The organism is Xanthomonas sp. WHRI 7945 (assembly GCF_035026585.1).
On the sequence record NZ_JAYIQP010000011.1, the window covers coordinates 113,120 to 167,701 of the forward strand.

Sequence of the window (54,582 nt, forward strand, 5' to 3'; positions counted from 1 at the left end):
TCAACCTGCGCTACAACCCGCACTGGGACGCGCCGCGGCTGGAGGCGGAAATCGCCGCGCTGCTCGATCGCCACGGCCTGGACTACACGCTGCGCTGGCATCGCAGCGGCGAGCCGTTCTACACCCCGGAGGGACGCCTGCGCAGCGTCGCGCGCGAGGTGCTCGGCGCCTTCGCCGGCGCGGCGCCGGAAGAGAGCACCGGCGGCGGCACCTCCGATGCGCGCTTCATCGCGCCGCTGGGCGCGCAGTGCATCGAGGTCGGTCCGGTCAACGCCAGCATCCACCAGGTGGACGAGCACGTCAGCGTCGCCGATCTGGACGCCTTGCCCGGGTTGTACCTGCGCCTGATCGAACGGTTGCTGGCGTAACAGTTGCGCCGGCCCTGCTTGCCGGGTTACGTTCGCCGCATGACCTCGCTGTCCGCCCTCCGCCCGATCCACGCCAACGGCCGCAATAATGCGCTGGCGAATAATCGTGCGCGGCCGATGCGGGTCTGCGACTAGGCGCTAGCGAAACACCACGCCCAGTATCCAGAAAACCCGCATCGGCCGATGCGGGTTTTTTTATGGGTGCGTGGAATGTGCGGATCCCCTCACGACAACCCGGCCATCGATGGCAGGGAATGCAAGTAAAACCAACCCCACGACCAGGAGTGTTTCATGTGTTCGATCTTCGGCATCTTCGGCCTGCAACCGGGCGACGACCTGCAGGCGCTGCGCCGGCAGGCGCTGGACTGCTCGCAGCGGCAGCGCCATCGCGGCCCGGACTGGAGCGGCGTGTATGCCGACGACGGCGCGATCCTGGTGCATGAGCGCCTGGCCATCGTCGATCCGGCCGGCGGCTCGCAGCCGCTGCTGTCGGAAGACGGCCAGCTGGCGCTGGCGGTCAACGGCGAGATTTACAACCACCGTGAGCTGAAGAAGCAGCTGGCCCGGCCCTATGCGTTCCAGACCGCGTCGGACTGCGAGGTGATCAATGCGCTGTATCGCGAGGAGCAACCGGCCGCGCTGCTCAACCGGCTCAACGGCATCTTCGCCTTCGCGCTGTGGGACAAGGCGGCCGGGCGCGCGCTGATCGCGCGCGATCCGATGGGCGTGTGCCCGCTGTATTGGGGCCACGACCAGCAGGGCCGGCTGCGCGTGGCCTCGGAGATGAAGTCGCTGGCCGACAGCTGTGCCGACGTCGCCCAGTTCCCGCCCGGCCATTACTACGACAGCGCCAGCGGCGCACTGATGCAGTACTACCGCAAGCCGTGGCGCGACTACGACGCGGTGCAGGGCGTGGAGGTGAGCAAGCAGGAGCTGCGCGAGGCCTTCGAGCGCGCGGTGCACCGCCAGCTGATGACCGACGTGCCGTACGGCGTGCTGCTGTCCGGCGGGCTGGATTCGTCGCTGGTCGCGGCGGTGGCGGCGCGCTTCGCGCGCAAGCGCATCGAGGACAACGACGAGGCCGAGGCCTGGTGGCCGCGCCTGCATTCGTTCGCGATCGGCCTGAAGGGCTCGCCGGACCTGGCCGCCGCGGCGATCGCCGCCGAATCGTTGGGCACCGTGCACCACGGCTTCGAATACACCTTCGAGGAAGGCCTGGACGCGCTGCCGGAAGTGATCCGGCACATCGAGACCTACGACGTCACCACCATCCGCGCGTCCACGCCGATGTTCCTGCTGGCGCGGCGGATCAAGGCGATGGGAGTGAAGATGGTGCTGTCCGGCGAGGGCAGCGACGAGATCTTCGGCGGCTACCTGTACTTCCACAAGGCGCCGAACGCGCGCGAGTTCCACGAGGAGCTGATCCGCAAGCTCGACGCGCTGTACAACTACGACTGCCTGCGCGCCAACAAGTCGATGATGGCCTGGGGCGTGGAGCCGCGCGTGCCGTTCCTGGACGTGGAGTTCATGGACGTGGCGATGCGCATGGACGCGCAGTACAAGATGATCGACAAGACCAGCCCCGGCGCGGTGCGCATGGAAAAAGGCGTGCTGCGCGCGGCGTTCGAAGGCTATCTGCCCGAGTCGATCCTGTGGCGGCAGAAGGAGCAGTTCAGCGATGGTGTCGGCTACGGCTGGATCGACGGGCTCAAGGCGCATGCCGAAGCGCAGGTCAGCGACCGCGAACTGGCCGCGGCCGACAAGCGCTTCCCGGTCAACCCGCCGCAGACCAAGGAAGGCTACTACTACCGCACGCTGTTCGAGCGTGCGTTCCCCACGCCTGCGGCGGCCGAGACCGTGCCCGGCGGCAAGTCGATCGCCTGTTCCTCGCCGGCGGCGATCGCCTGGGATGCGAGTTTCGCGACGATGGCCGATCCGTCCGGGCGCGCGGTGGCCGGGGTGCACGAGCAGGCCCTGGCCTCGTGAGCTGAGCGCGGCACTCGCTGCGCGCGCGCGGGGCGCCGGCTGTCGGCGCCCGGTCGCGCTGCTGGACTACGCAAGCGGCGCTTCCGCGCGCTGCAATGCGCTGGCGATCGTCGCTTGCGGCGGCGGCGCCGCAGGTCAGGCGTCGTCGGCAGCGTCGCCGATACCGATGTGGATGCGGCCCTTGCCTTCGCGCTTGGCCGTGTACAGCGCCTGGTCGGCGCGCTTGAGCAGGTCCGCCACGTCGCCGCCGGCGCCCAGCCGCGCGGCGCCGGCGCTGAACGCGAATTCCACGCCTTCCACGCGCAAGCCGCGGACCCGGTCGAGCAACCGTTGCAGCGACGCGCCGACCTGCGCGTCGCTCATGTCTTCGAACAGCACGCCGAATTCCTCGCCACCGAGCCGGCCGATCTTGCAGCGCACGCCGAGCCCGACCAGTTCGGCGGCCAGCGCCAGCAGCACCGCGTCGCCGACGTGGTGGCCATGGGTGTCGTTGACCTGCTTGAAGTCGTCGATGTCCAGCATCGCGAAATGCAGCGTGCCGTGCCCGCGCGCGGTCGCCGCGCGCAATTGCGTCATCAGCGCGCGGCGGTTGGCGATACCGGTCAACGCGTCGGTCTCGGCCAGGCGCCGGTAGTCTTCCTTCAGCGCGTAGGCGGTGCGCATGGCGCCGACGAACATGCGGTTGAGGGCGACACCGAGCAGCGCCACCACCGCCAGCAGGATCGCCAGCAGCGGAAGATCGCCGGCCACCGGCACCAGCCGCGGCTGTCCGCTGAACATGATCGCCCAGGTGCAGGCCATGGCCAGCAGATAGTCGCGCGACAACGAGAACAGCAGGCTCACGCCCAGGCAGATGGTGATCGCCACCGGCAGCACCCAGAACAGCCCGTTTTCTCCCATGGCGTGGAGTTCGACCCGGACCGCGGTGGTCAGCGCGATCACGAACAGGAAGCCGCTCTGCCGCCACTGCCAGAACCGCTTGGCCAGGCTCATGTTCGCCGAGCTGATGAGCAGGGCGACGAACACCAGCGCATAGCGGGCGTCCAGCGGCCCTTGCAGGTGCGGATTGCACAGCACCGACGCCGGCCAGGCCACCAGCGTCAGCAGCTGGATGGTCATGATGGAACTGCCGAGCATGCGGCGGATGTGGTTCTGGTACGTCTCGTCGCCGTGGGCGCCTGGCGCGGCGTGGTCGTGGTCGGCAGGAGACAGGCCATCCGGCTCCATGCCCGATGCCTCGATCGCCCTGGATCGCCGCTCGACTATCGACATGGCCTGGCGCTGCTCGAGCGCCGCCACGCGCGGTCCGCCGGCGGCCTGGCGCCGGACAGCTGCAGCGGAGCGTGCGTCATCGCAGGGGCGGCCATCGCGCTGCGCCGCGCCTTATTCGAAGCGCATGCAGCGCCCGTAGCGTTCGGGCTGGATGTCCACCCCGGAGGCGTCGGCCTGGTTGTTCTTGCGCCACAGGTTCTGGCGGAAGTCCGCGCCACTGCAGTTGGCGGCGCGGTCCACGCCGATCGTGTAGGTGTAGGGGTTGCCCTTGAAGGTGTTGTTCTCGAAGGTGTTGTCCTGGCTCATGCTGTTGTCCCAGCACAGGATCTCCGGAGTGCGCTGGCGGATCGAGCAGGCCAGGTAGATGCCGGCGCCCTTGTTGCCGGTGAACTGGTTGCCGGCGAACAGGTTGCGCCGCGCATCGGCCAGGTACACGCCCTGGCTGCCGTTGCGCTCCAGGCGGTTGTTGCGGATCTCGCTGTCTTCCAGGTGCTCGGTGGTGATGCCGGCGGCGACGTTGTCGTGGATGTAGTTGTCGATCAGCTTGACCTTGGCGGTGCGGTTGAACGAGACCCCGTCCCAGATCGCGCCGGACACGTCGTTGCGCTCGATCAGCAGGTCGCGGCTGTCGTACTCGCTGAGCAGGCAGGCGCTGCGGCACTTGCTCACGCGCAGCCGGGACAGGCGGATGTTCTGGCCGGCGCGCACCACCACCAGGCTGTTGCTCAGGTACGGGCGCTCGGGCATGAATTCCTTCTCGGCGCTGCCGCCGACGATCTGCAGTTGCTCGACGCTGACGTCGCGGATCGGCCGCTGCGGGCGTTCGTTCTGGTAGTCGCCGACCACGATGACCGGCTGCTGCACGCCGTCCTGCATGCGCAGCACCGTGGCATCGCCCTGGCCGCGCAGGCGCAGGCCGTCGCGCTGGATCGACAGCAGCTTGGTCACGTGGAAGTCGCCGGCGGTGAGGCACACGGTGGCCGGCTTGCCGTCGTTGGGCACGCGGTCGACCGCCGCCTGCAGGTCGTCGCCGGGTTCCGCGCGCACGCTGCAATCGGTGGCAGCGGCGGTGGACGCGGGCGTGGCCGCCGTGGCGCAGCCGCTCGACAGGCAGGCGGCGAGCGGCAACAGCAGGGCGAGCAAGGGGCGGCGAAGCGTCATCGGATACAGGCTCTGCTTGGGGGAGGAGGGCAAGGCGGTTCGGCCGCGGGCGCCGCGCGGCCGCCGTGGCAGGCGGTACCGCGCAGCGCGCGGGCGATGCCGCAATCGGTCATTGTTGCGCAGGCGGTCGTAATGTCAGCGTGTAGCGCGCAGGACCGGGCAGGAACGGCGTTGCCTGGCCCTGCACCCAGGCGTCGTGGCCGGCGCCCCAGAACGGCGACAGCGGATGCTCGCTCTGGCCGCCGGGCATGTGCGCGATGCCATCGGCCTCGTGGCCGGGCGCCACCACCATGCGCTCGGAGGCGCCGAAGTCCGGGCGCTGCACCCGCGGCATGTCGTTGTCGCCGGGCAGCGGCTCGGCCGGCATGCACAGCCAGCGCTTCAGGAAGCCGGGCAGCGATCGCGCCAGCGGATGGCAGACCGCGGCGGTGTTCTGTTCGCCCCAATGGCGTTGCGGCAGCGGCGCGTCCTGCTCGGGCGCGTCGCGGACCTCGGCGGCGGCGTCCTCCAGCAACGCTTGCCAGCTGCCGTAGCGGCGCGGCAGCAGATGCGGCGGTTGTTGCTGCAGCAGCGGCCAGGCCACCGCTTCCAGCTGCGGCAGCGGCGGCATCGCGTAGTCGGCGCCCAGTTGGGCGCGGGCCGGGGCGACCAGACCGTCGCGGATCCGGGTCAGCAGCGCCAGGCGCCAGGCGCGCACCAGCCGATAGCTGACCGAATCGGTGCTGGCGCGGCCTTCCCAGTGCTTGCTGGCCTGCGCCAGCGCGTGCAGCGCGGGCGTGGCGGCGCCGCCGTCGCGTTGCTGCAGCAGCGTCCACCAGCGTTGCAGCAGCAGCGCACGGTCGTCGAGCTGGATCGCCAGCAGCTGGCGCTCGTCCAGCTGCGGATGCAGGCGCAGGTCGTCGCGGATCTGCTGCGCGCGCGCGCCCAGCGCGTAGCCGCCATCGCCGAGCAGCGCGAACTCCTCGCCGCCGACCACGCGTGCGTTGGCGGTCCACAGCTGCCCGTCGGCGGGATCGATGCGCTGCGGCGAGTGTTGCGTGGAGACCGGCCAGGGCGCGCAGCGTTGCGCCGCCGGCACGCCCGCGCTGACGTCGTGGACCAGGGCGTCGCTGGGGCAGGCCGGGCCGCGCAGCGGCAGCGCGCCGAGCACGCGCCAGCCGATGCGCCCAGCGCTGTCGGCCAGCACCATGTTCTGCGCCGGGGTGGCGATGCGCTGGGCACTGGCGAAGGCGCTGGCCAGCGAATCGGCGCGGGCCAGGTCGGCCAGGCCCAGGTTCAACGCGCCGGGCAGCTGCGCCGCCCAGCGTTGCGCCAACGCGGTGCCGTCCGGCTCGTGCTGCAGGATCGGGCCGTAGACGGTGTCTTCCACGTCCAGCGCGACGTCGACGCCACCGGCCACCTTGATCCGTTCGCGGTGGCGGACCACCGCGGTGCAGCCGGGCTGCGGCGTGGCCGCGCACGGCGTCACCCGGTACCAATCGCTGGTGTCGGCGTAGCTGTTGGTGAAGCCCCAGGCGACATGGCCGTTGCTGCCGACGATCACCGCCGGCAGGCCCGGCAGCGAGAACCCGGTGACGTCCACGCGGCCGCCCGGCGCCTGCACGTCGGCGTAGCGCAGCCGCACCCGGAACCAGAGGCTGGGCGCGCCCAGTTGCAGGTGCATGTCGTTGGCGACGATGGCACGGCCGTCGACGCTGCGGCTGCCGGCGATGGCCCAGTTGTTGCTGCCCGGTGCGGCATGCTCCGCTGCGCTGCCGTCGGAGGGGGCGTCGGGCAGGGCGCGCAGATCTACTTGGCTGGCGTCGGGCAGCGTGGCGTCGCCGCGCGCCGGGGCGTCCAGGGCGGCGTCCCAACTGCTGCCGTCGTGGCGCAGCAGCGCGAACAGCGGCGCCGGCAGGTGCTGCTGCAGGCGGTACAGCGACAGTTCGCGGTCGCCCTGGCGGCCTTGCAGGTCGAAGTACATCGCCTCGCCGGCCAGCACCGAATCCACCGGCTGCCAGTCGCGCGGTGCCTTGAACAGCAGCAGGTAAGGCCACGGCCGCACCCGCAGCGCGTGCAGGCCGCGATTGACGCCGGCGCTGTAGGCCTGCAGGGCCGCGGCATGGCTGCCGCCGAAGGCAGCCAGTTGCGCCCCGGCGCGCGCCCGCAGGCGGTGCGCACGGCGATGCTCGTCCACCCCGAGCGCGGCGCGGCCGACCAGGTCCGACAGTTCGCCGGCGGCGGCGCGGCGCATCAGGTCCATCTGGAAGTAGCGTTCCTGCGCATGCACGTAGCCGAGCGCGCGCATCGCATCGGCCTCGTTGCCGGCGTCGATGGTGACCACGCCCAGCGCGTCGCGCTGGATCGTCGCCGGCGCCGCCAGCCCGTCCAGATCGACCTGGCCGTCGAGCCTGGCCAGGCTGCCGCGCAGCAGCAGCCACACCACCAGGACCAGGCCGAGCGCCAAGGCCGCCAGCCACAACATCCCTTGTTTCCACCTGCTCCGCATCCACGTTTCTCCGCCGGCCGATACCGGATTCTAGACGCGACTGCGTGTCGTTCCTGTGCCACATGGCCGTGGCGCGTTGGGGCCGGGTCAGTTTCATCGCACGGTGCGCGCGATCATCGTTGCTGCCGCGTGCAGTGCACGCCGGCTGGAATCGGGATGCTAATGATTCCGATTGGAACGCGGCGCGCGCGGCTCGGGCACTATGGCCGCCTTAGCTGAAAACGGAGCCTGCCCCATGAAGGGACATCCTGAAGTTGTGCAATGCCTCAAGGACCTGCTGCGCGGCGAACTCGCCGCACGCGACCAGTATTTCATCCACTCGCGACGCTACGAGGATCAGGGCCTGCAGGCGCTGTACGAGCGCATCAACCACGAGATGGAAGAAGAGACCGAGCACGCCGACGCGCTGCTGCGGCGCATCCTGTTCCTGGAAGGCGACCCGGACATGCGCCCGCATGCGTTCGAGCCCGGGCGCACGGTCGAGGACATGCTGCAGAAGGACCTGAAGGTCGAATACGAAGTGCGCGCGAATCTTGCCGCGGGCATGAAGCTGTGCGAGGAGCACGGCGACTACGTCAGCCGCGACATCCTGCTCAAGCAGCTGCAGGACACCGAAGAAGACCACGCCTGGTGGCTGGAGCAGCAACTGGGCCTGATCAAGCGCCTGGGCATGGCGCTGTACCAGACTTCGAAGATGGGTGGGAGTGGCGTGGCTGAATAGCCGGGATTCGGGATTCGGGATTCGCTAAAGCGCACAGCACATCGGCCCCAGTGGGGCCGATTTTTTTGTCGCAACGATTCGGGGTGGGGCGGACATGCGCTGTTCCGAATCCCCAATCCCCACTCCCGAATCCCGGCCATTCACTCCACCGCCAAGTCATCCACCTTCTGCCAGCCGCGCGGCAACAGCCCGCCGCGGCTCGCGCGCACGCCCAGGTAGGCGTCCAGGTCCTTGAACGACAGCGACATGGTGCGCTGGCCGCTCTTCACCAGTAGCGTGTTGCCCGGTGCGACCGCGGCGATCGCCACCACTCGCTCGGTGCCGAGCTTGGCCTTGGGGATCTCGATGATCTTGTTGCCCTTGCCCTTGTCCAGCTCGGGCAGGTCGGCGATCGGGAACGCCAGCAGGTGGCCGGCGCTGGTCACTGCGACGATGCGGTCGGTTGCGAGATTGCTCACCGAGGCCGGCGTCAGCACCTTGGCGTTCGGGGTCAGGTTGAGCATCGCCTTGCCGGCCTTGTTGCGGCTGGTCAGGTTCTCGAAGCGGGTGACGAAGCCGTAGCCGTGCGAGGACGCCAGCACCAGCCGGCTGTCGTTCTCGCCGCTGGCCATGGCCTGGAACGAGGCGCCGGAGGCCGGCGAGAAACGCCCGGTCAGCGGTTCGCCGTTGCCGCGCGCCGAGGGCAGGGTATGCGCCAGCGTGGAATAGGCGCGCCCTTCCGAATCCAGGAACGCCACCTGCTGCGTGCTGCGCCCGCGCACCGCGGCCAGCAGGCTGTCGCCGTCGCGGTAGGACAGGCCGGCCGGGTCCACGTCGTGGCCCTTGGCCGCGCGGATCCAGCCCTTCTCCGACATCACGATGGTCATCGGCTCGCTCGGCACCAGCTCGGTCTCGTCGATCGCCTGCGCCGCGCCGCGCTGCACCAGCGGCGAGCGCCGCGCGTCGCCGAACTTCTTGGCGTCGGCGACCAGCTCGTCCTTGATCATCTTCTTCAGCTTGGTCTTGCTGGCCAGCACCGCCTGCAACTGTTCGCGCTCCTTGGCCAGCGCGTCCTGCTCGCCGCGGATCTTCATCTCCTCCAGCCGCGCCAGCTGGCGCAGGCGGGTCTCCAGGATGTAGTCGGCCTGTTCCTCGCTGAGCGCGAAGCGCGCGATCAGCGCCGGCTTGGGCTCGTCCTCGCTGCGGATGATGCGGATCACTTCGTCCAGGTTGAGGAACGCGACCAGCAGGCCTTCCAACAGGTGCAGGCGGCGCTCGACCTTCTCCAGGCGATGGTTGAGCCGGCGCACCACGGTGTCGCTGCGGAAGCGCAGCCATTCCTCCAGCAGGGTCTTGAGGTTCTTGACCTGCGGGCGGCCGTCCAGGCCGATCACGTTGAGGTTGACCCGGTAGCTGCGCTCCAGGTCGGTGGTGGCGAACAGGTGGCCCATCAGCTGCTCGGCATCGACCCGGTTGGAGCGCGGCACCAGTACCACCCGCACCGGGTTGGCGTGGTCGGACTCGTCGCGGATGTCCTCCAGCCACGGCAGCTTCTTGGCGCGCATCTGTTGCGCGATCTGCTCGATCACCTTGGACGGCGACACCTGGTAGGGCAGCGCGGTGACCACGATGTTGGCGTGTTCCTTCAGGAACGTGGCGCGCGCGCGCACGCTGCCGTGCCCGGTCTCGTAGATCGCGCGCAGGTCGGCGGCCGGGGTGATGATCTCGGCGGTGGTCGGGTAGTCCGGGCCGCGCACGTGTTCGCACAGGTCGGCGACGCTGGCGTCGGGATCGTCGAGCAGGCGGATCAGCGCGCTGACGATCTCGTTGAGGTTGTGCGGCGGTACGTCGGTGGCCATGCCCACGGCGATGCCGGTGGTGCCGTTGAGCAGCAGGTGCGGCAGCCGCGCCGGCATCCAGGTCGGCTCGTCCATGGTGCCGTCGAAGTTCGGCGACCAGTCCACCGTGCCCTGGCCGAGCTCGCCGAGCAGCACTTCGGCGATCGGGGTCAGCTTGGACTCGGTGTAGCGCATCGCCGCGAACGACTTGGGGTCGTCGGTGGAGCCGAAGTTGCCCTGGCCCTCGATCAGCGGGTAGCGGTACGAGAACGGCTGCGCCATCAGCACCAGCGCCTCGTAGCAGGCGCTGTCGCCGTGCGGGTGGTACTTGCCGATCACGTCGCCGACGGTACGCGCGGACTTCTTCGGCTTGGCCGTGGCGTTCAGGCCGAGCTCGCTCATCGCGTAGATGATGCGCCGCTGTACCGGTTTCAGGCCGTCGCCGAGGAACGGCAGGGCGCGGTCCAGCACCACGTACATGGAATAGTCGAGATAGGCGCGTTCGGCGTATTCGCGCAGCGGCAGCTGTTCGAAACCATGGAAGGCGGGGCGGGCGAGATCGGTCATGCGCGGGAAATACCTATAGGGGAACGCGGCGGCGGGCGCCGCAGGTCAGCCGGTCGATTATCCGGATGCGGCCGGCGATGCCAAGCCGCGCGTGGTGCCGGCGCGGCCCGTGCTGGCCAGATAGCGGGCCGGAGGATGGCCGAAATGGCCGCGGAAGGCGGTGACGAAGGCGCTGGGGCTGCTGTAGCCGAGCCGGTGCGCGACATCGGCGACGCTGGCGCCGTCGGTCAGCTGCCGCAGCGCCTCGGCCAGCCGCGCCTGCTGCCGCCAGCCGGCAAAGCCGAGCCCGGTCTCGTCGCGGAAATGCCGGCTCAGGCTGCGTGGCGACAATCCGGCCCAGTGCGCCCATTGCGCCAGCGAGCGATCGTCGGCAGGCGTGGCGAGCAATTGCCCGGCGATGCGCAGCAGGCGCCGGTCGCTGGGCATCGGCAGGTGCAGGCCTTGCAGCGGCGCTTTGCGCAACTCGTCCAGCAGCACCGCGCCGATCCGCTGCTGGTCCGCGTCCAGGGCCTCGGGAAGGTCCCATGAGGCCACCCGCAGCAGCAGTTCGCGCAGCAGGCCGTTGATGCCGATCACGCACGGGCGATCGGGCAGGTCGGCGCAGGCGGACGGCGCCACCAGCAGCACGTAGCCGCGCAACGGCCCGGAGATCTGCACCGTATGCATCGCCTGCGGCGGCATCCAGCCGGCGCAACCGGGCGGCAGCGACCAATGGCCGTGCTCGGTGCGGGTGCTCAGCAGGCCTTCTTCCACGCAGATCATCTGGCCGCGGACATGGCGGTGCCAGTCCACCTCGTGCTCCAGCGCGACCGGCTTGTGCGCCAGGAACGCGAGCAGCGACGGGCCGTCGGCCCGCTCGAACCAGTCCTTCGCCCGCGGATCGAGCAGATGGGCCGGTTCGTGGTCGGGCGATGATGGCGAGAATGGCGCGATTTCGATATTCATTGTCCCGATTGTAATACTTGGCCAGGCCTGTCCGGGACTAGAGTGTGCGCGCGCCGGCGTTGCGTTGCTGCAACGCAGCATTTGTTTGTAGGTGCGATATTTCCTTGACATATATTTCCAGATGAAAATAATTGGCACCCATGAACTGCGCTCCCTCCCTTCCCGATCCGCCGTCGTTCGGCCTGCTGCTGCGGCAGGTGCGCGACGGCCTGATGCGGCGTCTGGATGACTCCATGGCCGAGCTCGAGCTCGGCCTGGGCTTTAGCCACTACATCGGCATGAAGGCGCTGGCCTACATGGCGCCGTGCACCGCCAACGAACTGGCCCAGGCCATCGACCAGAACCCCAGTGCGGTCACCCGCCTGCTGGACAAGCTCCAGGACCTGGGCTGGGTGCGCCGCGAAGCGCATGCGCAGGACCGCCGCGCGCTGCAGATCGTGCTCACCGACGAAGGCCGCGCGCTGTGGCAACAGCTCAAGCGGCGCGGCGACGAGACCATCGCCAGCGCGCTGCGCGATCTTTCCGCCGACGAGCGCGAGCACCTCACTTCGCTGTTGATCCGCGTCCGCGATTCCCTCAATTCGCCATGAATCCGCTTATGAACCTCTCCGCATCGTCCCATCGCCTGCGCCCGTTCGCGGCCGCGGCACTCACCCTGGCGCTGGCCGCCTGCGCCAGCAGCCGCGGCCTGGAGCCGCAGGGCCGCAGGCTCGACGCCGACCAGCAGCTGCAGGCCGGCAAGACCCTGGCCGCCGACCAGCTGGCGCCAGCCGCGTGGCCGCAGCAGGACTGGTGGAAGGCGCTGGGCGACCCGCAGCTGGACGCGCTGATCGCCGAAGCGCTGCAGGGCACGCCTAACCTGGAAGCGGCCGACGCGCGGCTGCGCCTGGCGCAGGCCCAGGCCGGCGCGGCCAATGCCGACCGCGGCGCCAAGCTGTCGCTGTCGGCCGGCTATACCGGCCTGCAGCTGCCCAAGGGGCTGGCCGGCGACGAGATCGGCGGCAAGTACATCCACAACGAGCAGGCGCTGCTGAACTTCAGCTACGGCTTCGACCTGTGGGGCGGCAAGCGCGCGGCCTGGGAAGCGGCGGTGGACCAGGCGCATGCGGCGCAGGTCGATGCCCAGGCCGCGCGCCTGGACCTGTCGGCGGGCGTGGCCCGCGCCTATGCGCAGCTCGGCTACGCCTGGCGCCTGTACGACCTGGCCGGCGAAGAACTGGCGCGTTCGGACAACAGCCTGAAGCTGGTGCGACAGCGCGTCGCCGCCGGCATCGACAGCAACCTGCAGCTGCGCCAGGCCGAGGCGCGGGTGCCGGCGGCGCGCCAGCAGCAACAGGCCGCGCAGCAGCAGATCGACGAGGCGCGCACCGCGCTGGCGGCGCTGCTCGGGCGCGGCCCGGATCGCGGCCTGCAGATCGAGCGGCCGCGGCCGCTGGATCCGGTGGCGGTGCAACTGCCGTCGGTGCTGCCCAGCGACCTGCTCGGGCGGCGCCCGGACGTGGTCGCCGCGCGCTGGCGCGTGGAGGCTTCCTCGCAGAGCATCGGCGCGGCCAAGGCGCAGTTCTATCCCAGCATCGACATCCTTGCGCTCGGCGGCGTGGCCGCGACCAATCCGTCCGACCTGTTCAAGGGCGACGCCGTGCTGGGCGTGTTCGCGCCGAGCCTGAGCCTGCCGCTGTTCGACAGCGGCCGCCTGCGCAGCCAGCTGGCCGAGCGCGACGCGCAGTACGACCTGGCCGTGGCCGACTACAACCAGGCGCTGGTGGCGGCGCTGCGCGAGGTCGCCGACCAGGTCAGCGCGGCGCGCTCGCTGGCGCAGCAGGCGCAGCAGCAGGCGCAGGCGGTGGGCACCGCGCAGGCCGCCTTCGACCTGGCGCAGCAGCGCTACCGCGCCGGCATCGGCAACTACCTGGACGTGCTCAGCGTGCAGCAGCAACTGCTCGAGGCGCAGCAGCGCCTGGCTTCGCTGCAGTCCAACCAGATCCTGGTGTCGGTGCGCCTGAACCAGGCGCTGGGCGGCGGCTACGAAGCCACCTCCGCGGCCGACGCCCCGTTGACCTCTTCCGCTTCCACGCATTCCTGAGACCGCCGCAATGAATCAGACAACGACCCCCGATTCCTCCGCTCCCGCCCCCAGCCGGCGCGGCAAGCTGCTGCGCGGCCTGGCCGTGGTGGTGGTGCTGGTGCTGATCGCGCTGGCGATCTGGTACTTCGTCTCCGGCCGCTGGCACGAAGACACCGACGACGCCTACGTGCAGGGCAACCTGGTGCAGATCACGCCGATGGTGGCGGGCACCGTGGTCAGCATCGGCGCCGACGACGGCATGCGCGTGCAGCGCGGCCAGTTGCTGGTCAAGCTCGACCCGGCCGATACCCAGGTCGCGCTGCAGCAGGCCGAAGCCAACCTGGCGCGGACCGTGCGCCAGGTGCGCGGCCTGTTCCGCAGCGTGGAAGGCGCGCAGGCCGAACTGTCGGCGCAGCAGGTGACCCTGCAGCGCGCGCGCGCCGACGTCGCCCGCCGCAGCAGCCTGGTCGCCACCGGTGCGATCTCCGCCGAAGAGCTGGCGCATGCGCGCGACCAGCTGGCCGCCGCCGAGGCCGCGGTCAGCGGATCGCGCGAGACGGTGGAGCGCAACCGCGCGCTGATCGACGACAACGGCGTGGCCCACCAGCCCGACGTGCAGGCCGCCGCCGCGCAGGTGCGCCAGGCGTTCCTCAACAACGCGCGCAGCGCGATCGTCGCGCCGGTCTCCGGCTACATCGCGCGGCGTTCGGTGCAGGTCGGCCAGCGCGTGCAGCCCGGCACCGCGCTGATGGCGGTGGTGCCGCTGGAGCAGGTGTGGGTGGAAGCCAACTTCAAGGAAACCCAGCTCAAGCACATGCGCCTGGGCCAGCCGGTGGAGCTGGAGTCGGACCTGTACGGTGGCGCGGTGCGCTACCAGGGCACGGTGCAGAGCCTGGGCCTGGGCACCGGTAGTGCGTTCTCGCTGCTGCCGGCGCAGAACGCCAGCGGCAACTGGATCAAGATCGTGCAGCGCGTGCCGGTGCGCATCGCCATCGATCCCAAGCAACTGGCGCAGAACCCGTTGCGCATCGGCCTGTCGATGAAGGTGGACGTGAACCTGCACCAGCAGAACGGCGGCGTGCTGCCGAGCAAGTTCGCCACCGGCACGTTGCTGGACACCGACGTCTACGCGCAGCAGCTGGGCCAGGCCGATGAGGCCATCGCGCAGATCATCCACGCCAACCTGCCTGCCGCCGCCAAGGCGAACTGAGCCCGGCCATGTCCAACCAAGCTGCCATTCCTGCCGCGCCCGGTGCACCGGGCGCGCCTGCGCTGGGCTTCCGCCCGCCCAGCGTGGCGTTGTGCACGATGGGCCTGGCGATGGCCTCGTTCATGCAGGTGCTCGACACCACCATCGCCAACGTCTCGCTGCCGACCATCGCCGGCAACCTCGGCGCCAGTTCGCAACAGGCGACCTGGGTCATCACCTCGTTCGCGGTCAGCAACGCGATCGCGCTGCCGCTGACCGGCTTCCTGAGCCGCCGCTTCGGCGAGACCAAGCTGTTCATCTGGGCCACGCTGGCGTTCACCGCCGCCTCGCTGCTGTGCGGCTTGGCGCAGAGCATGGGCATGCTGGTGGTGTCGCGCGCGATCCAGGGCTTCGTGTGCGGGCCGATGTATCCGATCACGCAGAGCCTGCTGGTGTCGATCTACCCGCGCGAGAAGCGCGGACAGGCCTTGGCGCTGCTGGCGATGATCACCGTGGTCGCGCCGATCGCCGGGCCGATCCTCGGCGGCTGGATCACCGACAACTACAGCTGGGAATGGATCTTCCTGATCAACGTGCCGCTGGGCATCATCGCCGCGGTGGTGGTCGGCGCGCAGCTGCGCGACCGCCCCGAACCGATCGAGCGCCCGCGTATGGACTACGTCGGCCTGATCACCCTGATCATCGGCGTGGGCTGTCTGCAGCTGGTGCTGGACCTGGGCAACGACGAGGACTGGTTCAACTCGGACAAGATCATCGTGCTGGCCGCGGTCTCGGTGGTGGCGCTGGCGGTGTTCCTGATCTGGGAACTGACCGACAAGGATCCGATCGTCAACCTGCGCCTGTTCCGCCACCGCAACTTCCGCGCCGGCACGCTGGCGCTGATCGTGGCCTACGCCGCGTTCTTCAGCGTGTCGCTGCTGATCCCGCAGTGGCTGCAGCGCGACATGGGCTACACCGCGATCTGGGCTGGCCTGGCCACCGCGCCGATCGGCATCCTGCCGGTGATCATGACCCCGTTCGTCGGCAAGTACGCCCCGCGCTTCGACCTGCGCATGCTCGCCAGCGTCGCCTTCATCTTCATGGCGGCGACCAGCTTCATGCGCTCGGACTTCAACCTGCAGGTCGATTTCGCCCATGTGGCCGGGGTGCAGTTGCTGATGGGCGTGGGCGTGGCGCTGTTCTTCATGCCGGTGCTGCAGATCCTGCTGTCGGACCTGGACGGGCGCGAGATTGCGGCCGGCTCCGGCCTGGCCACGTTCCTGCGCACGCTGGGCGGCAGCTTCGCCGCCTCGCTGACCACCTACCTGTGGGCCAAGCGCACGCAGATGCACCACGCGCATCTCACCGAGCACATCTCCACCTACACGCCGGGGATGCAGGAACAGGTGCAGGCGATGGGGCAGGGCGACCTGCAGACCGGCGCGGCGTTCCTCAACAACACCATCAACCACCAAGCCTCGCAGATGGGCTTCAACGACATCTTCTACCTGTTGGGCTGGACGTTCCTGGGCATCATCTTCTTCCTGTGGCTGGCCAAGCCGCCGTTCGCGGGCGGTGGCGGTGCGGCCGCCGCAGGCGGTCACTGAGTCCGGGCTGCCGGCAACCACGAAACCCCGCCTGGTGCGGGGTTTCGTTTGTGCGGCGGACGCCGCGCGCCCACACCGGCCTGCGCCGGCGCCGCGCTTGCCGCCGCGGCGATCGGCGGACAAGAATGCCGCTCCTTCGCAAGCATCGGCAGGTTCGGACATGCAGCGTTTTCTGCGCGCCTTGTGGTCTGGCTCGGACTTCTCGCGGCCGCGTCGCAGTGGTGCGCGCGCCTGGCAGGGTGTGGCGTTGCTGCTGTCGCTCAGCTTCCTCGGCGTTGGCGGCGCGCAGGCCGAGATGGGCGTGGCGGCGACCACGCCGGCCGATCGCCTGCACGAAGCCTGGTGGGCGCAGCGCCATGAGCAGGTGCTGGCGCAGGTGCGCGCGCAGCCGGATGCGCCGCTGCTGCTGATCGGCGATTCGATCACCCACAACTACGACAAGGCCGACGCGCCGGACGAGGACTTCCAGCCGACCTGGCAGACCTTCTACGGCAGCCGCGGCGCGCTCAACCTGGGCTTCAGCGGCGACGCCACCGAGCATGTGCTGTGGCGGCTGCAGCACGGCGAAGTGGATGGCCTGCGGCCGAAGGTGGCGATGCTGCTGATCGGCACCAACAACACCGGCCACGAAAACCACAGCGCGGCGGACACCGTGCTCGGCATCGACGCGGTGGTGGCGACGCTGGAACAGCGCCTGCCGCACACGCGCATCCTGCTGCTCGGTCTGCTGCCCAGCGCGGTGTCGGCGCAGAAGAGCGCGCGCGATGCCGAGGTCAACCGCGCGCTGGCGGTGCGCTACGGCGACAATCCGCGCGTCACCTATCTGGACATCGGCGCGGTGTTCGGCAAGGACGGCGCGCTCGACCAAAGCCTGTTCTACGACCCGCGGCTGCGTCCGGCCGGCAAGGCGCTGCATCCGGACACGCGCGGCCAACGGCGCATGGCCGAGGCGATCGAGCCGACCCTGGCGCGGCTGCTCGGCGAGCCGCCGCGGGTGCCGCTGACGGCGATGACCCAGGTCGATACCGCGCTGGTGCCGGTGCCGTGGCTGGAGCAGGATTCCTACGACTGGTACGCGCGCCACCATGCCGCACTGGACGCGGCGCGCCGGCTGCAGCCGGAGGTGGTGATGATCGGCGACTCGATCACCCACTTCTGGGCCGGGCCGCCGCAGGCCACCCGGGTCAGCGGCGCGCAGGCCTGGCAGCGCACCTTCGGCGCGCGCAAGGTGCTGAACCTGGGCTTCGGCTGGGACCGCACCCAGAACGTGCTGTGGCGGCTGCGCCAGGGCGAGCTGGACGGGCTGGCGCCGCGCTGGGTGGTGATCAACATCGGCACCAACAACCTCACCGGTACCGACAACGCGCGCGCCAGCACGCCGCAGGAAACCGCCGACGGCGTGGCCGCGGTGGTTGCGCAGGTGCGGCAGCGGCTGCCGCGCAGCAAGATCGTGTTGATGGGCATCCTGCCGCGCGGCTTCGCCGCCGACGCGCCGCGGCGCGAACCGATCGTGCAGACCAACCGTTTGCTGGCCGCGCGCTTCGGCCACGACCCGGCGGTGCGTTGGCTGGACATCGGTGCGCGCTTCCTGCAACCCGACGGCAGCCTGCCGCAGGCGCTGATGCCCGACAGCACCCACCCCAGCGAGGACGGCTACCGGATCTGGGGCGAGGCGCTGCGCGAGATCGGCGTCGGCGATTGAAACACTGCTGGGGGAGCGGTGTTGCCCCGGCAGGGGGCTTGCCTGGCCAGGGAGGGCGCCCGGCACCCGGCACCCGGTACGCTGGCTGTCGGCGTCGATCAGCGGCGCGCCGTTTTTCTCTGTAGGAGCGGCTTCAGCCGCGACCGGATCTGTCCGGGAACGCCCCGGTCGCGGCTGAAGCCGCTCCTACAGGGAATGTCCGCTGGTGGATGCGGCGGCGGACTCAGCCCTTGTCCGGCTTGAGCAACTCCAGCACCGCTTCGCGGCGCCGCGCCGGCAGGTTGCGATAGCGGGTCAGCAATGCCTGCTCGTGCGCGTCGTGCGCCTGCAGCGCGTAGTCCCCCGGCAGCTCATGCACGCGCGCGCCCTGGCCCTGGCCGCAGATCAGTTCGTCGAGCGAGCGCTTGAGCACGCCGCGCAGGTTCGGCAACAGGCGGAAGCTCGGGGTCTCGCGATCGTTCTCCCAGGCCGACACCGACGACTTGGTCACGCCCAGCGCAAAGCCCAATTGTTCCTGAGTGAGCCCGGCGGCTTTCCTGGCTTCGCGCAAACGGTCGCCGAAGCTTTTCATCGCGGTGGGCCTTGCTGAGACGGGGCCTACCAAGATATGGAGCATCTACAACCTTGTCGTACAGCCATGCTTGACTCTAGATGTTCTGAGATTCAATACTTTGGCGGTGCGGGCCACGCTGACGCGTGAGGACATGCACGCCGGACAAGGACGACCCAGGAGTACGCAGTGCTGCGCCCATTTTCCATTGCCGTCGCGGCGACGGCGCAACGGACCACCGTGCGGTCGCGCCGGGCCGCCCGGGCCGGTGCCAGCGCGCGTTGCGCGGATGCGGCATGGCCACCTACGAAGTGAAGCTCAGGCGCGTGGCGCAGCTGGAGCCGACACTGTCCGTGTTGGTCCATGCCGCCAACGCCTACGTGGCCGCGCGCGCGGCCGAACGCCACAATCCCGGCTATCGCGCGTACCTGGTGGCGGTATGGGTGGAAGGCGTGCGCGTGGACCTGGGCGCGTTCCGGCGGCTGGAGCGCTGAGCGCGCCGCGGATGCGGGAACAGGCATGCGTGCATGCCGGCGCTGCGGCTGTCGCGTGGCGTTGTGCAGCGAAGCCTCTTGCAGTAAACACGCGGCGGAATCCGGCGGGCATTCGCTCTGCGCGGCTACGCGGAGATCGTGGGCTGTCGGAGTGGGTGTCGTGACGCGCGGCGCAGACAACAAAAAACCCGCCGAAGCGGGTTTTTCTTTACGACTCTTGCTGTATCGATGGTGCCCAGGAGAGGACTCGAACCTCCACGAAGTTGCCCCCGCTAGCACCTGAAGCTAGTGCGTCTACCAATTCCGCCACCTGGGCAATACAGGCGCGGAATTCTGCTGGCAGTGCGCGGTGCTGTCAAGCGAGTTCATGCGTGCATGGCGTGCATGGCGTGCATGGCGTGCGATCGCGGCGCGCTGGCCGAACCGCTCCTGCGGCGACCCGGGCATGCATGCGGGAAGATCGCATGCGGGGGCGATCGCGTTATCGGGGCAGGAGGGATGCCGGCCGCCTCGGCAAGCCAAGCGCTGACGCATCGGCGACAACATGGGACCGCAGTCGTTGTAGTTGTAGGAGGGCTTCGGTCCCGACGCGACACAGCCGGCAAAGCGCCGGACAGGCGTCCTCCCCACAAAGCCCGAGCAGGGCATGCACGGGTGACGCACGCCGCAGCGGCGAATGCCAGGCAAAAAAAATCCCGCCGAAGCGGGTTTTTCTTTACGACTCTTGCTGTATCGATGGTGCCCAGGAGAGGACTCGAACCTCCACGAAGTTGCCCCCGCTAGCACCTGAAGCTAGTGCGTCTACCAATTCCGCCACCTGGGCGATACAGGCCGAGAATTTTGTCGGTTGCGCGCGCCGCTGTCAAGCCTTGCCTGCCGACGCCGCGTCGGCCATGGCGCGTGCTGTCGGCGGTGCGTGCCACCGACGCTCCTGAGGGAGGGTCCAGCGGCGAAAGCGCAGGTCTTGGTCGGTCGCGCCGCAGTGGCCAAGCTTGGCACCGCTCCGCCGACGGGGCAGAGTGGCCATCGTCAGGTTGCAGTCGCCGCTGCTGCCTGGATGCACTCGGTGGCGCGGCAACTGCCTGATCGGCTCGCGATCGCGGCGTGCGGCGACGTGTTCGGCGGCGGTGGACGCGTCGCCGTCGGCGATCCCCCACGAGGCGCCGATGCGCAGGCCTCCGCGGCCGGCGGTGGCAGGACACCGCCGTGATCGGGCATGCACTGGTTCGAGCCGGTCGCGATGCCGCCGAAACGCTGGGCGCATGGCACGCGTTCGATCACGGCACGCATCCAGCGGTCTGGCGACGCACACGGAATGTGCCGTTCGCTGCCCGCGCGTCCCTGGGCGCCGCGTCGTTCGCCGGCGTTGACAAGGGCGCGCGCTGCCCGCAGAATTCGCGGCCTTCAGCGCCCAGATGGCGGAATTGGTAGACGCACTAGCTTCAGGTGCTAGCGGGGGCAACTTCGTGGAGGTTCGAGTCCTCTTCTGGGCACCACATGCAAGACGCGGGAGCGCTGAACTTCCGCAACGACCGGCCCGCTGACGCGGGCCTCGTCGTTTCTGGGGCGGCCCCGGTCCGGGACCGGGTTTGCCTGCGTTGACGGCCCAGCGAGTACCATGGGCGGATGACCAATCGAAAAACCAAGTCCGGCAAGCCCGGCAAGTCTGCGTCCCACGACACACCCGCCAGCAAGGGCGGCGCCCCGGCCGCGCCGCCTGCGGCGAAGAAATCCCGGATGCCGTCGTGGATGCCCAGCCTCCCCAGCTTCCTGCGGCGTAGTCCCAAGCCGCCGTTGCAGCCGCTGCATCCGCCCGAGCCTGTGGCCGCGCCGTCCTCGCGCAACGCACCGTCCTCACGCAAGAAACCTGCCACGGTCGCCGATCCGTTCGCCGCGCGCGAGGCCGAGCGCTATGCCGAACCGATCGCCAGCCGCGAGGCGATCCTGCAGCTGCTCGACCGCTGCGATGGCCCGCAGACCCTGGAAGAACTGGCCACGCAGCTCGGCCTGACCGAGCCGTCGCGCATGGAGGCGTTGAGCAAGCGCCTGGGCGCGATGCTGCGCGAGGCGCAACTGGTGCAGAACCGCCGCGGCGGCTACGCGCCGGTGCAGCAGACCAACCTGATCCCCGGCGTGGTGATCGCCAATCCCGACGGCTTCGGCTTCCTGCGCCCGGACGAGGGCGGCGACGACCTGTTCCTGCCGCCGTACGAGATGCGCAAGGTGCTGCATGGCGACCGCGCCCTGGCCAACGTCACCGGCATCGATCGCCGCGGGCGCCGCGAAGGCAGCATCGCACGGGTGATCGAGCGCGGCCTGAGCCGGCTGATCGGCCGTTTCAGCATGGAAGGCGGCATCGCCTACGTGGTGCCGGACGACAAGCGCATCCAGCGCAACATCCAGATCCCGACCGATGCGATGGGCGAGGCCCGCGACGGCCAGCTGGTGGTGTGCGAACTCACCTCCACCCCGGACGGGCGGCGCCCGCCGATCGGCAAGATCATCGCGGTGCTCGGCGACAAGCTGACCCCGTCGCTGGTGGTGGAAACCGCGATCCACGGCCGCGAGCTGCCGTACGAATTCCCGCAGGCGGTGCTCGACGAAGCCGCCGCGGTGCCGATGACGGTGGAGCCGGCGGCGATCAAGGGCCGCGTGGACCTGCGGCAGACCCCGCTGGTGACCATCGACGGCGCCGACGCCAAGGACTTCGACGACGCGGTGTTCTGCGAACCCAACGCCGACGGCTTCCGCCTGGTGGTGGCGATCGCCGACGTGTCGCACTACGTGCGCCCGGGCACGCCGCTGGACGCCGAAGCGATCCGGCGCGCGACCTCGGTGTATTTCCCCGGTTTCGTGGTGCCGATGCTGCCGGAGACGCTGTCCAACGGCATCTGCTCGCTCAATCCCAAGGTCGACCGCATGTGCTTCGTCTGCGACATGCAGATCGATCGCCAGGGCGAGGTGGGCGGCGCGCGCTTCTACGAGGCGGTGATGAATTCGCACGCGCGGCTCACCTACGACCAGGTGTGGCAGGCGGTGGGCGAGAAAGACGAACAGGTGCGCAAGGATGTGGCCGCGGTACTGCCGCAGATCGAGCGCCTGTACCAGCTGTTCCACGTGCTGGCCAAGGCGCGTTCGCGCCGCGGCGCGATCGAGTTCGAGACCTCGGAAGTGCGCTTCGTGCTCGACAACACCGGCGAAGTGACCCAGGCCGGGATGCTGGTGCGCAACGACGCGCACAAGCTGATCGAGGAATGCATGATCGCCGCCAACGTGGCCGCGGCGCGGCACCTGCTGGAGGCGCGCATCCCGGCGCCGTACCGCGTGCACGAGCGGCCGCCGGAGTCCAAGTACGCGGACCTGCTCGAGTTCCTGAAGGAATTCAAGCTGAGCCTGCCGCCGTGGAACAAGGTGGTGCCGGGCGACTACACCAAGCTGCTGAAGAAGGTGCGCGAGCGCCCGGACGCGGCGCTGCTGGAGTCGGTGCTGCTGCGCAGCCAGAGCATGGCGGTGTACTCGCCGGACAACGCCGGCCACTTCGGCCTGGCGCTGGAGGCGTACGCGCACTTCACCTCGCCGATCCGCCGCTATCCGGACCTGCTGGTGCACCGCGCGATCAAGTACGCGCTGACCCACGGGGCGCCGGACAAGTACCTGTACTCGCCGCGCGAGATGGCGGCGCTGGCGCTGCAGTGCTCCGAGCGCGAGCGCCGTGCCGACGAGGCCGAGCGGGAGGTCGACGAGCGCTACCGCGCGGCGTGGATGGAAAAGCACGTCGGCGGCCAGTTCGACGGCGTGGTCAGCGGCGTCACCAGCTTCGGCCTGTTCGTGGAGCTGGACCAGTCCAAGGTCAACGGCCTGATCCACGTGACCCAGCTGCCGCAGGACTATTACCAGTTCGACGCGGTGCGCAAGACCCTGTCCGGCGAGCGTCGCGGCATGCAGTTCCGGCTCGGCGACCGGGTCCGCATCCTGGTGCTCAAGGCCAGCATGGAAGAGCGCAAGATCGACTTCCGCCTGGTGGTGGAAGGCGAGCCGATGACCGACATGCCGCCGCCGCCGGAACGCGGCCAGCAGCAGCCGGCCAAGCGCAAGAAAAAGAAGTACTGACGGCGCAGGATCGCGGCGGGCCGCCCAGCGGCCGCCGCGATCGCTGACTCCTTGCGCGATGCGCATGGGAGCGCTTCCTGCGCGATGCGATTCGCAGCGGAGAGCAGATATGGAGCATGACGACTACAGCGGCGGTTGCCAGTGCGGCGCGGTGCGCTTCCGCGTGCGCGGCCGGCTCGACGACGCCTCGATCTGCCATTGCCGGATGTGCCAGAAGGCGTTCGGCGCCTACTACGCGCCGCTGGTGTCCACGCGCGGCGCGGAATTGGTGTGGACGCGTGGCGCGCCGAAGCATTTCCAATCCTCCAATCTGGTGCGGCGCGGTTTCTGCGCCGACTGCGGCACGCCGCTGACCTACGAGGCGCCGGACGGCGTCGCGGTGGCCGCCGGCGCGTTCGACGATCCGGCGGCGCTGCCGCCGCGGATCCAGTACGGGCTGGAGGGCAAGCTGCCGTTCGTGGACGGCCTGCACCGCTTGCCGGCGATCCGCACCGATGCCGACCTGGACGCGGCGCCGTTCCTGGCGCAGGTGGTGTCGCACCAGCATCCGGACCACGACACCGAGCGTTGGCCGGCCTGAGCCGGGCGCTGCCGCGCCATGCGGCTTTCTGTAAATCGCGCTTGGGTTCACGTTCGCGGCAGGACTTCTGTGCGCTTCGTCCCCGGTTGCGGACCGCATGGAGGCTGGCGTGGTCCAGCCCGCGCGCCGGCGATGTGACGTGGGCGCCGGCAACGCCTACCATTCCCGCTTTCCTTCCTCGCAGTCCCCGCCTCATGAGCAAGCAGAACCAGTGGATCGTCGGCGTCAACGCCGTGGCCTCGTCGATCGAGAACGATGCCGACAACGTGCGCGAAGTGCTGGTCGAAGCGGGCAGCAAGAACCCGCGGCTGGTGGAGATCGAGGAGAACGCACGGCGCAAGGGCATCGAGGTGCGGCGGGTCAACACCCAGGCGCTGGACGGCGTCGGCGGTTCGGTGCGGCACCAGGGCGTGGCCGCGCGCTATGCGGCGGCGCGCACCTGGGGCGAGAACGAACTGGAAGGGCTGGTCGCCGCGGCCGAGGGTCGCGCGCTGCTGCTGGTGCTGGATGGGGTGCAGGATCCGCACAACCTCGGCGCCTGCCTGCGCAGCGCGGCCGCGGCCGGTGCAACGGCGGTGGTGATCCCGAAGGACAAGTCGGCGCCGGTCAACGCCACCGTGCGCAAGACCTCGGCCGGCGCCGCCGACCGCATTCCGATCGTGGCGGTGACCAACCTGGCGCGCTGCCTGCGCGACCTGCAGAAGCAGGGCGTGTGGATCTACGGCCTGGTCGGCGAAGCCGAGACCTCGCTGTACGCGCAGGACCTGCGCGGCAACGTGGCGCTGGTGCTGGGCGGCGAATCCGACGGCCTGCGCCGGCTGACCCGCGAGCACTGCGACGGCCTGGTCAAGATCCCGATGCCCGGCGACATCGAGAGCCTCAACGTGTCGGTGGCGACCGGCGTGACCCTGTTCGAGGCGGTGCGCCAGCGCATGGGGTGAGCGGCGCGCGCGCAGGCGGCTGATCGCTGGAAAGCGCGGCGCCACGCCGCGTCTGCGCAACCTGCCCGAAGGCTGCTCCGTCAGCCTGCGGGCAACGCGCGGCGCCGCTGCGCCGGAGCCGGGCGCGGCACGCGGATCCACCCGCGGCGGCGGATTTTTGCCTACCATATGCGCTCTCCCCGTGTTCCGTTCCGGCAATGAGCCAGCATCGCCCCCGTCTCGCCGATCCTGGCCGGCCATCGTGCCCGTGTCCTGGTGCGTGTCGTCCATCGCCGCGCTGGATCGACACGCGCCGCTCCTGCAGCCGCTCGGGGTTGTGCCGGCGCCCGAAGGCGAACGTCTGTCCACATGCTTGTTCTTGCTTGCCGCGTGCGTGCGCAGGAACCTTGCGGCGTACCCAGGAATGGCCGGCACGCCCTGGCGCGGTTCGGGTCGGATCCGCTAGGTGAGGGGAGTGGCGCCGTTGCATGCGGCGGCTGGCCGCCGCGCCGCGCACGCTTGGCTGCCGGTCTTGCTGGCGTTGCTTGCCTTGGTGTTCGGGGCAGAGGCCGCCGCGACGAACGCCACGCCCGATGCCGGGCCGCCGCCGCTGCGCGACTACGCCGTGGATGCGTGGACCTCGCGCAACGGCCTGCCGCACAACTCGCTGCGCGACCTGGCGCAGACCGCGGACGGGCGGCTGTGGTTCGCGACCTGGGAAGGGCTGGTGCGCTACAACGGCCTGGATTTCGCGGTGATCGACCGCAGCACCCGTCCGGGCCTGCCCGACAACGGCGTCGGTTCGCTGTACGTGGGCCGCGACGGCACGCTGTGGCTCAGCGACTCGCGCGGCAACCTGGGCCGCTACGACCGCGCCGGCAACTGGCGCTTCTGGGTGCAGCCGCCGGGCTGGCCGCGCGCGTTGATCCACGCCATGACCCAGGACCGCCACGGCCGGCTGTGGCTGCTGTTCGAAGGCAACGGCCTGGGCTGCCTGTGGCCGGACGGCCGCTTCGACTACCAGCCGGCGCCGCCGGACCTGCCGCTGGCGGCGAGCTTCCCGCATATCGCCGTCGACGACCGCGACCGGGTCTGGATCGGCAGCCTCGACGGCCTGCTGTACCGCGACGCGCAGGGCGTGCTGCGGCGCGCGCCGGCGGCGTTCGGGCTGCCGCCCGGCCTGGCCTGGCCGTATCGCGACGCCGCCGGCACGCTGTGGCTGGTCGCCGGCGAGAACGTGTACCGGCTGCAGGGCGAGCGCGCGGTGCTGATGCATCGCCTGCCGGGCTACGGCCATTTCACCGCGATGCTGCGCGATCGCAACGGCGCGCTGTGGCTGGGCACCGAGAACCGGGGCCTGCTGCGCATCGGCCGCCATGGCGTCGAACACATGGCGCCGGGCGAGGTGCTGCCCAACGGCCGCGTGGTGAGCCTGCTCGAGGATGCCGAGGGCAGCATCTGGATCGGCGCCAACGGCGGCCTGTTCCGGTTGCGCGAAACCCTGTTCACCAGCTACACGCGCCGCGACGGGCTCAGCGGCGACTACGTGCGCGCCCTGCTGGAGGCGCCCGACGGCGCGCTGTGGATCGGCAGTGCCGCCGGGCTCGACCGGATGGCGGCGGACGGCACGGTCGCGCCGGCGGGCTTGCGCAACGCCAACGGCAGCGCGCCGTCGGTGCTGAGCCTGGCGCGCGGCGCGGACGGCGACCTGTGGGTCGGCACCTACGCCGACGGCGTGTACCGGATGCGCGACGGCCGCGTGCGCCGCCACTACGGCCAGGGCGACGGCCTGCCCAGCGGCCACGTGCGCACGATCAGCGTGGACCGCGCCGGCACGGTGTGGATCGGCACCCAGCGCGGGCTGGTGCGCATCGACGGCGAGCAGGCGCGGCCCGCCGCCGTGCCGGGCCTGCCGCAGGGCCTGATCACCGCGCTGGCCAGCATCGACGGCGCGCTGTGGATCGGCTCGGTCGAAGGCGCCTCCGTGCTGCGCGACGGCCGCGTGCAGCGACTGCCGCTGGAGCCGCTGGGCGGTGCGCGCAGCGTGTTCGGGTTCCAGGCGCTGGGCGGCGACGTCTGGATCTCCACCGATCGCGGCCTGCACCGCTACCGCGACGGCCGCCTGGCGCGGGTCGGGCTGGAGCAGGGCATGCCGGTGGACGCGGTGTTCCAACTGGTCCGCGACCGCCTCGGCGACGTCTGGATCAGCAGCAACCGTGGCGTGCTGCGGACGAGTGCCGCTGCGCTCGACGCGGCCGCCGACGGCCGCGGCGGCAGGTTGCAGGTGACCCGCTACAACGAGATCGACGGCATGGCCAACGCGCAGGGCAACGGCAGCTCCGGCCCGTCGATGATCGTGCGCGGCGACGGCAGCGTGTGGCTGGTCACCGCCGGCGGCGTCAGCACGGTCGATCCGCGCCGTCTGCAGCGTTTCCGCGAACGCCTGCCGCCGCCGGCGGCGATCGAGAACGTGTTGCTGGACGGGCGGCCGTTCGCCTGGCGCGGCCGGTCGCGCCTGCCCGGCGCCACGCGCATCGCGGTGTCCTACGTCGGGCTCAGCTACCTGCTGCCCGAGCGCATCCGCTACCGCACCCGGCTCGAGGGCCTGGACGCGGGCTGGGTGGAGCGCGGCCAGCAGCGCAGCGTCGAGTTCATCGGCTTGCCGCCGGGCGACTACACCCTGCACGTGGCTGCGGCGCACCCGGATGGCGCGTGGAGCACGCGCGAAGCGGTGTGGCGGTTCAGCGTGGCGCCGCTGTGGTGGCAGCGGCGCAGCGTGCAGGCCGGCGCCGCGCTGGCGCTGCTGCTGGGCATGGTGGCGCTGTACCGCTACCTGATCGGCCGCTACAAGCGCCGCAACCTGCGCCTGGAACGGCTGGTCGAGCAGCGCACCGGCGCCCTGCGCCTGCAGACCGAACGGCTGTTGCAGGCCGACGCCGACAAGAACCGGTTGCTGGCCGAACTGCAGGACCAGGCCGACGCGTTCGAGCGCCAGGCCCACGAGGATGCGATGACCGGGCTGCCGAACCGCCGCCATTTCGACGAAGTGCTGGTCCGCGAGGTCATGCGCGTGCACCGCAGCGGCAGTCCGCTGTGCCTGCTGGTGATCGATATCGACCGCTTCAAGCAGATCAACGACGGCTACTCGCATGCCACCGGCGATGCGGTGCTGCGCGAAGTCGGACGCCTGCTCGGCGAGGCCTGCCGCGGCTCCGACCTGCCGGCGCGGCTGGGCGGCGAGGAATTCGCGGTGCTGCTCAGCGACACGTCGCTGGCCGATGCCGAACGCGTGGCCGCACGCCTGCGCGAACTGTTCCATGCGCGCCCGCAGTGGGCCGACGCGCCAGCGCTGCGGGTGACCTTCAGCGCCGGGCTGGTGGCGCTGAGCGGGGAGGAGACGCCGAGCCAGCTGCTGCAGCGTGCCGACGCGGCGCTGTACCGGGCCAAGAGCGGGGGGCGGGACCGGGTCTGCGTGGGGTGAGTGCGAGTGCGGCGGCAGCTCCAGGCGCAGGCAACGGCGCCCGCCGCGCATTCGTCCGTCGTGGCGGGATCGGGCACGCGATCGCGGCACAGTCGGGAAACTGCAGCCGCTGTCGCCGATGGCCCGCCGGTCGCAAACCGGCCGTCCAGCCTCGGTTGCTTGTGCAGCGGCGCTGGACGCCGCGTTTGCTCGCACCGCCGAGCCGGTGCAACTTGCCCGCGTGGTCAGGGAGAGGTGGTCTGCAAGAACTTGAACATGACGTGGGCGTCCACCAGGCCCAGCTGCCGATGCCGGAAGGCCTTGGGCAGCGTGCCGACGATGGCGAAGCCGAGCTTCCGGTACAGCGCCATGGCCGCGACATTGGTGCTTACGACATAGTTGAACTGCATCGCCATGAACCCCTCGCGCTGCGCCTGGGCAAGGCTGTGCTCGACCAGCGCGCGGCTCACGCCCTGGCCTTGCGCGGCCGGGTCCACCAGGTAGGTCGCGGTGGCGACGTGCGAGCCCAGATCCGGGTAGTTGGCGCCCAGTTTGTACATGCCGAGCAAGCGCGCGCCGGCCATGGCCACAGATGCGATGTGGCCCCCGAACCAGTGCGCGCGAAAGGTGTCACGGTCCAGGCCGTCGGCAAACGGCAGTGCGTCGCCAGGCGCGATGACGGCCTGGAAGAGCATCCACATCGCCTCCAGATCGGCCAGCCCGGCCTGCCGGATCAGCATGGTCGCGGGCAGGGAGCTCACCTGCGCTCGCTCGCGGCCGGTCGGCAAGGCGGGTCGGCCTGGTGGCGCCTGGTCAGGCCTGGTCGGCCGTCAGCGATCCCAGGCTGAAGCCGGACACCGCGTTGATCTTGCCGCGCCACAGCACGCCGCGGTTGTTCGGCAACGGTTGGCCGCCAGGCGAAAAGTGGCGCGAATCGATCAAGTGGATGAACTGCGGCGGCGACGTGGTCTGCTCGCCGTTCTCCGAGTCGTAGATGGAGGCGTGGCTGGCGAAGGCCTGGCGAATGCTCTCCTTGCCTTCGGCGTCGCCGGGATAGGCGGCGGAGAATTCCTGCGCGAAGGTCTCGAAGTATTTCTTGCCGCTGACCAGCACGCCCGAGACGATGGCCCCTTCGACGAACAGCGTGACGCCGAACTGCACGGTGGACGTGTTGACCACGGTGACGAGCTTCTGCAGATACCAGTCGACGCTCTGGCCGTCGAACGACAGCTTGATCTGTTCCGGAGTGGATTGATTTTCGTCTTGAGCGGTCATGCGGTTCTCCTCGGTGGAGCGGCTAGGGCGTGCGCTGAGCCGCACCGCGAAACGGCGTGGCTTGCATGGATGCCAGACAGTGACCGGCCGACGGGTTTGACGGTGCAAACCTGCTTCCCCAGCACTGCTGCCCGAGTGTGCCACAGTCGGCATTGCGGCCGCGGCGCGGCGCGGTCTTGTGGCTCTTCTTGAAGATGCCGGGCCTGTTGGCCGCGGCGTTGACGCCTGACGCAGTGTCTCCGCGTCGCCAGGCGGCGCCGGCTGCATTGGTGCGGAACGGCCGGCGCGCGGGCCGTGTGCGCCGCGCTCAGCCGATCTGCGGCGCCGGCCAGGCGTTGGCGATCTTGCAGAACAGCCGCGCGGTCTGCTCGGTGTCGTAGACCGCGCTGTGCGCGTCGGCGGCGTTCCAGTCGAAGCCGGCCGCCTGCACCGCGCGCGCCAGCACGGTCTGGCCGTAGGCGATGCCGGCCAGGGTCACCGTGTCGAACACGCTGAAAGGATGGAACGGGTTGCGCTTGTGGCCGCAGCGCGCGACCGTGGCGTTGAGGAAATTCAGGTCGAAGTGCGCGTTGTGGCCGACCAGGATCGCGCGCTGGCAACCGTATTTCTTCACCGCCGCGCGTACCGGCGCGAACACGTGGTCCAGCGCCTCGCGCTCGGGCTTGGCGAAGCGGAACGGGTGGTCGAGGATGATGCCGGTGATTTCCAGCGACTTCGGATCGATGGCGGTGCCGGGCGCCGGCACCACGTGCGCGCTGGCGGTGACGCCGGGATACAGCTGGCCGAAATCATCCATCTCGATCGGCACCGCGGCGATCTCCAGCAGCGCGTGCCGGTTCCAGTCGAAGCCGCCGGTCTCCACATCCACCACCACCGGCAGATAGCCGCGGAAACGCCGCGACATGGGGGTGATGGCGAGGGGTTGGGACGGGCTGTCGACGTGATCGTTCATGCGTCCAGGGTAGCAGAGCGCGGCTAAACGCCCGCCGCTGGCGGTGGCGTGCGGGTGGCTTGGGTACATCGGGGCAGGTGCGAGCCGGCAGTGCAGGTGCCGTGCGTCGCGGCGCGGATTCCTGAGGATCGTTGGAGTGGAGCGGCATTGGAGGCGAGCATTCGCAGGCTGCGACGTATGTGGGGCGTGTCCGGATGAGCGTCGGGTCGTCGGTCGCGGCGGGCATTGCCGGTAACGCCCGTCGCGACTGAAGTCGCTCCTACAAGGGCGGCACGCTGATTCGGCGCTGCGTGGTACGCAACAAAAAAGGCCCCGCCGAAGCAGGGCCCTTGATTGCGGTCGGTACCTGGATCAGCGGCTGTTGGCGATGACGCTGGTGATGATGCCGGTGGCCACGGCGATCAGCACGTACTGGTTGTCGACCCGGCGCCACTCGTGGCCGCGCGGCGGCGCCCTCAGCCCGTGCTTGCGGTAGTCCGACACGCGATCGCCGCGATGGCCGAGCGCCAGCCGTTCGCCGCGCTTGTGGTTGCGCCAGCCTTCGTGGCGGCCGTTGTCGTGGCGATCGTCGCGGCGATCGTCATGGCGGTTGTCGCGGTGATCGTCATGGCGGTTGTCGCGGTGATCGTCGCGATCGTCGTCGTGGCGCGCCTGCTGCGGGCCGCGGTCGTCGCGGTGGTCGTTGCGGTCCTGGGGCGGACCGTGATCGCGATCGCGGCCGTCCTGGCCGGCGGCGAAGGCGCCGCCGGAGGCCAGCAGCGACAGTGCGAGGACCGAACCGATGATGCGCTTCATGGTGTCTCCTGGGTGGTCGGTGGAGAACGGCTCCACGCGTATCCGCACCGTACGCGCCCATAGATGAACGCGATGGATTGCCAGGGAATTCAGCAGGTTGCAGGTGCCGATAGGTGTCGCCACCTACCGGCTGCCTGGCCAGGCCGGGGGAATCGCTCAGATTCCGGTGGTGGTGCTGGTCTCGTCGCGCTTGTCGCGCGGCGGCAGCGGCTGGTCGCCGTGCACCAGGAACCATACGTTCTCGGCGATGTTGGTGGCGTGGTCGCCGATCCGTTCCAGGTTCTTGGCCATGAACAGCAGATGCGTGCACGGGGTGATGTTGCGCGGATCTTCCATCATGTAGGTCAGCAGTTCGCGGAACAGCGCGGTGTACTGCGCATCCAGCAGCGCATCGCCCTGGCGCACCCGCAGCGCCGCGTCGGCGTCGCCGCTGCGGTAGGCGGCCAACGCTTCGCGCACCTGCTGCGCGGCCAGCGTGCCGAGCTGGCGCAGGCCCAGCGTCTGCGGCATCGGCGGTGAGGTGTTCAGCGCGATCGAGCGCTTGGCCACGTTCGCCGCGTAGTCGCCGATGCGCTCGATGTCGGCCGGGATGCGCAGGCCGGCGAGGATCTCGCGCAGGTCGCGCGCCATCGGCCCGCGCAGCGCCAGGCGCATCACGTCATGGCTGATCGATTGCTCGAGCGCGTCGATCGCCTCGTCGTTGACGACGATGCGCAGCGCGGCGTTGTCGTCGCGGCGTTCGACCACGTCCAGCGCCGCTTCCAGCTGCGCCACCGCGGTCTCGCCCATGCGCACGATCTCGGCCGCGATGCGGTGCTGCTCTTCGTCGTAGCTCTTCACGATGTGCTCGTTCGGCTGGGTATTCATGTCGTAGGTCCGTTGAAGTCGTTAGTGTCGCCGCGGCCATTCCTGGCGTTGCGGGGCTGGCGTCGGAGCGTCCGGCCCGGCCTCCATGGCCGGGGCCGGCGATCGCGGCCGATGCCGTTCGGGCAGCGCCCGGGCGCTGCCGCTTACCCGAAGCGGCCGGTGATGTAGTCTTCGGTCTGCTGCTTGCTGGGCTGCGAGAAGATGATCTCGGTGCGGTCGTGCTCGATCAGGTCGCCCAGGTACATGAAGGCGGTGTAGTCGGACACGCGCGCGGCCTGCTGCATGTTGTGGGTGACGATGACGATGGTGTAGTCGTTCTTCAGCTCTTCGACCAGCTGCTCGATGCGGCTGGTGGAAATCGGGTCCAGCGCCGAGGTCGGCTCGTCGAGCAGCAGCACGTCAGGGCGCAGCGCCACCGCGCGGGCGATGCACAGGCGCTGCTGCTGGCCGCCGGACAGGCCCAGCGCGCTCTGCCCGAGCTTGTCCTTGACCTCGTCCCACAGCGCGCCCTGGCGCAGCGCCTGCTCGACGCGATCGGTCATGTCCGCCTTGGACAGCTTCTCGTGGTGGCGGATGCCGTAGGCGACGTTCTCGAAGATGGTCATCGGGAACGGCACCGGCTTCTGGAACACCATGCCGACCTTGCTGCGCAGGCGGTTCATCGGGTACTTCGGCGACAGGATGTTCTCGCCGTCCAGCAGCACCTCGCCGCGCGCTTCCAGCTTCGGATACAGCGCGTAGATGCGGTTGAAGATGCGCAGCAGCGTGGACTTGCCGCAGCCGGAGGGGCCGATCAGCGCGGTGACGCGCTTTTCCGGCACCTCGATGTTGATGCCCTTCAGCGCGTGGTACTTGTCGTAGTAGAAGTCCAGGCCGCGCGCGGCCACCTTGACCGGCGATGGCGCCAGCGCGGTGTGCCCGGTGGGCATGGCGATGCGGTGCATCGGTGCGGCGTTGTGCTGATCGTTCATGGCCGGTTCCATAGGGGAATCAATCGTTGGATGTCTTGTAGCGGCTCAGCAGGCCGCGCGCGCCGAGGCTGACCAGCAGCACGAACACGGTGAGCACCAGCGCGCCGGACCAGGCCAGCTGCTGCCAGGTCGGGTAGGGGCTGCCGGCGAAGGAGTTCATCACCACCGGCACGCTCGCCATCGGCTGCATGACGTTGTTGTTCCAGTACTGGTTGCCGAACGCGGTGAACAGCAGCGGCGCGGTCTCGCCGCTGATCCGCGCCAGCGCCAGCAGCACGCCGGTGACGATGCCGGCCGAGGCGCTGCGGTACAGCACCTGGATCGTCACCTTCCACTGCGGGATGCCCAGCGACAGCGCCGCTTCGCGCATCTGCGAGGGCACCAGGCGCAGCATCTCGTCGGTGGTGCGCACCACCACCGGCAGCACGATGAAGGCCAGCGACAGCGCGCCGGCCATCGCCGAGAAGCGCCCGCCGGTCTGCATCACGTACAGCGTGTACACGAACAGGCCGAGCACGATCGACGGCGCCGACAACAGGATGTCGTTGACGAAGCGCACCACCTGGCCGGTCTTGCGCGCGTTGCCGTATTCGGCCAGCCAGGTGCCGGCGGCCACGCCCAGCGGAGTGCCGATCAGCAGCGCCAGGCCGCACATCACCGCGCTGCCGAAGAACGCGTTGGCCAGGCCGCCGTCTTCGCCCGGCGGCGGGGTCATGCGGGTGAACAGGTCGACGTCGATGCCGGCGATGCCCTTGGACACCAGGGTCCACAGGATCCAGCCCAGGAACGCCAGCCCGAACAGCGCGGTGAGGCAGGACAGCAGCAGCGCGAAGACGTTGACCACGCGGCGGCGGTTGTACAGGCGATCGGCGATGTCGGCGGCCATCAGTTGCCCTCCCGGCGCGACAGTTGCTGCAGCATCAGGCGGGCGATCGCCAGCACGATGAAGGTGACGATGAACAATACGAAGCCCAGCAGCAGCAGCGCCGAGCGGTAGGTCTCGGTGGCCTCGCCGAAGTCGTTGGCGATCAGCGCGGCGATGGTGGTGCCCGGCTCCAGCAGCGACGGCGACAGCCGCACCGTGTTGCCGACCACGAACGCCACCGCCATGGTCTCGCCGAGCGCGCGGCCCAGGCCCAGGAAGATGCCGCCGATAACCGCCGAACGCGTGTAGGGCAGCACGATGTCCCAGCTCACTTCCCAGCGCGTGGAGCCCAGCGCGTAGGCCGACTCCTTCAGCCGCGTCGGCACGGTCAGGAACACTTCGCGCATTACCGAGGAGATGAACGGGATCACCATGATCGCCAGTACGAAGCCGGCGGTGAGCAGGCCGATGCCCAACGGCGGGCCCTGGAACATCGGACCAATGATCGGCAGCGTGCCGACGTGATCGTTGAGCCACGGCGTGCCGTACTCGGTCATCACCGGCACCAGCACGAACAGGCCCCACATGCCGTAGATGATCGACGGGATGCCGGCCAGCAGTTCGATGGCGGTGCCGACCGGGCCGCGCAGCCAGCGCGGCGATACTTCGGTGAGGAAGAAGGCGATGCCGTAGCTCACCGGCACCGCGATCAGCATCGCGATCATGGCGGTGACCAGGGTGCCGTAGATCGGCGCCAGCGCGCCGTACTTGTTCTCGACCGGGTTCCATTCGCTGGAGTAGAAGAAGCTCAGGCCCTGCATCTGCAGGGCATGGCGGCCGCCCCACAGCATCGACAGCGCCGCGCTGGCCAGCGCGACGAGGACGAACACGACGGTGGCGGTAAGTATCCAGCGGAACAGACGGTCGGCACGGGCGTCGCGCAGATCGCGTCCGCGGGGCGCCGTTATCGCTTCGGGAATGACAGTGGCGTTCATGGGCTCGGTGTTTGCCGGAGCGCGCAGCTGCGCGATCCGATCGTGGCCGCGGCGGGGGTGGCCGCGCGCGGTGGGTGGCTGCGTCGCTCCCGCGCAAGCGGGAACCCGAAAGTCCGGAATACGTCGTACCGATGCGGCGGCCGGCGCTGCCTGCTGCAGCGCCGGTCGCGTGTCACGTGCGCGGCGCGTGCCGCCGCCGCGTGCACGCTGCCGCCGGCGAGGGCGGCAGCGCGGTTGCGCTTACTTGAACTCCTTCGCCCAGTACGCCTCGATCTGCTGCACCAGCTCCGGCGGCAGCGGCACGTAGTGCAGGTCGTTGGCCTGCGGCTGGCCCTTCTCGAACGCCCACTTGAAGAACTCCAGGGTCGCCTTGCTGCGCGCCGCATCCTTGGGCTGCTTGTGCATCAGCATGAAGTTGGTGGCGGTGATCGGCCACGCCTGCGCGCCGGCGGCGTTGGTGATGACCAGGTTGAAATCCTTGGCGTTGGCCCAGTCGGCCGACGCGGCCGCCGCGGCGAAGCTTTCGGCGTTGGGCTGCACCCAGTTGCCGGCCGCGTTCTGCAGCGAGGCGTACGGCATCTTGTTCTGCAGCGCGTAGGCCAGTTCGACGTAGCCGATCGAGCCCTTGATCTGCTGCACGTACGAGGCCACGCCTTCGTTGCCCTTGCCGCCGACGCCGCCCGGCCACTGCACCGAGGTGCCTTCGCCGACCTTGCTCTTCCACTCCGGGCTGACCTTGGACAGGTAGTTGGTGAAGTTGAAGCTGGTGCCCGAGCCGTCGGAGCGGTGCACCAGGTTGATCTTGGTGGTGGGCAGGGTGGTGCCGGGGTTCAGTGCGGCGATCGCCGGATCGTTCCAGGTGGTGACCTTGCCGAGGAAGATGTCGGCCAGCACCGCGCCGGTCAGCTTCAGCTTGCCCGCTTCCATGCCGTCCAGGTTGACCACCGGCACCACGCCGCCGATCGCCGAGGGGAACTGGCCGAGGCCGGCGGCGGCCAGTTCGGCGCTGTCCAGCGGCTTGTCGGAGGAACCGAAATCGACCGTGCCGGCCTTGATCTGGGCGATGCCGCCGCCGGAGCCGATCGACTGGTAGTTGATCTTGTTGCCGGTGGCGGTGTGGTAGTCGGCCGACCACTTGGACACCAGCGGATAGATGAAGGACGCGCCAGCGCCGGAGATCTCCGCGGCGGTCTTGGCACCGTCGGCCGGAGCGGCTGCGGGTGCGCCACCTGCCGCATCGGCGGCACCCTGCGGCTTGTCGCCATTGCCCGGCTGGCAGGCAGTGACGGCGAAGGCGAGGGCCAGGGACAGGACGGCAAAGCGTGCCGGCTGCAGTTTCATGGGGTCACTCCGTAGCGAAGAGGGCCGGACGGGCCGGCGGATGCACGCTATGAAATGATGTTTTTGTTACAGCCTCATGACGCAGCTGCCTATCCGTGAGATTGATCAAGAAAAACAACCGCTTCGCTCCCCTCTCCCCGTCGGGAGAGGGGTCGGGGGCGAGGGTAGGAGCGAAGCCACGCGCAGCTTGCTGCGCCTGCAGCTTGTGAGCCTGCACGCAGGCACCGCCTGGGCCAACACCGTCCTGCGTATCTCCTGATCCGCCTTGCGGGCGCATTCCCCTAGGAGAGGGCGTGCGCCCCGATGGAGAGAAGAAACAAAAAACGCGGACCCCGTGAGGGGCCCGCGTCCTGGTAGCGATCGGCGGGAGAGAGAGAGCGCCGATCAGTACTTCAGGTTGGCGCTCCAGTAGGCGTCGATCTGCTTGACCAGCGCGTCCGGCAGCGGCACGTAGTCCAGCTGCTTGGCCTGCGCGTCGCCATTGGCGTAGACCCACTTGAAGAAGTCCTTGGTGGCCTTGGCGCTGGCCGGGTTCTTCGGCTGCTTGTGGACCAGGATGAAGTTGGTCGCGGTGATCGGCCACGAGGTCTCGCCCGGGGCATTGGTCATCACCAGGTAGAAATCCTTGGCGTTGGCCCAGTCGGCGCTGGCGGCCGCGGCGGCGAAGCTCTCGTCGCTGGGCTGCACGAACTTGCCGGCGGCGTTCTTCATCGAGGTGTAGGACATCTTGTTCTGCAGCGCATAGGACAGCTCGACGTAGCCGATGCCGCCCTTGATCTGCTTGACGTAGGCGGCGACGCCTTCGTTGCCCTTGCCGCCGATGCCGACCGGCCACTGCACCGCGGTGCCTTCGCCGACCTTGCTCTTCCAGTCCGGGTTGACCTTGGACAGGTAGTTGGTGAAGTTGAAGCTGGTGCCCGAACCGTCGGAGCGGTGCACCACGGTGATCTTGCCGTCGGGCAGCTGCACGCCCGGGTTCAGGGCGACGATCGCCGGGTCGTTCCAGGTCTTGACCTTGCCCAGGAAGATGTCGGCCAGGGTCTTGCCGTCCAGCTTCAGCGCGCCCGGGGCGATGCCCTGCACGTTGACCACCGGCACCACGCCGCCGATCACCGACGGGAACTGGGCCAGGCCCGAAGCGGCCAGGTCGTCCGGCTTGAGCGGCGCATCGGAGGAACCGAAGTCGACCGTGGCGGCCTTGATCTGGGCGATACCGCCGCCGGAACCGATCGACTGGTAGTTGACCTTCTTGCCGGTGGCGGTGTTGTAGTCGGCCGACCACTTGGACATGACCGGATAGATGAAGGAGGCGCCGGCGCCGGTGACATCGGCGGCGTTGGCGGCGAACACGAACGACGCGGCGACGGCGGCGGCCAGGACGCGGGATTTGAGCGAGAAGATCACGGAGGAAGCTCCTGAAGGGTGGTATGCGGGGCACCGCACGCGGCCATTACATAACCGTTCGATGACAGCGACACGGCTGTTACATGACGGAAACATGACGCCGCGGCGGCGCAGGGTGCGGGTGCGGAGCGCGACGGTCGCGCCCCGCACCGGCTGGAGCGATTACCAGTAGAACTGCGCGCGCGCTTCGAGGATGTTCGGCTTGTCGCTGACGTTGCCGCGGACGGTGCTGCTGTACTTGCTGCTGTCGACCATGACGTAGTTCAGCGCGAACTTGAAGTTGGAATGCCAGTACCAGTTGGCGCCGACCGTCCAGGTGTTCATCTTGCCGCCGAGCACGCCGTCGACCAGCGGTGCGCCGACCGGACGCGCGACCAGGTCGCCATCGTTCAGGTCGATGCTGTCGTAGCGCACGCCCAGCTGCCACATGCCGCTGGCCGGCTCGTTCGGCAGCGGGGTGGTCGGCACGCCGGCCTTGTAGCCCCACGTCTCGCCGGTGATGTTCCACACGCCGCTGAGGTACCAGCCGTCGGTGCTGTAGTTGTCGCTGGCGCCGTAACGCTCGACCTTGGCGTTGTAGTACTCGCCCTGGGCCTTGAACGGGCCGGTGACCCACATCGCTTCGCCGCCGATCACGCCGATGCGGTCGGTGTTGGTCAGGTTGCCGCTGTCGACCAGACGCACACCGGACAGGTCGGCGTTCGGACGTGCGCGCAGGCGCAGCGTGTCGGCGTCGGTGTCGTAGTTCACGTAGCTCAGGCCGAAGTGCAGGATGTTGCCCGACTCGTTGATCGGCGCGAAGGTGCCGCGCGCGCCGTAGCCGCTGCCGTGCGCCAGGTTGCGGCTCAGCTCGCGGCCGAACACGCTGCCGACCACGCTCCAGTTGCTGTCGCCGAAGCCGACCGCGCCGCCGAGACGACGTGCCACCGCGTAGGTGTTGGTGACCGAGGACTTGGAGATGAAGTCGTTGTTCTTGGTGCTGGACAGTTCTTCCAGGCTGTTCGGCTGCTTGTACTGGCCGACCTGCAGGAAGTTGTTGGCGTTGCCGCCGAACTTGTACTTGATGTTGGTGTCCAGGAACTTGCCGCTGCTGCGCACCGTGGTGCCGTTGTTGGACGATTCGCGCAGGGTGCTGGCGTCGTAGCCCAGGACCCACTCGAAATTGCCCGGGCCCTTGCCCTTGGCGACCAACTCGGCACGGCGAAGGCCGAAATCGGTGTTCTTGCCGTTGTTGCCGGTGGTGCCGTTGAGGTCCTGGACGTCGTTGTCGTACCAGCTGCCGTCGGCCTGGACCAGGCCTTCGAAGGAGATTTCCGAGCCGCCGATCACGTCGATGGCGATCTCGGCGTGAGCGGCGGGCGCGAACATCGCAGTGAGCACGGCTGCCGAGAGGAGGGTGCGAGACAGTTTCATGGGTTGCCTGGGCGGTGGAAGATGCGCGCAGGCTAATATGTGAAGATTGCGTAAATATGACACTTGGCGGACAGGGCCGCGCAGGCTGGCGCCCGCTGCCGCGCCGTCTGCATCATTGGACGCGCGCCATGTTGCGGTCCGATGGCGTGCAGATGAAATCAGCGCGCCGCTGCCGCGTACGACGCGCATCACAAACTGCGGCATCGTCTCGCCACCGCGCCATCGATCGGCTTTTTTGTGCGCTGCACCACTTGTCGCTGCTGGTCACGCTAGTTAGCGTGGAGGCATGAACTCGCATGCCTGCAAGCGGATGCCGATGCTCGCCGCACTGCTGTTGATCGCGTTGCTGGCGCTGATGCCGGCGTTGCGTTCTGCGCCGACGGCAGTGCCGCCGCCGCAGACCGATATCGGCTTGACGGGGGCGCCCGAATTGCCGGCGACGGATGCGCACGACGCATCGCGCAGCATTGCCGACCCGCTCGACCAGCTGGCTTACGACGACACGCCGGTACTGCCGGCCGCGGCGTGGCGGCCGACACGGGTAGCGCCCCTGTGGCCCGAGCCGGCGGCATGGCACGGCGCCGGCACCCATCCGCGGCCGCGGCTGCGCCCTCCCAGCGCCTGAGACGGCGGATCCGATCGCGCCCGGCCGCCGGCCGCTGCGATCGCCGATCCGCCGCCACCCGCACGTCATCGCCTGCCGTGCTCGCGCAGTGCGCGATGGCATGGCCTTCGCTCTTCTTTCCCCGTTCTGCGGCACCGCCGCGGCGACACCTTCCCCTTGTTCCGAGGTTCCCCCATGCAAAGCCTGCTCGATGGTTTCCGCCACTTCCGCAAAGAGGTCTATCCGCGCCAGCGCGGCCTGTTCCGGCAACTGGCCGGCGGCCAGACCCCGCATACGCTGTTCATCACCTGCGCCGATTCGCGGGTGATGCCGGAGCTGATGTTCGCCGCGCAGCCCGGCGAACTGTTCGTCTACCGCAACATCGGCAACGTGGTGCCGCCGTACTCGCAGCACGTCAGCGGCGTGGTCGCGGCGATCGAATATGCGGTGGCGGTGCTGCAGGTGAAGCACATCGTGGTCTGCGGCCATACCGACTGCGGCGCGATGAAGGCGGTGCTCAATCCCGACGCGCTGCGCGACGTGCCGAACGTGGCCGCCTGGCTCAAGCACACCGACAGCGCGCGCCAGGTCGCCGCGCAGCACGATCACGCCGGGCACGCCGAAGACGCGCTGCACTGCCTGACCGAGGAGAACGTGGTGTCGCAACTGGACCACCTGCGCACGCAGCCGGTGGTGGCGGCGCGGCTGGCGCGCGGCGCGCTGCGCATCCATGGCTGGATCTACGACATCGCCCATGGCGAGATCCGCGCCTTCGACGCCGAGCAGGGCCGCTTCGTGCCGCTGCTGCCGGAAGAGGGCAAGCGTCCTCCCGAAGCCACCCCGCGCCCGCGCCTGGCGCCGGTGCTGCGCGACGTCGCGGTCTGAAGGAGTCGAACATGCGAACCATGACAGACCGATCCGATGCCGGCGCCTCCGTGTTCGCCGGCTACCTGCGCAACGGCGCGTTCGGCCGCGACCTGCTGGCCTCGGTGGTGGTGTTCCTGGTCGCGCTGCCGCTGTGCATGGGCATCGCGATCGCCTCGGGCATGCCGCCGGCGGCCGGATTGATCACCGGTATCGTCGGCGGCCTGGTGGTCGGCTTGATCGCCGGTTCGCCGCTGCAGGTCAGCGGGCCGGCGGCCGGGCTGGCGGTGCTGGTGTTCGAACTGGTGCGCGAGCACGGCGTGGCGGCGTTGGGGCCGGTGATCCTGCTGGCCGGCGCGATCCAACTGGTGGCCGGGGTGTGCCGCGCCGGCGTGTGGTTCCGCATGACCTCGCCGGCGGTGGTCGCCGGCATGCTGTCGGGCATCGGCATCCTGATCGTCGCCTCGCAGGCGCACGTGCTGATGGATGCGGCGCCGAAGGCGCGCGGCCTGGAGAACTTCGCCGCATTGCCGGCGACGCTGTGGCGCGCGCTGGACGCCGGCGTGGGTCGCGCCGCCTTGCTGGTCGGGCTCGGCACCATCGCGATCATGCTGGCCTGGGAGCGGCTGCGCCCGCAGCGGCTGCGTTTCGTGCCCGGCGCGTTGCTGGCGGTGGTGGCGGTGACCGCGTGGGTGCAACTGCAGGGCGTGGACGTGCGCAAGGTCGACGTGCCGGCCAACCTGCTCTCGGCGATCCACACGCCGACGCTGGCGCAGATGCTCGGCGTGTTCGACGCGACGCTGCTGCTGTCGGCCTTTACCTTCGCCTTCATCGCCAGCGCCGAGACCTTGTTGTCGGCGGCGGCGGTGGACCGCATGCACGACGGCCCGCGCACCCACTACGACCGCGAACTCGCCGCGCAGGGCGTGGGCAACATGCTGTGCGGCTTCCTCGGCGCGTTGCCGATGACCGGGGTGATCGTGCGCAGCGCCGCCAACGTGCAGGCCGGCGCCGCCACCCGCGCGTCGACCATGCTGCATGGCGGCTGGCTGCTGGTGTTCGCGCTGCTGCTGCCATGGCTGTTGCGGATGACCCCGGTGGCGTGCCTGGCCGGGATCCTGGTGTACACCGGGCTGAAGATGGTCAAGCTCGGGCAGGTGCGCGAGCTGGCCGCCTATGGCCGCGGCACCGCCGCGATCTACCTGGCGACCACCTTCGCCATCGTCGCCACCGACCTGCTCACCGGCGTGCTGATCGGCTTCGCCTTGTCGCTGCTGCGGCTGGCGTTGCAGCAGTCGCGGCTGAAGGTCGGCGTGCATGCGCACGAGGACGCCGACGGCAGCGCCGCGGCGGGCGCCGGCAAGCTGCGCCTGTCGCTGGAGGGCTCGGCCACCTTCCTGCGCGTGCCGACGATGGCGCGGACCCTGGAACGGCTGCCGCCCAACACCGAGTTGCATCTGGATGTGGCGCGGCTGCACCACGTCGACCACGCCTGCCTGGAACTGCTGCGCGACTGGAGCCGCAACGCCGCCGCCCGCGGCTGCGCGCTGGTGGTGGACTGGAAGGAACTGGACCGGCGCGTGGAAGGGCAGCGCGCGGCGTAGTTGGCCGTGCCGAGGCAACCAAACGCTAGTTGGCCGTGTCGAGGCAGCCAAACGCTTCCTGTAGGAGCGGCTTCAGCCGCGACGAACGAAGCGGTGTGGTTTCCGTAGTGGCATGCAGTCGGGACTGAAGTCCCTCCCACAGCAGGCCCTGCAACTCCGCTTCGTCAGGGACGCCCTTTGTGGGAGCGACTTCAGTCCCGACGAGTGAAGCTGCCAGAGCTCCGGTTCGGAAGCTGTCGCGGCTGAAGCCGCTCCTACAGTGCGCCCCAGCCGGCTATCCGAAGGCCGTTGTAGGAGCGGCTTCAGCCGCGACGAGCGAAGCGTTGGTTTTCGTAGTGGCATGCAGTCGGGACTGAAGTCCCTCCCACAGGAGGCCCTGCAACTTCGCTTCGTCAGGGGCGCCCTTTGTGGGAGCGACTTCAGTCGCGACGAGTGAAGCTGCGAGAGCTCCGGCTTCAGAAGCTGTCGCGGCTGAAGCCGCTCCTACAGTGCACCGGGTCGGCGATCCGACGGCCGTCGTTCCAGCGGCCTCACCCCGGCGTCTTGTCCTTGAACCGGCACAGGTCGCGGATCACGCAGCGCGGGCAGTCCGGTTTGCGTGCCTTGCACACGTAGCGGCCATGCAGGATCAGCCAGTGGTGCGCGTCGTGCATGAACTGCGCCGGCACCCGCTTGAGCAGGCCGTCTTCGACCGCGCGCACGTCCTTGCCGGGGGCCAGGCCGGTGCGGTTGGCGACGCGGAAGATGTGCGTGTCCACGGCGATGGTCGGCTCGCCGAAGGCGGTGTTGAGCACCACGTTGGCGGTCTTGCGGCCGACCCCGGGCAAGGCTTCCAGCGCGGCGCGGTCGCGCGGCACTTCGCCGGCGTACTGCTCGACCAGGATGCGGCAGGTGGCGATGACGTTCTTGGCTTTCGCGTTGAACAGGCCGATGGTGGAGATGTAGCGCTTCAGCCCGTCCTCGCCCAGCGCCAGGATCGCCGCCGGCGTGTTCGCCACCGGGTACAGGCGGCGTGTGGCCTTGTTGACCCCGACGTCGGTGGCCTGCGCCGACAGGATCACCGCGATCAGCAGTTCGAACGGGGTGCTGTAGTCCAGTTCGGTGGTCGGCGTGGGATTGAGTTCGGACAAGCGCGAGAACAGTTCGTGGATCTCGGCCTTGCTCAAGGTGCGCCCGCGCCGCGGCGCGGTGGCGAGTGCAGTCATCGCGTTCCCCGTGCGGCGGCCTTGGCCTTGGCCCGCGCCAGGATCGCTGCGGCCGCCGGCGGCAGCGATGGGGCGGTTGCGGCGACAGCCGCGGCCGGCGCCGCACGGCGGGCCTCGCGCGCGGCGGCGCGGCGCGCCAGGCGCGCTTCGCGGGCGCGATAGCGCTCGCGCGCGGCCCAGGCCTCGCGCAGGCGCCGCTGCGCCGCCAGCAACTGCGCGCGCAGCTGCGGATGCGCCGGGTCGAGCCGGTCGTCGTCAGCGTCGCCGGCGTAGTCCATCAGGCCGCCGTCGATCGCCGCATCGAGATCATCGTCGAGCACCCAGCGCAGCAATTGCAGCGGCGCGGCGGGGGAGGGCGAGGCAGGCATCGGTGCGCGCGGCTCAGCGGTTGCGGAACAGCGGCGGGCGCCGTTCCAGGAACGCGCGGGTGCCTTCGCGCATGTCCTCGCTGGAAAACAGCAGGCCGAACTGCGCGGTCTCGTATTCGAGGCCTTGCTCGATCGCCGACTCGCCGCCCACCTGGATCGCGTCGAGGATGCCGCGCAACGCCAGCGGCGCGGCGCCGGCCAGTTGCCGCGCCAGCTGCAGCGTCGCCTCGCGCAGGTCGGCGGCCGCCACCACGCGGTTGACCAAGCCCAGCTGCAGCGCGCGCGCCGCGTCGATCGGCGCGCCGAGCAGGCACAGCTCCAGCGCCGCGGCGCGGCCGACCAGCCGCGGCAGGCGCTGGGTGCCGCCGAAGCCGGGGATCAGCCCCAGATTGATCTCCGGCTGGCCGAAGCGGGCGTTGTCGGCGGCCACGCGCAGGTGGCAGGCCATGGCCAGTTCCAGTCCGCCGCCGAGCGCGAAGCCGTTGACCATCGCCAGCACCGGCTTGGGCATGCGCTCGATCCGGCGCATCAGGCGCTGGCCGAGGTGCGAGAAGTCGCGGCCCTGAACCGGTGTAAGTTCGTTCATCTCGGCGATGTCGGCGCCGGCCACGAAGGCCTTCTCGCCGGCGCCGGTCAGCACCACCACGCGGATCGCGGGGTCGGCCTCGGCTTCGGCGAAGGCCGCATCCAGGCCCTGCAATGTTTGGCGATTCAACGCGTTGAGCTTGTCGACGCGGTTCACGGTGACGATGCGGATCGCATCCTGGGTATCGGTGACGACCGGCGCGCCGGACATGGCCATTCCTGAGATGTAAAAAAAAAGTGAAGGGAACTCTGGGCGCGCCGGCCTGTCACACCTGCGTCCCGTCGGTAGCGGTTATGCGCCGCGGCGGCTATCCTAACGCGTCATCTCAGGCGGCACAGGCCGTCCTGTGCCACCACCCTGGAGAATTGTTTGATGAAGTTGCGTTCTATTGCGGTCGCCGTGGCGGCCCTAGCCCTGAGCGGCAATGCGTTCGCCCAGGACACCTCGTCCGAGAAGGGCAAGCTGAGCTATTACTTCGGTTACGACTACGGCAACAACCTTGCCGAACTGTCCGGCCGCGGCGAGCAGCTCGATATCAATGCGGTGGTGAAGGGCTTGCAGGATGCCTACGCCAAGAAGCAGCCGGCGGTCGCCGCCGACCAGCTGAAGCCGGCCGTCGAAGCGTTCCAGAAGCGCGAGCAGGGCCGTGCCCAGCAGGCCAAGGCCGACTACGAGAAGGCCGCTGCCGAGAACAAGACCAAGAGCGACCAGTTCATCGCGCAGAACAAGGCCAAGGCCGGCGTGCAGACGCTGCCCAGCGGCGTGCAGTACCGCGTGATCGAAGCCGGCAAGGGCGCCAAGCCGACCCAGGCCAGCACCGTGCAGCTGGAAGTGGCCGGTCCGTATCCGTTCGGCCAGCGCCCGGCGCAGGCGCGTCCGGCGCAGCAGATTCCGTCGATCAAGGTCAGCGAAGTCGAGATGCAGGCCATGCGCGACACGCTGCTGCAGATGCCGGCCGGTTCCAAGTGGGAAGTGACCCTGCCGCCGGACAAGGCCTATGGCGCCGACCCGCGCACGCCGTTCCCGCCGAACGTGGCGGTGCAGTTCGAGATCAAGCTGATCAGCGTCAAGTAAGCGCGCTGCCCAGTGCATGACCAGTGCGCCGGCGGCAACGCCGGCGCATTTTTTTTGTGGCGCGCAAAGTGCCGCCGCCGGCGAATCGCGCTAGGCTGATCAGGTGTCGAATCCGATGGATCCCGTCCCCCATGTATTGCTCACGCCCTGTATCGGTCTGTGCACGCTCGATGCGCAGGGCTATTGCGCCGGCTGCCTGCGCAGCGGCGACGAGATCGCGCGCTGGCGTGGCATGAGCGACGCCGAGCGCCAGCACTACATGCAGGACGTGCTGCCGGCGCGCGGCTGGTCGCCGACGCCGGGCCAGCGCCTGGCCGAACGCACGCGGCTGCTGCGCGCATTGCATCCACTGCAGCGGCCGCCCGCAGGCCCGGGCTGGAATCACCACGAACTGCACGATCTGCTGCCCGACGGCGTGTTGGCCGAGGCCGCGGTGCTGGTCGGGCTGCTGCCGCGCGCCGATGGCGCCCACGTATTGCTGACCCGGCGCACCGACGGCCTGCGCCACCACGGCGGCCAGGTCAGTTTTCCCGGCGGCCGCATCGAAGCCGACGACGCCGATGCGGTGGCCGCGGCGATCCGCGAAAGCGAGGAAGAGATCGCGCTGTCCGTGGCGCAGGTCGAACCGCTGGGTTATCTGGACCCGTTCGTGACCATCAGCGGTTTCCGGGTGACCTCGGTGGTGGCGGCGATCGATCCGGCCTTCGTGCCGCAGCCGCATCCGGGCGAGGTGGCGGAAGTGTTCGAAGTGCCGCTGGCCTACCTGATGGCGCCGGACAACCTGCGCAGCATCGAGACCGACTACCGCGGGCGGCCGCGCGCGGTGCTGGAATACGGCTGGCCGGGGCAGCGGATCTGGGGCGCGACCGCGGCGATCCTGCTCAACCTGCGTCGACGACTGGAGCAAAGCGCATGAGCGAACCGTTACCCGATTGGCAGCAACTGGTCGACGCGCCGGCGCTGGCGGCCGCGCTCGACCATCCCGACCTGCGCCTGGTGGATGCGCGTTTCGCCGCGGCCGCGCTTGCCGATCCGCAGGCCGCGCAGCTCGCGCGCCAGGCCTACACGCAGTCGCATCTGCCCGGCGCGGTGTACGCCGATCTCAACACAGACCTCTCCGACCTCGGCCGCCCAGGCCTGGGCCGGCATCCGTTGCCCGAGGCCGACGCGTTCGCGCGCACGCTCGGCCGCTGGGGCATCGCGCCGCACACCCAGGTGGTGGTCTACGACGCCGGCGACGGCAGCATGGCCGCGGCGCGGCTGTGGTGGATGCTGGGCCTGCTCGGGCATCGCCGCGTCGCCGTGCTCGATGGCGGCCTGACCGAATGGCGCCGGCTCGGCCTGCCGGAAACCGCTGCCGTTGCCGCGCCTTCGCCGCAACCGCCGTATCCGCAACGCTTCGATACCAGCCGCATCGCCGATGCCGAGGAAATCGCCGCGCGCCTGCCCGAGGCGCCGGGCTGGCTGCTGGATGCGCGTGCCGCCGAGCGCTTTCGCGGCGAAGTCGAGCCGATCGATCCGCTCGCCGGGCACGTGCCCGGCGCGATCAACCGCCAGCTGGGCCAGAACCTGCGCGACGGACGCTTGCGTGCGCCGCAGGAGCTGCGCGCCGAACTGGAGCCGCTGCTGCACGGGCGCGATCCGCGCGAGGTGGTGCTGATGTGCGGGTCGGGCGTGACCGCCTGCCATCTGTTGCTGGCGCTGGAACATGCCGGCCTGCATGGCGCGCGCGTCTATGCCGGATCGTGGAGCGGCTGGATCGCCGATCCGGCGCGGCCGCGCGCCAGCGGCTGAGCGCTGCACTCGGCGCGCAGCGCGCGCGCCGGATCGGTGCGAGGAAACACACGGTGGCAAGCACAGAGGCTGAGGCGATGCGGTGGCATGGAGTGTGGATGCTGGCGGTGGCGCTGAGCCTGGCCGCCTGCGGCGAGCGGCCGCCCGCGGCGGGCGCCGACGCCTCGCCGGCATCGCAATCCGGCGCGCACTACCGGATGGCGGTGGAGCAGCACCGCGCCGAGCGCGTGGCGCGGTTGCGCGCGCCGGCCGGCTGGCTCAGCTACACCGGCTCCGGCCGGTTGCGCAGCGGCGAGCACCGCGTCGGCAGCGCCGCGGGCAACGATGTGCAGTTGCCGGCCGGCCCGGCGTACCTGGGCCGTTTGCGGATCGATGACGAGGCCGGCGTGTTCTTCAAGGCCGCGGCGGACGTGGCGGTGACGGCGCACGGACAGCCGTTCGGCGCCGGTCGCCTCGGCACCGACGCGGCGCACGGCACCGAGACGCGACTGGCGCTGGGCGAGCAGGAGTTCTACGTGGTGCGTACCGGCACCCTGTTCGGCTGGCGCTTCCGCGATCCGCATGCGGCCGCGCGCAGCGGCTTCCGCGGCATCGACTATTTCCCGATCGATCCGCGCTGGCGCGTGGTGGCCGACTGGCACCCGGCCGCGACGCCGCGCGCGATCGTCCTGCTCACCTCGATCGGCACGCCGCAGCCGCTGGCGCTGGCGGGCGTCGCCGAATTCACCCTCGGCGGCCGCCGCTACCGGCTGCAGGCGCTGCGCGAGGATGCCGGCAAGCGGGTGTTCTTCCCGTTCTCCGACCGCACCAGCGGCCGCGAGAGCTACGGCGGCGCGCGTTACCTGTTCGTCGAGCCGCCGCAGGGCGAGCGCGTCGTGCTGGACTTCAACCTGGCGCAGAACCCGCCCTGCGCGTTCACCGCGCACGTGGTATGCCCGCTCGCCCCGGTCGCCAACCGCCTGGAGCTGGCGGTGACCGCGGGCGAGAAGAATTACCTCGGTCCGCGCTGAGCGTGCGGCGCTGTGGTGTCTCGCGCAGTGGCACGACGCGGCGGGTGTCTTTTTGTAGGAGCGGCTTCAGCCGCGACACGCACCGTCAGGCTGCCTGTCGCGGCTGAAGCCGCTCCTACAGGGGCCTGCGCCAACGGCGTCAGTGGTCGGAAACCGCATCCGCCGAAGGCGCATACGGCGTCAGCGCCACCGCCTGCAGCACCTGCGCCCACGGAAAGCGCGGACCGGGATCGAGCTTGCGCTGCACCTGCAGCGCCGGATCGTCGCTGGCCGGTTCGCGGCTGCGGTCCAGCGCGTCGTGGCCGGCGATGTGGCGCAGCTGCGGCAACTGCGCCTGCAGCTGGCGCAGCAGGGCGATCAGCGCCTGGATCTGCGCCGGCGGATACGCTTCGTCCAGCGCCTGGTGGCGCGAATCCAGCCAGTGCGGATAGCGCCCGCGGTTGACCAGTTCGATGCCCAGCGACTGCGGGTTGTAGCCGCGCACGTGGTGCGCCACCCGCTGCAGCGGCACGTAGCGGTGCACGCTGCCGTCGCGGTCGATGTAGAAGTGGCCGCTGTTGCCGGTGCCCGACGGATACAGCACGCGTTCGCCGTAGGCGCGTGCGCTGGCCAGGTCGGGCAGTTCGGTGCAATGGATCACCGCCAGTTCGATCGCATCCAGGGTGCGCGCCTGCAGCCGTTCGACGTAGGGCAGGGGGGCATCGTGGATCGGCAACGGCGGGGTCTGCGACATGCGCGGATGCTAGCATTCGCCGATCACTCTGAAGCCCGATGATGACTCTGAATCCCGATAGCCCGCTGGCGACGCTGCTCGCCACGTTGCCGCGCGCCGGACGCGTGGACTGGATAGGCCTGCGTCCGGCGCGCGACGTGCCGATGCTCGAGGTGGCGCAGGCGCTGGCGCATGCCGACGGCGGCCTGTTCGGCGACCGCTACGCGGGCAGCAACGGCAAGCGCGGGGTGACCCTGATTCAGGCCGAACATCTGCCGGCGATCGCCGCGCTGGCCGGCCATGCGCAGCTGGCGCCGGCGACCCTGCGCCGCAACCTGGTCGTCTCCGGCATCCCGTTGATCGCGCTGAAGGGGCGCCGCTTCCGCATCGGCGAGGTCGAGCTGGAGGGCATCGCGCCGTGCGACCCGTGCTCGCGCATGGAAGACGCGCTGGGCGCGGGCGGCTACAACGCGATGCGCGGCCATGGCGGGCTGTGCGCGCGGATCGTGCACGGCGGCACGCTGCGGCTCGGCGATGCGGTGGTGGCGCTGTGAGCCGCGGCCACTGCATCCTGGTGCACGGCTTCGAGAGTGGCCCGGATGCGATCAAGGTCGCGGCGCTGGCCGAGGTCGCGCAGCGCCAGGGCTGGAGCCACGAGCGCCCGGATTTCACCGACCTGGACGCGCGCCGCGAGGTCAGCCAGCTCGGCGACGTGCCGGCGCGGCTGCAGCGCCTGCTGGCGCTGGCGCAGGCCGCCGCGCAGCGCGGGCCGCTGCTGCTGGCCGGGTCCAGCCTGGGCGCGTACATCGCCGCGCAGGTGTCGCTGCAGGTGCCGGTGCGCGGCCTGTTCCTGATGGTGCCGCCGACGCGGTTGGGCTGGATGCCGGCGCTGGACGCGGCGCCAGTGCCGATCTCGATCGTGCACGCCTGGCACGACGAACTGATTCCCGCCGCCGAGGTGATCGCCTGGGCGCAGGCGCGCGCGGCGCGGCTGCTGCTGGTCGACGACACGCACCGGCTGGGCGCCCACGTCGAGACCTCGGCACGGGCCTTCGCCGAACTGCTGGAAACGCTGTGAGCGGCGCTGCCTGCGTCGCGCGCTACGCCAAAAGGAGTCGCCGATGGAACTGAACATCCGTGCCGAAACGGCCGCCGACCACGCCGCGATCGAGGCGCTGACCCTGGTCGCGTTCTTCCGCGTCGCGCACAGCCGCCACGACGAGCAGCAGGTCATCGAACGGCTGCGCGCGGACGGCGCGCTGACCCTGTCGCTGGTGGCCGACCACGACGGCTACGTGGTCGGCCACGTGGCGGTGTCGCCGCTGCAACTGTCCGACGGCAGCCGCGGCTGGTATGCGCTGGGGCCGCTGTCGGTGGGGCCGGGCCATCAACGCCAGGGGCTGGGCACGCGGCTGGTGCGCGAGGCGCTGGCGCAGTTGCAGGCGCTGGGCGCGGCCGGCTGCGTGGCGCTCGGCGAGCCGGCGTTTTTCGCCCGTTTCGGCTTCGCTCCGGAACCCGGGTTGGTGCTGCCCGGCGTGCCGGCCGAGTATTTCCAGGCGATCGGTTTCGGCGACCGCCTGCCGCCGGTGGCCGAGGCCGAGTACCACGCCGCGTTCCTGGCCGGCGGCTGAGCGCCGCCGCCGCGTCGCGGCCAGACCGCGCGCACGCGGGTTACCATCCTGGCTCAGATTAGCTAGCCGAGGATTCCTCCGATGCGCCAGTGATGCCGCCGTCTTCGACGGCCTTGTCCGTTCCTGCCGAACCCGGCGGGCACGACCGGCATCCCTGGAGGTCCCATGACGCATCCCCTGCTCGCGCTGCAACGCGCGTCGTATGTCCTGCCCGACGGCAGGACCCTGTTTTCCGATCTCGATTTCGTGCTCGATGCGCGGCGCACCGGCCTGGTCGGCCGCAACGGCGCCGGCAAGAGCGTGCTCGCGCGCCTGCTCGCCGGCCAGCTGGCGCCGAGCGCCGGGCGCTGCCGCCGGCATGGCCGCATCCATTACCTGCCGCAGCAGATCGTGCGCGCCGCCAGCGACACGGTGGCCTCGCTGGCCGGGGTGCGTCCGGCGCTGGACGCACTGGCGCGGATCGAGGCCGGCAGCGCCGATCCTGCCGACTTCGACACGCTCGGCGAGCGCTGGGACATCGCCCAGCGCCTGCGCGCCGAACTGGCGCTGCACGGGCTCGGCCAGCTGGCGCCGGAGCGGCCGGCGGCCATGCTCAGCGGCGGCGAGGCGATGCGCGTGGCGCTGCTCGGCGCCTGGCTGTCCGACGCCGACGTGCTGATCCTGGACGAGCCGAGCAACCATCTGGACCATGCGCAGCGCCAGCAGCTGCAGCAGCAACTGCGGCGCTGGCCGAACGGGCTGCTGGTGGTCAGCCACGATCGCGCGCTGCTGCAGGACATGCAGCGCACCGTGGAACTGTCGTCGCTGGGCCTGCGCGACTACGGCGGCGACTACGCGTTCTACGCGCAGTGCAAGGCGCAGGAGCAACAGCACGCGCTGGCCGACCTGGAACGCTGCAGGCACGCGCGGCGCCGCCACGGGGATGCATTGCGCGAGCAGCAGGCGCGCCAGCAGCGGCGCAGCGCGCACGGCCGCCGCCAGGCGCAGGACGCCAACCAGGCGCCGATCCTGCTCGGCGCGCAGAAGCAGCGCAGCGAGCACAGCGCCGGCAAACAGCGGCAGCAGCTGGCCGCTGCGCACGCGCGGCTGTCCGCACAGGTGCGCGCGGCCGCGAGCGAGGTCGAGGCCGCCGCGCCGATCGCGCTGTTCGCACCGGCGCCGGCCGCGGTGGCCACGCGCCGGGTCGCCGATCTGCACGGCCTGCGGCTGCCGTACGCCCCGGCCACGCGCGCCGCGCTGGACCTGCGCATCGGCGGCCGGCAGCGGATCGGCGTGGTCGGGCTCAACGGCAGCGGCAAATCGACCCTGCTGCGGGTGCTCGACGGCCAGCTCGCGCCGCTGGCCGGGCGCTGCGACGTACAGGTGCCCAGCGCCTACCTGGACCAGTCGCTGCAGCTGCTCGATCCGGCACGGCCGGTGCTGGCGCAGGTGCAGGCGGCCAATGCCGTCGCCGACGTCGCCGAGCTGCGCACGCGGCTGGCCCTGCTCGGCCTGGACGCGCAGCGCATCGGCGTGCCCAGCGGCCGGCTCAGCGGCGGCGAGCGGCTGAAGGCGGCGCTGGCCTGCGCGTTCTACCGCGATCCGCCGCCGCAGTTGCTGCTGCTGGACGAGCCGGACAACCACCTGGACCTGGACGCGCGCGAGGCGCTGCGGCAGGTGCTGCTGCAGTACCCGGGCGCCTTGCTGGTGGTCTCGCACGATGCCGGGTTCCTCGACGACCTGCGCCTGGACACGCGCCTGCAGGCCGATCCCGACGGCTGGCGGCTGGCGCCGTGGTGAGCGTGGGCCGCGCGCCAGGGGTGGCCCACGCCAGGGCATGGCGCGGCCCCGGGCTGGTAATGGCGGGCGCGATGGCCGACCATTCGCGTCTTCCCGTCCGTTGCCGCCGCCCGCCCGTCGCAGGCCGCGCTGCCGCGATACGCGCGGAGCGGGCCGAGTGTCCGCCCGTGCATTCCTCCTTCTTCGTGTGGTCCGCCTTCCCGTGAAATTCTTCGTCTCCTGCGCCAAGGGCCTGGAATACCTGCTCGTCGACGAGCTGCTCGCGCTCGGCGTGGCCAAGGCCACCGCCACCGTGTCCGGGGTCAATAGCGAGGGCGAGCTGCGCGATGCGCAGCGCGCCGTGCTGTGGTCGCGCCTGGCCAGCCGCGTGCTGTGGCCGCTGGACGAGTTCGATTGCCCCGACGAGACCGCGCTGTACGCCGGCGTCGCCGCGCTGCCGTGGCGCGAGCACCTGACTTCGCGGCACACCCTGGCGGTGGACGCGCACGTGTCCGGGACCGCGATCACGCATGCGCGCTACGCCGCGCAGCGGGTCAAGGATGCGGTGGTGGACACGCTGCGCGGCGAAGGCCTGGAACGGCCGTCGGTGGACGTGGAGGATCCGGATCTGCGACTGAACCTGTCGCTGCGCAAGGGCCGCGCCACGCTGTCGGTGGACCTGGGCGGCGGTTCGCTGCACCGGCGCGGCTGGCGCCAGGCGCAGAACGAAGCGCCGCTGAAGGAGAACCTGGCCGCGGCGGTGCTGTTGCGCGGGCAATGGCCGCAGCTGTACGCGCAGGGCGGCGGGTTGCTGGATCCGATGTGCGGCAGCGGCACGCTGCTGATCGAAGGCGCGCTGATGGCCGCCGACGTGGCCCCGGGGCTGTTGCGCGGCGATCTGGCCGCCGCACGCCGCGGCGACGCCGGCCCGCTCGGGTTCAGCGTGGCGCCGAGCCGCTGGCTGGGCTTCGACCAGGACGCCTGGCGCGCCCTGCTGGCCGAGGCGCGGCAGCGCGAAGCGGCCGGCCGCGCCGCGTTGCGGCCGGTGATCCATGGCGGCGACATCGATCCGCATGCGATCCGCGCCGCGCGCGAGAACGCGCAGGCGGCCGGCGTCGCCGCGGCGATCGCGTTCGAGGTGCGCGACGTCGCCGACCTGCGCACGCCGGCGCAGGCGCTGGGCACGGTGGTGTGCAACCCGCCGTACGACGAGCGCTTGGCCGCCGACACCGCGCTGTACCGGCGCCTGGGCGAGGCGCTCAAGCGCGCGGTGCCGCAGTGGCGGGCCAGCCTGCTGTGCGGCAATGCCGACCTGGCTTACGCCACCGGCCTGCGCGCGGCCAAGAAATACCAGATGTTCAACGGCGCGCTGGAATGCCCGTTGATCGTCTGCGACCCGATCGCGGTCGCGCAGCGCGAGCCGGCCGAGGCGCCGCGCGCGCTCAGCGACGGCGCGCAGATGGTCGCCAACCGGCTGCGCAAGAACCTGCGCAAGTTCAAGACCTGGCGCGCGCGCGAGCAGGTGAGCTGCTTCCGCGCCTACGACGCCGACCTGCCCGAGTACGCGGCGGCGATCGACGTGTACCAGGAGGACGGCGGCCAGGCGCGCACCTACCTGCACGTGCAGGAATACGCCGCGCCCGAAGAGATTCCCGATGCCGACGTGCGCCGCCGCCGCAACGAGTTGCTGGCCGCCGCGCGCGAGGTGTTCGAGGTCCCGGCCGAGCGCGTGGCGCTGAAGTCGCGCGAGCGCGGCAAGGGCGGCAGCAAGTACGGGCGCTTCGAGCAGCGCGGCGAGTTCCTGGTGGTGCGCGAGCACGGCGCGTTGTTGCGGGTCAACCTGTTCGACTACCTGGACACCGGCCTGTTCCTGGACCACCGCCCGCTGCGCGGGGCGATGGCGCAGCAGGCGCGCGGCAAGCGCTTCCTCAACCTGTTCTGCTACACCGGCGTGGCCAGCGTGCAGGCGGCGGTAGCCGGCGCCGATTCCACCACCAGCGTGGACCTGTCCGGCACCTACCTGCAGTGGTGTGCCGACAACCTGGCGTTCAACGGCAAGGGCGGCGCCCAGCACCGGCTGGTGCAGGCCGACGCGTTGACCTGGCTGGAGGCGGAGAAGAACCGCTACGACGTGATCTTCTGCGACCCGCCGACCTTCTCCAACTCCGCGCGCGCGGAGGATTTCGACATCCAGCGCGAGCACGTGCGCCTGCTGCGCGCGGCGGTGGCGCGGCTGATGCCCGACGGCGTGCTGTACTTCTCCAACAACTTCCGCCGCTTCAAGCTGGACGAGAACGCGCTGGCTGAATTCGCGTCGTGCGAGGAGATCACCGCGCAGACCATCGCGCCGGATTTCGAGCGCAACCCGCGCATCCACCGTGCTTGGCGCTTGCAGCGGCGCTGAGGGCGGGCTGTGCCGCTTTCTTGTAGGAGCGGCTTCAGCCGCGACCAGGCGCTATCGGTAACGCCCGGTCGCGGCTGAAGCCGCTCCT

Annotated in this window: 46 protein-coding genes and 3 tRNA genes (1 of these 49 running past the window's edge); 26 read left to right on the forward strand and 23 right to left on the reverse strand. The window is 70.1% G+C overall.

Annotated features, from left to right (window positions below):
- Positions 1-368: the 3' portion of a succinyl-diaminopimelate desuccinylase gene (gene dapE, locus VDQ83_RS11055; protein WP_455434958.1), read on the forward strand. Its footprint begins 769 nt before the window's first position; only the last 368 of its 1,137 coding nucleotides appear in the window; the start codon falls outside the window, past its left edge; it ends in the stop codon at positions 366-368.
- 291 nt (positions 369-659) lie between these two features.
- Positions 660-2,354: an asparagine synthase B gene (asnB, locus tag VDQ83_RS11060; protein WP_455434959.1), complete on the forward strand. Its 1,695-nt coding sequence runs from the start codon at positions 660-662 to the stop codon at positions 2,352-2,354.
- A 135-nt stretch (positions 2,355-2,489) separates the two neighbouring features.
- Here asnB and VDQ83_RS11065 read toward each other — a convergent pair whose 3' ends face one another.
- From VDQ83_RS11065 to VDQ83_RS11075, 3 genes are all read right to left on the reverse strand, one after another.
- Positions 2,490-3,581 (reverse strand): GGDEF domain-containing protein, encoded by a 1,092-nt coding sequence (locus VDQ83_RS11065; protein ID WP_455434960.1) that lies wholly within the window; start codon positions 3,579-3,581, stop codon positions 2,490-2,492.
- 156 nt (positions 3,582-3,737) lie between these two features.
- Entirely contained in the window at positions 3,738-4,787 is a 1,050-nt protein-coding gene (locus VDQ83_RS11070) for a right-handed parallel beta-helix repeat-containing protein (RefSeq protein ID WP_455434987.1), read from the reverse strand.
- Positions 4,788-4,896: 109 nt separating this feature from the next.
- On the reverse strand, positions 4,897-7,275 hold the full coding sequence (locus VDQ83_RS11075) for a penicillin acylase family protein (protein ID WP_455434961.1): 2,379 nt from the start codon (positions 7,273-7,275) through the stop codon (positions 4,897-4,899).
- Between the two features lie 235 nt (positions 7,276-7,510).
- Here VDQ83_RS11075 and bfr point away from each other — a divergent pair, with 235 nt between their 5' ends.
- Positions 7,511-7,996, forward strand: coding sequence for a bacterioferritin (gene bfr / locus VDQ83_RS11080; RefSeq protein ID WP_455434962.1), 486 nt, complete (start codon positions 7,511-7,513; stop codon positions 7,994-7,996).
- 140 nt (positions 7,997-8,136) lie between these two features.
- On the opposite strand, the gene parC is transcribed toward bfr, so the two are convergent.
- Both parC and VDQ83_RS11090 read right to left on the reverse strand, forming a co-directional pair.
- On the reverse strand, positions 8,137-10,380 hold the full coding sequence (parC, locus tag VDQ83_RS11085; RefSeq protein ID WP_455434963.1) for a DNA topoisomerase IV subunit A: 2,244 nt from the start codon (positions 10,378-10,380) through the stop codon (positions 8,137-8,139).
- 57 nt (positions 10,381-10,437) lie between these two features.
- Positions 10,438-11,325, reverse strand: a complete 888-nt coding sequence (locus VDQ83_RS11090) for an AraC family transcriptional regulator (RefSeq protein WP_455434964.1) — start codon at positions 11,323-11,325, stop codon at positions 10,438-10,440.
- Between the two features lie 140 nt (positions 11,326-11,465).
- On the opposite strand from VDQ83_RS11090, the gene VDQ83_RS11095 reads away from it, so the two are divergent.
- The 5 genes from VDQ83_RS11095 to VDQ83_RS11115 all read left to right on the forward strand — a co-directional run bounded on the left by VDQ83_RS11095 (position 11,466) and on the right by VDQ83_RS11115 (position 17,888).
- Positions 11,466-11,915: a MarR family winged helix-turn-helix transcriptional regulator gene (locus tag VDQ83_RS11095; RefSeq protein WP_309917450.1), complete on the forward strand. Its 450-nt coding sequence runs from the start codon at positions 11,466-11,468 to the stop codon at positions 11,913-11,915.
- A complete protein-coding gene (locus VDQ83_RS11100; RefSeq protein ID WP_455434965.1) occupies positions 11,912-13,408 on the forward strand; it encodes an efflux transporter outer membrane subunit in 1,497 nt (498 codons plus the stop codon). Before VDQ83_RS11095 ends, VDQ83_RS11100 begins: the two co-directional genes overlap by 4 nt.
- 10 nt (positions 13,409-13,418) lie before the next feature.
- A complete protein-coding gene (locus tag VDQ83_RS11105) occupies positions 13,419-14,600 on the forward strand; it encodes an efflux RND transporter periplasmic adaptor subunit (protein WP_309917443.1) in 1,182 nt (393 codons plus the stop codon).
- An 8-nt stretch (positions 14,601-14,608) separates the two neighbouring features.
- Complete coding sequence (locus VDQ83_RS11110; RefSeq protein ID WP_455434966.1) at positions 14,609-16,186, forward strand: DHA2 family efflux MFS transporter permease subunit; 1,578 nt, start codon at positions 14,609-14,611, stop codon at positions 16,184-16,186.
- Positions 16,187-16,481: 295 nt separating this feature from the next.
- Positions 16,482-17,888 (forward strand): GDSL-type esterase/lipase family protein, encoded by a 1,407-nt coding sequence (locus VDQ83_RS11115; protein ID WP_455434988.1) that lies wholly within the window; start codon positions 16,482-16,484, stop codon positions 17,886-17,888.
- Positions 17,889-18,111: 223 nt separating this feature from the next.
- On the opposite strand, the gene VDQ83_RS11120 is transcribed toward VDQ83_RS11115, so the two are convergent.
- Positions 18,112-18,459 carry a helix-turn-helix domain-containing protein gene (locus VDQ83_RS11120; protein ID WP_263395020.1) on the reverse strand — a complete coding sequence of 116 codons (348 nt, stop codon included), beginning with the start codon at positions 18,457-18,459 and terminating at the stop codon, positions 18,112-18,114.
- Between the two features lie 275 nt (positions 18,460-18,734).
- On the opposite strand from VDQ83_RS11120, the gene VDQ83_RS11125 reads away from it, so the two are divergent.
- On the forward strand, positions 18,735-18,932 hold the full coding sequence (locus VDQ83_RS11125) for a hypothetical protein (RefSeq protein ID WP_263395019.1): 198 nt from the start codon (positions 18,735-18,737) through the stop codon (positions 18,930-18,932).
- Positions 18,933-19,161: 229 nt separating this feature from the next.
- Here the strand turns inward: VDQ83_RS11125 and VDQ83_RS11130 are convergent.
- A tRNA-Leu gene (locus VDQ83_RS11130) sits at positions 19,162-19,248 on the reverse strand.
- Between the two features lie 420 nt (positions 19,249-19,668).
- Positions 19,669-19,755, reverse strand: a tRNA-Leu gene (locus VDQ83_RS11135).
- A gap of 586 nt (positions 19,756-20,341) precedes the next feature.
- Between VDQ83_RS11135 and VDQ83_RS11140 the strand changes: the two genes are divergently transcribed.
- From VDQ83_RS11140 to VDQ83_RS11160, 5 genes are all read left to right on the forward strand, one after another.
- Positions 20,342-20,428, forward strand: a tRNA-Leu gene (locus tag VDQ83_RS11140).
- A 130-nt stretch (positions 20,429-20,558) separates the two neighbouring features.
- Positions 20,559-23,042 carry a ribonuclease R gene (gene rnr / locus VDQ83_RS11145; protein ID WP_455434967.1) on the forward strand — a complete coding sequence of 828 codons (2,484 nt, stop codon included), beginning with the start codon at positions 20,559-20,561 and terminating at the stop codon, positions 23,040-23,042.
- 109 nt (positions 23,043-23,151) lie between these two features.
- A complete protein-coding gene (locus VDQ83_RS11150; protein WP_455434968.1) occupies positions 23,152-23,622 on the forward strand; it encodes a GFA family protein in 471 nt (156 codons plus the stop codon).
- 194 nt (positions 23,623-23,816) lie between these two features.
- Complete coding sequence (gene rlmB, locus VDQ83_RS11155; RefSeq protein ID WP_263395016.1) at positions 23,817-24,563, forward strand: 23S rRNA (guanosine(2251)-2'-O)-methyltransferase RlmB; 747 nt, start codon at positions 23,817-23,819, stop codon at positions 24,561-24,563.
- Positions 24,564-25,074: 511 nt separating this feature from the next.
- A complete protein-coding gene (locus VDQ83_RS11160) occupies positions 25,075-28,023 on the forward strand; it encodes a diguanylate cyclase (RefSeq protein ID WP_455434969.1) in 2,949 nt (982 codons plus the stop codon).
- Between the two features lie 224 nt (positions 28,024-28,247).
- Here the strand turns inward: VDQ83_RS11160 and VDQ83_RS11165 are convergent, their stop codons facing one another.
- The 11 genes from VDQ83_RS11165 to VDQ83_RS11215 all read right to left on the reverse strand — a co-directional run bounded on the left by VDQ83_RS11165 (position 28,248) and on the right by VDQ83_RS11215 (position 38,880).
- Positions 28,248-28,790, reverse strand: coding sequence for an N-acetyltransferase family protein (locus VDQ83_RS11165; protein WP_455434970.1), 543 nt, complete (start codon positions 28,788-28,790; stop codon positions 28,248-28,250).
- A 25-nt stretch (positions 28,791-28,815) separates the two neighbouring features.
- Positions 28,816-29,277 carry a gas vesicle accessory protein GvpU gene (gene gvpU, locus VDQ83_RS11170; RefSeq protein WP_309917416.1) on the reverse strand — a complete coding sequence of 154 codons (462 nt, stop codon included), beginning with the start codon at positions 29,275-29,277 and terminating at the stop codon, positions 28,816-28,818.
- Positions 29,278-29,584: 307 nt separating this feature from the next.
- A complete protein-coding gene (gene rnt / locus VDQ83_RS11175; protein ID WP_263395013.1) occupies positions 29,585-30,229 on the reverse strand; it encodes a ribonuclease T in 645 nt (214 codons plus the stop codon).
- Positions 30,230-30,580: 351 nt separating this feature from the next.
- Positions 30,581-31,024, reverse strand: a complete 444-nt coding sequence (locus VDQ83_RS11180; RefSeq protein WP_455434971.1) for an RcnB family protein — start codon at positions 31,022-31,024, stop codon at positions 30,581-30,583.
- Positions 31,025-31,180: 156 nt separating this feature from the next.
- Positions 31,181-31,891, reverse strand: coding sequence for a phosphate signaling complex protein PhoU (gene phoU, locus VDQ83_RS11185; protein WP_263395011.1), 711 nt, complete (start codon positions 31,889-31,891; stop codon positions 31,181-31,183).
- A 143-nt stretch (positions 31,892-32,034) separates the two neighbouring features.
- Entirely contained in the window at positions 32,035-32,862 is an 828-nt protein-coding gene (pstB, locus tag VDQ83_RS11190; protein WP_263395010.1) for a phosphate ABC transporter ATP-binding protein PstB, read from the reverse strand.
- 19 nt (positions 32,863-32,881) lie between these two features.
- Positions 32,882-33,748, reverse strand: a complete 867-nt coding sequence (pstA, locus tag VDQ83_RS11195; RefSeq protein WP_455434972.1) for a phosphate ABC transporter permease PstA — start codon at positions 33,746-33,748, stop codon at positions 32,882-32,884.
- Positions 33,748-34,722 (reverse strand): phosphate ABC transporter permease subunit PstC, encoded by a 975-nt coding sequence (gene pstC, locus VDQ83_RS11200; RefSeq protein ID WP_263395009.1) that lies wholly within the window; start codon positions 34,720-34,722, stop codon positions 33,748-33,750. Before pstC ends, pstA begins: the two co-directional genes overlap by 1 nt.
- A 240-nt stretch (positions 34,723-34,962) precedes the next feature.
- Positions 34,963-36,063 (reverse strand): phosphate ABC transporter substrate-binding protein PstS, encoded by a 1,101-nt coding sequence (pstS, locus tag VDQ83_RS11205; protein WP_263395008.1) that lies wholly within the window; start codon positions 36,061-36,063, stop codon positions 34,963-34,965.
- A gap of 384 nt (positions 36,064-36,447) precedes the next feature.
- Positions 36,448-37,467: a phosphate ABC transporter substrate-binding protein PstS gene (gene pstS, locus VDQ83_RS11210; RefSeq protein ID WP_263395007.1), complete on the reverse strand. Its 1,020-nt coding sequence runs from the start codon at positions 37,465-37,467 to the stop codon at positions 36,448-36,450.
- A gap of 162 nt (positions 37,468-37,629) precedes the next feature.
- On the reverse strand, positions 37,630-38,880 hold the full coding sequence (locus VDQ83_RS11215) for an OprO/OprP family phosphate-selective porin (RefSeq protein WP_263395006.1): 1,251 nt from the start codon (positions 38,878-38,880) through the stop codon (positions 37,630-37,632).
- A gap of 316 nt (positions 38,881-39,196) precedes the next feature.
- Between VDQ83_RS11215 and VDQ83_RS11220 the strand changes: the two genes are divergently transcribed.
- The 3 genes from VDQ83_RS11220 (at position 39,197) to VDQ83_RS11230 (ending at position 41,952) form a co-directional block, all read left to right on the forward strand.
- A complete protein-coding gene (locus VDQ83_RS11220; protein ID WP_455434973.1) occupies positions 39,197-39,505 on the forward strand; it encodes a hypothetical protein in 309 nt (102 codons plus the stop codon).
- A 174-nt stretch (positions 39,506-39,679) separates the two neighbouring features.
- Positions 39,680-40,369, forward strand: coding sequence for a carbonic anhydrase (locus VDQ83_RS11225; RefSeq protein ID WP_263395004.1), 690 nt, complete (start codon positions 39,680-39,682; stop codon positions 40,367-40,369).
- Positions 40,370-40,380: 11 nt separating this feature from the next.
- Positions 40,381-41,952, forward strand: a complete 1,572-nt coding sequence (locus VDQ83_RS11230; protein WP_455434974.1) for a SulP family inorganic anion transporter — start codon at positions 40,381-40,383, stop codon at positions 41,950-41,952.
- Positions 41,953-42,482: 530 nt separating this feature from the next.
- On the opposite strand, the gene nth is transcribed toward VDQ83_RS11230, so the two are convergent.
- From nth to VDQ83_RS11245, 3 genes are read right to left on the reverse strand one after another with little or no spacing between them, the layout of a single operon-like run.
- A complete protein-coding gene (gene nth / locus VDQ83_RS11235) occupies positions 42,483-43,157 on the reverse strand; it encodes an endonuclease III (RefSeq protein ID WP_455434975.1) in 675 nt (224 codons plus the stop codon).
- On the reverse strand, positions 43,154-43,525 hold the full coding sequence (locus VDQ83_RS11240) for a hypothetical protein (protein WP_455434976.1): 372 nt from the start codon (positions 43,523-43,525) through the stop codon (positions 43,154-43,156). The genes nth and VDQ83_RS11240 overlap by 4 nt, the downstream gene beginning before the upstream one ends.
- Positions 43,526-43,538: 13 nt before the next feature.
- Positions 43,539-44,321, reverse strand: coding sequence for an enoyl-CoA hydratase/isomerase family protein (locus VDQ83_RS11245; protein ID WP_309917392.1), 783 nt, complete (start codon positions 44,319-44,321; stop codon positions 43,539-43,541).
- 162 nt (positions 44,322-44,483) lie between these two features.
- Here VDQ83_RS11245 and VDQ83_RS11250 point away from each other — a divergent pair, with 162 nt between their 5' ends.
- The 4 genes from VDQ83_RS11250 (at position 44,484) to VDQ83_RS11265 (ending at position 47,989) form a co-directional block, all read left to right on the forward strand.
- Positions 44,484-45,185, forward strand: coding sequence for an FKBP-type peptidyl-prolyl cis-trans isomerase N-terminal domain-containing protein (locus VDQ83_RS11250; RefSeq protein WP_263395001.1), 702 nt, complete (start codon positions 44,484-44,486; stop codon positions 45,183-45,185).
- 115 nt (positions 45,186-45,300) lie between these two features.
- A complete protein-coding gene (locus VDQ83_RS11255; RefSeq protein ID WP_455434977.1) occupies positions 45,301-46,101 on the forward strand; it encodes an NUDIX hydrolase in 801 nt (266 codons plus the stop codon).
- On the forward strand, positions 46,098-46,979 hold the full coding sequence (locus VDQ83_RS11260; RefSeq protein ID WP_455434978.1) for a sulfurtransferase: 882 nt from the start codon (positions 46,098-46,100) through the stop codon (positions 46,977-46,979). Before VDQ83_RS11255 ends, VDQ83_RS11260 begins: the two co-directional genes overlap by 4 nt.
- Positions 46,980-47,056: 77 nt before the next feature.
- Positions 47,057-47,989 carry a DUF1684 domain-containing protein gene (locus VDQ83_RS11265; RefSeq protein ID WP_455434979.1) on the forward strand — a complete coding sequence of 311 codons (933 nt, stop codon included), beginning with the start codon at positions 47,057-47,059 and terminating at the stop codon, positions 47,987-47,989.
- 139 nt (positions 47,990-48,128) lie between these two features.
- Here the strand turns inward: VDQ83_RS11265 and VDQ83_RS11270 are convergent, their stop codons facing one another.
- Positions 48,129-48,722, reverse strand: a complete 594-nt coding sequence (locus tag VDQ83_RS11270) for an N-acetylmuramoyl-L-alanine amidase (protein WP_455434980.1) — start codon at positions 48,720-48,722, stop codon at positions 48,129-48,131.
- 41 nt (positions 48,723-48,763) lie between these two features.
- Here VDQ83_RS11270 and VDQ83_RS11275 point away from each other — a divergent pair, with 41 nt between their 5' ends.
- From VDQ83_RS11275 to rlmKL, 5 genes are all read left to right on the forward strand, one after another.
- Positions 48,764-49,255 carry an MOSC domain-containing protein gene (locus tag VDQ83_RS11275; RefSeq protein ID WP_309917376.1) on the forward strand — a complete coding sequence of 164 codons (492 nt, stop codon included), beginning with the start codon at positions 48,764-48,766 and terminating at the stop codon, positions 49,253-49,255.
- Positions 49,252-49,779 carry a hypothetical protein gene (locus tag VDQ83_RS11280; protein ID WP_455434981.1) on the forward strand — a complete coding sequence of 176 codons (528 nt, stop codon included), beginning with the start codon at positions 49,252-49,254 and terminating at the stop codon, positions 49,777-49,779. The genes VDQ83_RS11275 and VDQ83_RS11280 overlap by 4 nt, the downstream gene beginning before the upstream one ends.
- A gap of 43 nt (positions 49,780-49,822) precedes the next feature.
- Positions 49,823-50,332, forward strand: coding sequence for a GNAT family N-acetyltransferase (locus tag VDQ83_RS11285; RefSeq protein ID WP_455434982.1), 510 nt, complete (start codon positions 49,823-49,825; stop codon positions 50,330-50,332).
- Positions 50,333-50,497: 165 nt separating this feature from the next.
- A complete protein-coding gene (locus tag VDQ83_RS11290) occupies positions 50,498-52,111 on the forward strand; it encodes an ATP-binding cassette domain-containing protein (protein WP_455434983.1) in 1,614 nt (537 codons plus the stop codon).
- 202 nt (positions 52,112-52,313) lie between these two features.
- Entirely contained in the window at positions 52,314-54,494 is a 2,181-nt protein-coding gene (rlmKL, locus tag VDQ83_RS11295; RefSeq protein WP_455434984.1) for a bifunctional 23S rRNA (guanine(2069)-N(7))-methyltransferase RlmK/23S rRNA (guanine(2445)-N(2))-methyltransferase RlmL, read from the forward strand.
- Positions 54,495-54,582 lie beyond the last annotated feature (88 nt).

What these genes read in the sequence shown, in the direction of transcription:
- nth (WP_455434975.1), bottom strand. Translation starts at nt 43,157, where the DNA reads ATGACTGCACTCGCCACCGCGCCGCGGCGCGGGCGCACCTTGAGCAAG.
- VDQ83_RS11220 (WP_455434973.1), top strand. Translation starts at nt 39,197, where the DNA reads ATGCTCGCCGCACTGCTGTTGATCGCGTTGCTGGCGCTGATGCCGGCG.
- VDQ83_RS11275 (WP_309917376.1), top strand. Translation starts at nt 48,764, where the DNA reads ATGACTCTGAATCCCGATAGCCCGCTGGCGACGCTGCTCGCCACGTTG.
- parC (WP_455434963.1), bottom strand. Translation starts at nt 10,380, where the DNA reads ATGACCGATCTCGCCCGCCCCGCCTTCCATGGTTTCGAACAGCTGCCG.
- VDQ83_RS11070 (WP_455434987.1), bottom strand. Translation starts at nt 4,787, where the DNA reads ATGACGCTTCGCCGCCCCTTGCTCGCCCTGCTGTTGCCGCTCGCCGCC.
- VDQ83_RS11240 (WP_455434976.1), bottom strand. Translation starts at nt 43,525, where the DNA reads ATGCCTGCCTCGCCCTCCCCCGCCGCGCCGCTGCAATTGCTGCGCTGG.
- rnr (WP_455434967.1), top strand. Translation starts at nt 20,559, where the DNA reads ATGACCAATCGAAAAACCAAGTCCGGCAAGCCCGGCAAGTCTGCGTCC.
- pstA (WP_455434972.1), bottom strand. Translation starts at nt 33,748, where the DNA reads ATGGCCGCCGACATCGCCGATCGCCTGTACAACCGCCGCCGCGTGGTC.
- VDQ83_RS11090 (WP_455434964.1), bottom strand. Translation starts at nt 11,325, where the DNA reads ATGAATATCGAAATCGCGCCATTCTCGCCATCATCGCCCGACCACGAA.
- bfr (WP_455434962.1), top strand. Translation starts at nt 7,511, where the DNA reads ATGAAGGGACATCCTGAAGTTGTGCAATGCCTCAAGGACCTGCTGCGC.
- pstS (WP_263395008.1), bottom strand. Translation starts at nt 36,063, where the DNA reads ATGAAACTGCAGCCGGCACGCTTTGCCGTCCTGTCCCTGGCCCTCGCC.
- pstB (WP_263395010.1), bottom strand. Translation starts at nt 32,862, where the DNA reads ATGAACGATCAGCACAACGCCGCACCGATGCACCGCATCGCCATGCCC.
- VDQ83_RS11125 (WP_263395019.1), top strand. Translation starts at nt 18,735, where the DNA reads ATGGCCACCTACGAAGTGAAGCTCAGGCGCGTGGCGCAGCTGGAGCCG.
- asnB (WP_455434959.1), top strand. Translation starts at nt 660, where the DNA reads ATGTGTTCGATCTTCGGCATCTTCGGCCTGCAACCGGGCGACGACCTG.
- VDQ83_RS11245 (WP_309917392.1), bottom strand. Translation starts at nt 44,321, where the DNA reads ATGTCCGGCGCGCCGGTCGTCACCGATACCCAGGATGCGATCCGCATC.
- gvpU (WP_309917416.1), bottom strand. Translation starts at nt 29,277, where the DNA reads ATGACCGCTCAAGACGAAAATCAATCCACTCCGGAACAGATCAAGCTG.
- pstC (WP_263395009.1), bottom strand. Translation starts at nt 34,722, where the DNA reads ATGAACGCCACTGTCATTCCCGAAGCGATAACGGCGCCCCGCGGACGC.
- VDQ83_RS11115 (WP_455434988.1), top strand. Translation starts at nt 16,482, where the DNA reads ATGGGCGTGGCGGCGACCACGCCGGCCGATCGCCTGCACGAAGCCTGG.
- rlmB (WP_263395016.1), top strand. Translation starts at nt 23,817, where the DNA reads ATGAGCAAGCAGAACCAGTGGATCGTCGGCGTCAACGCCGTGGCCTCG.
- VDQ83_RS11230 (WP_455434974.1), top strand. Translation starts at nt 40,381, where the DNA reads ATGCGAACCATGACAGACCGATCCGATGCCGGCGCCTCCGTGTTCGCC.
- VDQ83_RS11265 (WP_455434979.1), top strand. Translation starts at nt 47,057, where the DNA reads ATGCGGTGGCATGGAGTGTGGATGCTGGCGGTGGCGCTGAGCCTGGCC.
- VDQ83_RS11270 (WP_455434980.1), bottom strand. Translation starts at nt 48,722, where the DNA reads ATGTCGCAGACCCCGCCGTTGCCGATCCACGATGCCCCCCTGCCCTAC.
- VDQ83_RS11260 (WP_455434978.1), top strand. Translation starts at nt 46,098, where the DNA reads ATGAGCGAACCGTTACCCGATTGGCAGCAACTGGTCGACGCGCCGGCG.
- VDQ83_RS11180 (WP_455434971.1), bottom strand. Translation starts at nt 31,024, where the DNA reads ATGAAGCGCATCATCGGTTCGGTCCTCGCACTGTCGCTGCTGGCCTCC.
- rnt (WP_263395013.1), bottom strand. Translation starts at nt 30,229, where the DNA reads ATGAACGATCACGTCGACAGCCCGTCCCAACCCCTCGCCATCACCCCC.
- VDQ83_RS11290 (WP_455434983.1), top strand. Translation starts at nt 50,498, where the DNA reads ATGACGCATCCCCTGCTCGCGCTGCAACGCGCGTCGTATGTCCTGCCC.
- VDQ83_RS11255 (WP_455434977.1), top strand. Translation starts at nt 45,301, where the DNA reads ATGGATCCCGTCCCCCATGTATTGCTCACGCCCTGTATCGGTCTGTGC.
- VDQ83_RS11095 (WP_309917450.1), top strand. Translation starts at nt 11,466, where the DNA reads ATGAACTGCGCTCCCTCCCTTCCCGATCCGCCGTCGTTCGGCCTGCTG.
- VDQ83_RS11215 (WP_263395006.1), bottom strand. Translation starts at nt 38,880, where the DNA reads ATGAAACTGTCTCGCACCCTCCTCTCGGCAGCCGTGCTCACTGCGATG.
- VDQ83_RS11150 (WP_455434968.1), top strand. Translation starts at nt 23,152, where the DNA reads ATGGAGCATGACGACTACAGCGGCGGTTGCCAGTGCGGCGCGGTGCGC.
- VDQ83_RS11100 (WP_455434965.1), top strand. Translation starts at nt 11,912, where the DNA reads ATGAATCCGCTTATGAACCTCTCCGCATCGTCCCATCGCCTGCGCCCG.
- VDQ83_RS11110 (WP_455434966.1), top strand. Translation starts at nt 14,609, where the DNA reads ATGTCCAACCAAGCTGCCATTCCTGCCGCGCCCGGTGCACCGGGCGCG.
- VDQ83_RS11105 (WP_309917443.1), top strand. Translation starts at nt 13,419, where the DNA reads ATGAATCAGACAACGACCCCCGATTCCTCCGCTCCCGCCCCCAGCCGG.
- VDQ83_RS11075 (WP_455434961.1), bottom strand. Translation starts at nt 7,275, where the DNA reads ATGCGGAGCAGGTGGAAACAAGGGATGTTGTGGCTGGCGGCCTTGGCG.
- VDQ83_RS11065 (WP_455434960.1), bottom strand. Translation starts at nt 3,581, where the DNA reads ATGGAGCCGGATGGCCTGTCTCCTGCCGACCACGACCACGCCGCGCCA.
- phoU (WP_263395011.1), bottom strand. Translation starts at nt 31,891, where the DNA reads ATGAATACCCAGCCGAACGAGCACATCGTGAAGAGCTACGACGAAGAG.
- VDQ83_RS11285 (WP_455434982.1), top strand. Translation starts at nt 49,823, where the DNA reads ATGGAACTGAACATCCGTGCCGAAACGGCCGCCGACCACGCCGCGATC.
- VDQ83_RS11250 (WP_263395001.1), top strand. Translation starts at nt 44,484, where the DNA reads ATGAAGTTGCGTTCTATTGCGGTCGCCGTGGCGGCCCTAGCCCTGAGC.
- VDQ83_RS11225 (WP_263395004.1), top strand. Translation starts at nt 39,680, where the DNA reads ATGCAAAGCCTGCTCGATGGTTTCCGCCACTTCCGCAAAGAGGTCTAT.
- VDQ83_RS11120 (WP_263395020.1), bottom strand. Translation starts at nt 18,459, where the DNA reads ATGAAAAGCTTCGGCGACCGTTTGCGCGAAGCCAGGAAAGCCGCCGGG.